Annotated in this window: 56 protein-coding genes (2 of these 56 cut by a window edge); 22 read left to right on the plus strand and 34 right to left on the minus strand. The window is 69.4% G+C overall.

Annotated elements, in window-relative coordinates:
* Window positions 1–283, plus strand: the final stretch of a protein-coding gene (locus tag Q7X29_RS16080) for a TetR/AcrR family transcriptional regulator (protein ID WP_316574570.1). Its footprint begins 287 nt before the window's first position; only the last 283 of its 570 coding nucleotides appear in the window; its start codon lies off the left edge, out of view; the stop codon is at window positions 281–283.
* Between the two features lie 43 nt (window positions 284–326).
* Here the strand turns inward: Q7X29_RS16080 and Q7X29_RS16085 are convergent, their stop codons facing one another.
* The 3 genes from Q7X29_RS16085 to Q7X29_RS16095 all read right to left on the minus strand — a co-directional run bounded on the left by Q7X29_RS16085 (window position 327) and on the right by Q7X29_RS16095 (window position 2,998).
* The gene (locus Q7X29_RS16085; protein ID WP_316574571.1) at window positions 327–971 is read right to left on the minus strand and encodes a dihydrofolate reductase family protein; all 645 of its coding nucleotides are present in this window, start codon (window positions 969–971) and stop codon (window positions 327–329) included.
* Between the two features lie 81 nt (window positions 972–1,052).
* Window positions 1,053–2,336, minus strand: coding sequence for a sensor histidine kinase (locus Q7X29_RS16090; RefSeq protein ID WP_316574572.1), 1,284 nt, complete (start codon window positions 2,334–2,336; stop codon window positions 1,053–1,055).
* Window positions 2,324–2,998 carry a response regulator transcription factor gene (locus Q7X29_RS16095; protein ID WP_316574573.1) on the minus strand — a complete coding sequence of 225 codons (675 nt, stop codon included), beginning with the start codon at window positions 2,996–2,998 and terminating at the stop codon, window positions 2,324–2,326. The genes Q7X29_RS16090 and Q7X29_RS16095 overlap by 13 nt, the downstream gene beginning before the upstream one ends.
* Window positions 2,999–3,146: 148 nt before the next feature.
* On the opposite strand from Q7X29_RS16095, the gene Q7X29_RS16100 reads away from it, so the two are divergent.
* The gene (locus tag Q7X29_RS16100; RefSeq protein WP_218717821.1) at window positions 3,147–3,365 is read left to right on the plus strand and encodes a hypothetical protein; all 219 of its coding nucleotides are present in this window, start codon (window positions 3,147–3,149) and stop codon (window positions 3,363–3,365) included.
* Window positions 3,366–3,441: 76 nt separating this feature from the next.
* Here the strand turns inward: Q7X29_RS16100 and Q7X29_RS16105 are convergent, their stop codons facing one another.
* Window positions 3,442–4,332 carry an aminoglycoside phosphotransferase family protein gene (locus tag Q7X29_RS16105; RefSeq protein WP_316574574.1) on the minus strand — a complete coding sequence of 297 codons (891 nt, stop codon included), beginning with the start codon at window positions 4,330–4,332 and terminating at the stop codon, window positions 3,442–3,444.
* A 408-nt stretch (window positions 4,333–4,740) separates the two neighbouring features.
* Here Q7X29_RS16105 and Q7X29_RS16110 point away from each other — a divergent pair, with 408 nt between their 5' ends.
* From Q7X29_RS16110 to Q7X29_RS16140, 7 genes are all read left to right on the plus strand, one after another.
* The gene (locus tag Q7X29_RS16110) at window positions 4,741–5,517 is read left to right on the plus strand and encodes an MHYT domain-containing protein (RefSeq protein WP_394358720.1); all 777 of its coding nucleotides are present in this window, start codon (window positions 4,741–4,743) and stop codon (window positions 5,515–5,517) included.
* 100 nt (window positions 5,518–5,617) lie between these two features.
* Complete coding sequence (locus Q7X29_RS16115) at window positions 5,618–5,806, plus strand: hypothetical protein (protein WP_218717822.1); 189 nt, start codon at window positions 5,618–5,620, stop codon at window positions 5,804–5,806.
* 226 nt (window positions 5,807–6,032) lie between these two features.
* Window positions 6,033–7,223: a lipid-transfer protein gene (locus tag Q7X29_RS16120; protein WP_316574576.1), complete on the plus strand. Its 1,191-nt coding sequence runs from the start codon at window positions 6,033–6,035 to the stop codon at window positions 7,221–7,223.
* 31 nt (window positions 7,224–7,254) lie between these two features.
* A complete protein-coding gene (locus tag Q7X29_RS16125; protein WP_218717824.1) occupies window positions 7,255–7,695 on the plus strand; it encodes a type II toxin-antitoxin system Rv0910 family toxin in 441 nt (146 codons plus the stop codon).
* Window positions 7,692–8,588 (plus strand): MaoC/PaaZ C-terminal domain-containing protein, encoded by an 897-nt coding sequence (locus Q7X29_RS16130; protein ID WP_316574577.1) that lies wholly within the window; start codon window positions 7,692–7,694, stop codon window positions 8,586–8,588. Before Q7X29_RS16125 ends, Q7X29_RS16130 begins: the two co-directional genes overlap by 4 nt.
* Complete coding sequence (locus Q7X29_RS16135; protein ID WP_218717826.1) at window positions 8,575–9,453, plus strand: SDR family oxidoreductase; 879 nt, start codon at window positions 8,575–8,577, stop codon at window positions 9,451–9,453. Before Q7X29_RS16130 ends, Q7X29_RS16135 begins: the two co-directional genes overlap by 14 nt.
* Before the next feature lie 2 nt (window positions 9,454–9,455).
* Window positions 9,456–11,672, plus strand: coding sequence for an acyl-CoA dehydrogenase (locus Q7X29_RS16140; RefSeq protein WP_316574578.1), 2,217 nt, complete (start codon window positions 9,456–9,458; stop codon window positions 11,670–11,672).
* A 6-nt stretch (window positions 11,673–11,678) separates the two neighbouring features.
* Here the strand turns inward: Q7X29_RS16140 and Q7X29_RS16145 are convergent, their stop codons facing one another.
* Together Q7X29_RS16145 and Q7X29_RS16150 are read right to left on the minus strand one after the other, a co-directional pair.
* Entirely contained in the window at window positions 11,679–13,121 is a 1,443-nt protein-coding gene (locus tag Q7X29_RS16145) for an amidase (protein ID WP_316574579.1), read from the minus strand.
* Window positions 13,122–13,175: 54 nt separating this feature from the next.
* A complete protein-coding gene (locus Q7X29_RS16150) occupies window positions 13,176–13,610 on the minus strand; it encodes a hypothetical protein (protein WP_316574580.1) in 435 nt (144 codons plus the stop codon).
* A 155-nt stretch (window positions 13,611–13,765) separates the two neighbouring features.
* Between Q7X29_RS16150 and Q7X29_RS16155 the strand changes: the two genes are divergently transcribed.
* Window positions 13,766–14,458 (plus strand): TetR/AcrR family transcriptional regulator, encoded by a 693-nt coding sequence (locus Q7X29_RS16155; protein ID WP_316574581.1) that lies wholly within the window; start codon window positions 13,766–13,768, stop codon window positions 14,456–14,458.
* Here Q7X29_RS16155 and Q7X29_RS16160 read toward each other — a convergent pair.
* From Q7X29_RS16160 to Q7X29_RS16235, 16 genes are all read right to left on the minus strand, one after another.
* Entirely contained in the window at window positions 14,406–15,059 is a 654-nt protein-coding gene (locus tag Q7X29_RS16160; protein WP_316574582.1) for a TetR/AcrR family transcriptional regulator, read from the minus strand. The two genes, Q7X29_RS16155 and Q7X29_RS16160, sit on opposite strands and share 53 nt — an antisense overlap.
* Window positions 15,059–16,522, minus strand: coding sequence for an alpha-L-fucosidase (locus Q7X29_RS16165; RefSeq protein ID WP_316574583.1), 1,464 nt, complete (start codon window positions 16,520–16,522; stop codon window positions 15,059–15,061). The genes Q7X29_RS16160 and Q7X29_RS16165 overlap by 1 nt, the downstream gene beginning before the upstream one ends.
* Before the next feature lie 121 nt (window positions 16,523–16,643).
* Window positions 16,644–17,732, minus strand: a complete 1,089-nt coding sequence (locus Q7X29_RS16170) for a lytic transglycosylase domain-containing protein (RefSeq protein WP_316574584.1) — start codon at window positions 17,730–17,732, stop codon at window positions 16,644–16,646.
* 92 nt (window positions 17,733–17,824) lie between these two features.
* Window positions 17,825–19,591 (minus strand): hydroxysqualene dehydroxylase, encoded by a 1,767-nt coding sequence (locus tag Q7X29_RS16175; protein WP_316574585.1) that lies wholly within the window; start codon window positions 19,589–19,591, stop codon window positions 17,825–17,827.
* A 376-nt stretch (window positions 19,592–19,967) separates the two neighbouring features.
* Window positions 19,968–21,239 (minus strand): TetR/AcrR family transcriptional regulator, encoded by a 1,272-nt coding sequence (locus tag Q7X29_RS16180; protein WP_316574586.1) that lies wholly within the window; start codon window positions 21,237–21,239, stop codon window positions 19,968–19,970.
* Window positions 21,236–21,898, minus strand: coding sequence for a hypothetical protein (locus Q7X29_RS16185; protein ID WP_255587536.1), 663 nt, complete (start codon window positions 21,896–21,898; stop codon window positions 21,236–21,238). The genes Q7X29_RS16180 and Q7X29_RS16185 overlap by 4 nt, the downstream gene beginning before the upstream one ends.
* A gap of 12 nt (window positions 21,899–21,910) precedes the next feature.
* Window positions 21,911–23,095 carry an MCE family protein gene (locus Q7X29_RS16190; RefSeq protein WP_316574587.1) on the minus strand — a complete coding sequence of 395 codons (1,185 nt, stop codon included), beginning with the start codon at window positions 23,093–23,095 and terminating at the stop codon, window positions 21,911–21,913.
* Window positions 23,092–24,210, minus strand: a complete 1,119-nt coding sequence (locus Q7X29_RS16195; protein ID WP_218717837.1) for an MCE family protein — start codon at window positions 24,208–24,210, stop codon at window positions 23,092–23,094. Before Q7X29_RS16195 ends, Q7X29_RS16190 begins: the two co-directional genes overlap by 4 nt.
* Complete coding sequence (locus Q7X29_RS16200; RefSeq protein ID WP_316574588.1) at window positions 24,207–25,307, minus strand: MCE family protein; 1,101 nt, start codon at window positions 25,305–25,307, stop codon at window positions 24,207–24,209. Before Q7X29_RS16200 ends, Q7X29_RS16195 begins: the two co-directional genes overlap by 4 nt.
* A complete protein-coding gene (locus Q7X29_RS16205; RefSeq protein ID WP_316574589.1) occupies window positions 25,307–26,320 on the minus strand; it encodes an MCE family protein in 1,014 nt (337 codons plus the stop codon). The genes Q7X29_RS16200 and Q7X29_RS16205 overlap by 1 nt, the downstream gene beginning before the upstream one ends.
* A complete protein-coding gene (locus Q7X29_RS16210; protein WP_316574590.1) occupies window positions 26,317–27,339 on the minus strand; it encodes an MlaD family protein in 1,023 nt (340 codons plus the stop codon). The genes Q7X29_RS16205 and Q7X29_RS16210 overlap by 4 nt, the downstream gene beginning before the upstream one ends.
* On the minus strand, window positions 27,336–28,760 hold the full coding sequence (locus tag Q7X29_RS16215; RefSeq protein WP_316574591.1) for an MlaD family protein: 1,425 nt from the start codon (window positions 28,758–28,760) through the stop codon (window positions 27,336–27,338). The genes Q7X29_RS16210 and Q7X29_RS16215 overlap by 4 nt, the downstream gene beginning before the upstream one ends.
* 9 nt (window positions 28,761–28,769) lie before the next feature.
* Entirely contained in the window at window positions 28,770–29,633 is an 864-nt protein-coding gene (locus tag Q7X29_RS16220; RefSeq protein WP_218717842.1) for an ABC transporter permease, read from the minus strand.
* 1 nt (window position 29,634) lies between these two features.
* Window positions 29,635–30,507: an MlaE family ABC transporter permease gene (locus Q7X29_RS16225; RefSeq protein WP_374104847.1), complete on the minus strand. Its 873-nt coding sequence runs from the start codon at window positions 30,505–30,507 to the stop codon at window positions 29,635–29,637.
* Window positions 30,508–30,549: 42 nt separating this feature from the next.
* Window positions 30,550–30,735 (minus strand): hypothetical protein, encoded by a 186-nt coding sequence (locus tag Q7X29_RS16230; RefSeq protein WP_218717843.1) that lies wholly within the window; start codon window positions 30,733–30,735, stop codon window positions 30,550–30,552.
* Window positions 30,735–30,959, minus strand: a complete 225-nt coding sequence (locus Q7X29_RS16235) for a hypothetical protein (protein WP_218717844.1) — start codon at window positions 30,957–30,959, stop codon at window positions 30,735–30,737. The genes Q7X29_RS16230 and Q7X29_RS16235 overlap by 1 nt, the downstream gene beginning before the upstream one ends.
* Before the next feature lie 432 nt (window positions 30,960–31,391).
* Here Q7X29_RS16235 and Q7X29_RS16240 point away from each other — a divergent pair, with 432 nt between their 5' ends.
* Together Q7X29_RS16240 and Q7X29_RS16245 are read left to right on the plus strand one after the other, a co-directional pair.
* Window positions 31,392–32,558, plus strand: a complete 1,167-nt coding sequence (locus tag Q7X29_RS16240) for a thiolase family protein (RefSeq protein ID WP_316574592.1) — start codon at window positions 31,392–31,394, stop codon at window positions 32,556–32,558.
* Complete coding sequence (locus Q7X29_RS16245) at window positions 32,555–33,565, plus strand: oxygenase MpaB family protein (protein ID WP_394358689.1); 1,011 nt, start codon at window positions 32,555–32,557, stop codon at window positions 33,563–33,565. The genes Q7X29_RS16240 and Q7X29_RS16245 overlap by 4 nt, the downstream gene beginning before the upstream one ends.
* Window positions 33,566–33,612: 47 nt before the next feature.
* Here the strand turns inward: Q7X29_RS16245 and Q7X29_RS16250 are convergent, their stop codons facing one another.
* Window positions 33,613–34,356 (minus strand): oxygenase MpaB family protein, encoded by a 744-nt coding sequence (locus Q7X29_RS16250; RefSeq protein ID WP_218717847.1) that lies wholly within the window; start codon window positions 34,354–34,356, stop codon window positions 33,613–33,615.
* A 176-nt stretch (window positions 34,357–34,532) separates the two neighbouring features.
* Between Q7X29_RS16250 and Q7X29_RS16255 the strand changes: the two genes are divergently transcribed.
* From Q7X29_RS16255 to Q7X29_RS16270, 4 genes are all read left to right on the plus strand, one after another.
* A complete protein-coding gene (locus tag Q7X29_RS16255) occupies window positions 34,533–35,393 on the plus strand; it encodes an oxygenase MpaB family protein (RefSeq protein ID WP_316574593.1) in 861 nt (286 codons plus the stop codon).
* A gap of 100 nt (window positions 35,394–35,493) precedes the next feature.
* Window positions 35,494–36,480 carry an AurF N-oxygenase family protein gene (locus tag Q7X29_RS16260; RefSeq protein WP_316574594.1) on the plus strand — a complete coding sequence of 329 codons (987 nt, stop codon included), beginning with the start codon at window positions 35,494–35,496 and terminating at the stop codon, window positions 36,478–36,480.
* A 76-nt stretch (window positions 36,481–36,556) separates the two neighbouring features.
* Complete coding sequence (locus tag Q7X29_RS16265) at window positions 36,557–37,906, plus strand: lipase family protein (protein WP_316574595.1); 1,350 nt, start codon at window positions 36,557–36,559, stop codon at window positions 37,904–37,906.
* Window positions 37,907–37,964: 58 nt separating this feature from the next.
* On the plus strand, window positions 37,965–39,008 hold the full coding sequence (locus Q7X29_RS16270) for an alpha/beta fold hydrolase (RefSeq protein ID WP_316574596.1): 1,044 nt from the start codon (window positions 37,965–37,967) through the stop codon (window positions 39,006–39,008).
* Between the two features lie 73 nt (window positions 39,009–39,081).
* On the opposite strand, the gene fadD5 is transcribed toward Q7X29_RS16270, so the two are convergent.
* Genes fadD5 through Q7X29_RS16285 form a run of 3 tightly spaced genes read right to left on the minus strand, consistent with a single transcriptional unit; the run spans window position 39,082 to window position 42,466 of the window.
* Window positions 39,082–40,656: a fatty-acid--CoA ligase FadD5 gene (gene fadD5, locus Q7X29_RS16275; RefSeq protein WP_316574597.1), complete on the minus strand. Its 1,575-nt coding sequence runs from the start codon at window positions 40,654–40,656 to the stop codon at window positions 39,082–39,084.
* Between the two features lie 20 nt (window positions 40,657–40,676).
* Window positions 40,677–41,483 carry an enoyl-CoA hydratase-related protein gene (locus Q7X29_RS16280; RefSeq protein ID WP_316574598.1) on the minus strand — a complete coding sequence of 269 codons (807 nt, stop codon included), beginning with the start codon at window positions 41,481–41,483 and terminating at the stop codon, window positions 40,677–40,679.
* The gene (locus tag Q7X29_RS16285) at window positions 41,480–42,466 is read right to left on the minus strand and encodes an NAD(P)H-dependent flavin oxidoreductase (protein ID WP_218716378.1); all 987 of its coding nucleotides are present in this window, start codon (window positions 42,464–42,466) and stop codon (window positions 41,480–41,482) included. Before Q7X29_RS16285 ends, Q7X29_RS16280 begins: the two co-directional genes overlap by 4 nt.
* A 221-nt stretch (window positions 42,467–42,687) precedes the next feature.
* On the opposite strand from Q7X29_RS16285, the gene Q7X29_RS16290 reads away from it, so the two are divergent.
* A complete protein-coding gene (locus Q7X29_RS16290) occupies window positions 42,688–44,196 on the plus strand; it encodes an aldehyde dehydrogenase family protein (protein WP_316574599.1) in 1,509 nt (502 codons plus the stop codon).
* A gap of 38 nt (window positions 44,197–44,234) precedes the next feature.
* Window positions 44,235–45,380, plus strand: a complete 1,146-nt coding sequence (locus Q7X29_RS16295) for an acyl-CoA dehydrogenase family protein (RefSeq protein WP_316574600.1) — start codon at window positions 44,235–44,237, stop codon at window positions 45,378–45,380.
* 51 nt (window positions 45,381–45,431) lie between these two features.
* Here Q7X29_RS16295 and Q7X29_RS16300 read toward each other — a convergent pair whose 3' ends face one another.
* The 4 genes from Q7X29_RS16300 to Q7X29_RS16315 form a co-directional block, all read right to left on the minus strand.
* On the minus strand, window positions 45,432–46,688 hold the full coding sequence (locus tag Q7X29_RS16300; protein WP_316574601.1) for a TetR/AcrR family transcriptional regulator: 1,257 nt from the start codon (window positions 46,686–46,688) through the stop codon (window positions 45,432–45,434).
* The gene (locus Q7X29_RS16305; protein WP_316574602.1) at window positions 46,685–47,023 is read right to left on the minus strand and encodes a hypothetical protein; all 339 of its coding nucleotides are present in this window, start codon (window positions 47,021–47,023) and stop codon (window positions 46,685–46,687) included. Before Q7X29_RS16305 ends, Q7X29_RS16300 begins: the two co-directional genes overlap by 4 nt.
* Window positions 47,024–47,132: 109 nt before the next feature.
* Entirely contained in the window at window positions 47,133–48,284 is a 1,152-nt protein-coding gene (locus Q7X29_RS16310) for a hypothetical protein (RefSeq protein ID WP_316574603.1), read from the minus strand.
* A 10-nt stretch (window positions 48,285–48,294) separates the two neighbouring features.
* Entirely contained in the window at window positions 48,295–49,221 is a 927-nt protein-coding gene (locus Q7X29_RS16315; RefSeq protein WP_218716373.1) for a metal-dependent hydrolase, read from the minus strand.
* A 134-nt stretch (window positions 49,222–49,355) separates the two neighbouring features.
* Here Q7X29_RS16315 and Q7X29_RS16320 point away from each other — a divergent pair, with 134 nt between their 5' ends.
* Window positions 49,356–49,976: a TetR/AcrR family transcriptional regulator gene (locus Q7X29_RS16320; RefSeq protein WP_218716372.1), complete on the plus strand. Its 621-nt coding sequence runs from the start codon at window positions 49,356–49,358 to the stop codon at window positions 49,974–49,976.
* Here the strand turns inward: Q7X29_RS16320 and Q7X29_RS16325 are convergent.
* Window positions 49,960–50,775, minus strand: coding sequence for an SDR family oxidoreductase (locus Q7X29_RS16325; RefSeq protein WP_316574604.1), 816 nt, complete (start codon window positions 50,773–50,775; stop codon window positions 49,960–49,962). The two genes, Q7X29_RS16320 and Q7X29_RS16325, sit on opposite strands and share 17 nt — an antisense overlap.
* Before the next feature lie 5 nt (window positions 50,776–50,780).
* On the minus strand, window positions 50,781–51,563 hold the full coding sequence (locus Q7X29_RS16330; protein ID WP_316575370.1) for a crotonase/enoyl-CoA hydratase family protein: 783 nt from the start codon (window positions 51,561–51,563) through the stop codon (window positions 50,781–50,783).
* A 240-nt stretch (window positions 51,564–51,803) separates the two neighbouring features.
* Between Q7X29_RS16330 and Q7X29_RS16335 the strand changes: the two genes are divergently transcribed.
* On the plus strand, window positions 51,804–52,223 hold the full coding sequence (locus Q7X29_RS16335) for a YciI family protein (protein WP_218716370.1): 420 nt from the start codon (window positions 51,804–51,806) through the stop codon (window positions 52,221–52,223).
* Window positions 52,196–53,521: an RNA polymerase sigma factor gene (locus tag Q7X29_RS16340; protein WP_316575371.1), complete on the plus strand. Its 1,326-nt coding sequence runs from the start codon at window positions 52,196–52,198 to the stop codon at window positions 53,519–53,521. Before Q7X29_RS16335 ends, Q7X29_RS16340 begins: the two co-directional genes overlap by 28 nt.
* 3 nt (window positions 53,522–53,524) lie before the next feature.
* Here the strand turns inward: Q7X29_RS16340 and Q7X29_RS16345 are convergent, their stop codons facing one another.
* The gene (locus tag Q7X29_RS16345) at window positions 53,525–54,322 is read right to left on the minus strand and encodes an LLM class flavin-dependent oxidoreductase (protein ID WP_316574605.1); all 798 of its coding nucleotides are present in this window, start codon (window positions 54,320–54,322) and stop codon (window positions 53,525–53,527) included.
* Window positions 54,323–54,427: 105 nt separating this feature from the next.
* On the opposite strand from Q7X29_RS16345, the gene Q7X29_RS16350 reads away from it, so the two are divergent.
* Window positions 54,428–55,783, plus strand: a complete 1,356-nt coding sequence (locus tag Q7X29_RS16350) for an MFS transporter (protein WP_218716368.1) — start codon at window positions 54,428–54,430, stop codon at window positions 55,781–55,783.
* Between the two features lie 38 nt (window positions 55,784–55,821).
* Here Q7X29_RS16350 and Q7X29_RS16355 read toward each other — a convergent pair whose 3' ends face one another.
* Window positions 55,822–55,892, minus strand: partial view of a nucleoside deaminase gene (locus Q7X29_RS16355; RefSeq protein WP_218716367.1) — the final stretch only. The gene runs 406 nt beyond the window's last position; only the last 71 of its 477 coding nucleotides appear in the window; its start codon lies off the right edge, out of view; the stop codon is at window positions 55,822–55,824.

Raw genomic sequence — 55,892 nt, forward strand, 5'->3', positions numbered from 1 at the left:
GCATCCGGCATTCCGCTACCTCCGGACCCACGAGCCCGCCTGGCTGCTCGACGTCGCCATCCAGCACGGCGACGCCGAACTGAATCTGGTCGAGACGGTCGCCGCGCTCGCCGCGCCGATCGTCGCCGCGCGGTCGGGCGAGGGCCTGGCCCTGCCGCCGGCGGCGGCGGCCGAGGTCGTGGTGCGCATCGTGCTCTCCCACGCGCTGATCCAGCACAGCGGGCTGACCGACGAGCAGATCGCCGACACGGCGACCCGGGCCGTCACCGTGGGTGGCCGATAGCCGCGAACTCGCTGATACCAGTACAGGAATATGTCGCAGGGGGTCAGCGCCGCCAGAAGAAGTGGTGCACCACTCCGCTCGGACTCGGCACCTGCTCGAGGTGGAAGCGGTCGGTGTACTCCTCGGGGCCGGTCCAGAATCGTTCTCCACGACCGAGTTCGACCGGGGCGACGACCACGTGCATGGTGTCGATCAGATCGGCCTCGAGGAACGCCCGGATGGTCGCGACTCCGCCCCCGATCCGGACGTCCTTGCCGTCGGCGGCCGCCATGGCCTGTGCGAGGGCGTCCTTCGGCGACGCGTCGACGAAGTGGAACGTGGTGTCGGACAGGGTGAACGACGGTCGAGGATGGTGGGTCAGCACGAAGACCGGGGTGTGGAACGGCGGTTCGTCGCCCCACCAGCCCTGCCAGTCCTGGTTCTCCCACGGGCCGCGCTGCGGACCGAACTTGTTGCGCCCCATGATCTCGGCGCCGATATTGATCGCGTAATCGCGGATGATGTAGTCGTCGAGGCCATAGGTGCCGCCGGGGTCGGTCCGATTGACCCAGTGCGCGGTGGCACCCGCCCAGGACATGAAGTCGGCGGGGTCGGCGTGGCCGAACGGGTGCTCGAGGCTCTGCCCCGCACCCGCGCCGTAGCCGTCGCGGGAGATCGAGAAGTTCTGAACGCGGACCAGCGGTGTCATCGAAACCCTCTCCAGTGGCGATGGGTGTGCGGTGTCGAACCTAGCGCGCCCCGGTGACACTCGGCCGCGACCGCGGAGCCGTCAGAGCGTCGCGCTGGGCGGCGGCAGGACCAGCGTCGCGAGGGTTCCGCCACCCGCCACCGGTTCGATGGTGGCGGTGCCGCCGTGCAATGCGGCGATCCAGGCCACCAACGCCAGGCCGATGCCGCTGCCCCGGCCCGCGGTGACGCCGCGATCGAACGGGTTCGACGACAGTCGCGGCCCCAGACCGGTGCCGTGGTCGCGGACGCAGACCCGGCCCTCGCCGACGTAGATCTCCACCGGCGCCCGCGGATCGACCGCACCGTGGGTGAGCGCGTTCTCGATCAGATTCCGGATCGCGAGCCCGAGCAGGTGCGGATCACCCACTACCACGGTCGGATTCGAGTGCAGGACCAGGCGTGGATTGTCGAATTCGTCGACGACCGACTCGGTGAGCTGGTCGAGCAGCAGTTGCGCCCGCTCCATCGTGGTGACCCCGGACCGCATGCGGGCCCGGGCGAGCAGGCCGGTCACCACCCGCTCCATCTTGGCGCCGAGCGCGTGCACATCGGCGAGCACCTGCTCGGCCTCGGCCGGGGTGTGCCGCCCCGGCGCGGTCACCAGCCGATGGGTGGCCAGCGGGGTGCGCAGTTCGTGCGCGGCGTCGGACAGGAAGCGTTCCTGATCGTCGAGCAGCACCAGCGCCTGGCGCATGCTCCGACCCGAGAGCAGATGCCCGCCGACCGCCGAGGCCGCCACCATCACCGCGCCGCCGACGATCAGCGCCCACAGCAGCAGTGCCCGCCCCCGATCCCAGCCGTCGGGGTCGGCACCGGTGATCAGCACGGCTTCGCGGTCGGAGTCCGCCCAGCCGAACACGGCCGCCGCCAGGCGAACCCGACGCCCGGCGCTGTCGATCGAATCCCGGTAGACCGTGTCGCCGGGCGCGCGCGTCGCGGCATCGGCGGTGGCCGCGATCCCGGACTCGGCGGGCATGTGGGAACGCAGATGGCCGTAGTGCACGGTCCAGCCGCCGGTGCCGTCCGGCGTCAGCACCAGAATGGCGATCTCACCGCCGACGAGCTGATCGCTCGGTAGCTCGGAGGTGTCGACCGCATCGTCGTCGTCGAGGTAGATCCGCGGCCCCAGCCCGGTCAGGACCCGGTCGAGGGCGCTGTCGAGGGCTTGGTCACGGGACCTCGCATCGATCACCGCGGCCACCAGCCCGAGCACGATCAGGCACAGCGTGGTGATCGCGGTGATGAGCACGGTGAGCTGCACACGGGTACGGCGCAGCCGGGCCACCGCGGGACGGGCGTCGGAGGTGGGGATCAGGACACGCACGCGGCGCCACCGAGGACGAAGCCCGCGCCGCGCACGGTGTCGATCACCGGGGGCGGTCCGAGTTTGCGGCGCAAACCGGCCATCACCGCGTCGACCACGTTCGAATTCGGTTCGGCCATCTCGTCCCAGCACGCCTCGATCAGGTCCGAGCGCGACACCACCGAGCCCGCCCGCGTCGCCAGCAGTTCCAGCACCGCGAACTCCTTGGGCGTCAGCGAGCGCAGGATGCCGGCCCGCTGGACCCGGCGCCGCGGCAGATCGATCTCGATATCGCCCAGCCGGAGCAGGGCCGGCAGCGGCTGGTCGCGGCGGCGGCACAGCGCCCGCACCCGCGCGGTCAGTTCGGCGAGCGCGAAGGGCTTGCTCAGATAGTCGTCGGCACCGTGCTCGAAGCCGGCGATGCGGTCGGACAGGCCGTCGCGCGCGGTCAGAACCAGCGCGGGTATCCGGCACCCGCGCGAGCGCAGGGCCGCCAGCAACAGCAGGCCGTCACCGTCGGGCATGCCGCGGTCGAGCACGAGCACGTCGTAGCTGTTCACCGAGATGTCGACATCGGCGTCGACGAGCAGCAGCGCCAGGTCGACCGCGAAACCGGCGGCCCGCAGCCCCGTCGCGATCTCCCGGCCCAGTCCCTCGTCGTCCTCCACCACCAGCACACGCACGAGAAGCGAGCGTAAGGCAAGCCCCGAGGGGCGCCGCGTCATCGCGGCATCACGAAAAGCTCATCGTCGCTGCTCATGAAATCCTCACGCGCGCTTTGGTTCTCTGGTCCCGGCCCGGAGACGACCGGGTCGGGACGAAAGGAACACCATGACCATCAAGTCCGTGATCGCCGCCACCGTGATCGCCGCCGCCTCCGTGGCCGGCGCGGGCCTGGCCTCGGCCGCGCCCGCGCCGATGCTGAGTGGCTTCGTCGGCAACTACGCCACCTACGAAGCCTGCGCCGCCGACGGCGCCTCGCCGAGCACCGGTGGCGCGCAGTGGGAGTGCGTCGAGGTCATCGGCGGCTGGGATCTGTACACCTACTGACCCGGGTAGACCCGCTCGCGGCGGCCCTCGATGTCGACTCCCCGAGACATCGAGGGCCGATCTGTCTCGCCGGGCTTCACGTCAGGGCGGTGGCGAGCTGATCGGTTGCGAAGACCAGCCACTCGGGATCGCCGTGGACGCGGCCCCACAGCGCCTCCCGCACCGCGCCGGCCTGTGTCCAGCGACGTGCGCGGGCCGGGTCGATCTCGGCTGCGTCGCAGTAGATGTCGAGCAGGCGCAGGATTCTCGCCTTCGGGTGCGCCGCGCGGAGGTCGCGATCGAACCGGGGGCTGCGGATCACGTTGAGGGCATCGCAGGCGGGATCGCCGACCATGCACTTGGGGTCGATCGCCAGCCAGGGTTCCCGCTCGGACGCCAGCACATTGGCATCGTGCAGGTCGCCGTGGACGAGCAGGTTCGGCTGGTCGGGGCCGAGTTCGCGGAGCGTGGCGAGGGCCGCGTCGATCACCCGGCGGGGCAGTGGTTCGCCGAGCGCCGGTGCGGTGGCGCGGATATCGCGTTCCCAGTCCACCGCCTGATCGGCGAGCCGGGGGAGGCCGGCGGGCGCTTCGACGGCCAGCCTGCGGGTGAGCGCGCCCTGGATCGTGACGGCCCGCTCCGGATCGGTGACGGTCGCCAGGGTGGCGCCCGCGCGCTCGAGCAGCATCGCGTACCGGCCGTCGTCGCGTTCGTGGAGCCGGACCGCCCCGCGACCCTGCCACGCGGTGAAGGCGTCGGGTTCGTGGCGGATACCGGGGTGCGGGTACGAGACCTTGATGACCGCGGGGGTCAGCTCCCGATGCCGGACCGGCACCACGATGCCCACTTCGCCGTGCATCGTCGGCCCGTCGGGGGTGCACGACCATCGGCCGAGAAGCTCGGCGACCGTGCCCGGCAGTTCCGCGAGCCAGACCCGCCCCGGGCCGTCGAGGTAGTTGCGGGCGAACGCCGCAGGCACGGCGATCACCCGGCGGCGCCGATCGCCACTGCGACCTGTTGCACGGTCCTCCGATGATCGCCCGAATTCGAATCTCCGCAATCTATCGGACGGAGGCGCGAAACATGTTTCGCGGCAGCTGAATATGCGTACCTGCCCAGTTGTCCGACGTATCGAGACCGGAATTGCTGACCGAATGCCGAAGGGCTTCCATGGGAGGGTACTCCGGCGAATCGGTGGTGAAATCTCGACGGTAGTTATTGGGGGTAACGATGCAATCCGTCACATACGCACTGAGAGAAGTCTTCTGTGATCAAAACTACCATCTGGACTAGTGTCCAAATGCTGGAAATTTGCCGGTAGTTCAGTATTCTCGCCGCAGGTCGGATTTCGTTGTGCCACAGCAGGGCTGTGGCACCGATGCGAGGGTTGCACGGCGTGCTCGACATCTATCACTTCTCCTACGGCTGGATCACCCCCGTTCTCGCCTACTTCATGTCCTTCCTCGGTTGCCTGCTCGGGTTGCAGTGCGCGGCGCGCGGACGCAATGCCGGTAAGGGGCGCGCGGGCTGGTTGATCAGTGCCGCGGTCGCCATCGGCGGGACCGGCATCTGGGTCATGCATTTCATCGCAATGCTCGGTTTCTCCATCGCTGGCTCGGAGATCCGCTACGACGTTCCGCGCACGCTGCTCAGCGCGGCGACGGCGATGATCGTCGTCGGGATCGGCCTGTTCATGGTGAACAAGCCGCAACCCACGCTCGTGTCGCTGATCGGCGGCGGCACCATCACCGGCCTCGGTGTCGGCGCCATGCACTACACCGGCATGTCCGCGATGAAGTCCCATGCCGCCCTGTCCTATGACCCTCGGCTCGTCGCGGCATCGATGGTGATCGCGGTGGTCGCCTCGATCGTGGCGCTGTGGTTCACGCTGCGCGTCAAGGGGTTCCTGGCGACGGTCGGCGCCGCGATGATCATGGGTGTCGCGGTATGCGGGATGCACTACACCGGGATGGCCGCGATGCGTGCGCACGAAGGGCATCACAGCTCGGCGCCGCCGCCGGGTGTGGAGGCGATGCAGCTGCTGGGGCCCCTGATCGGGATCATCAGCATGGTGACCATGCTCGTGCTGATCAGCGTGAGTCTGTCGGAGATCGAGAACGAGGACGCGCTGCCCAGGATGCGGTGGAGCGCGACATCGCGCACCCGCCGCTGAAGTATCCGCAAACGTTCAGCTATGTTAGTTTTCCTTCGAACTCGACCGTCGGGGCAGCGGGCGGTCGCGTGAGGTTCGCTGCAGTGTCCAGGGAGTGCGGATGTCGTCGAGTGTTCCGGTCGGTGCTCGGGTCGTCGTCGGTCGGCGCAGGCCGTTCTCCGATCCCGGTTTCGAGCGCTTCATCGCGCTGGCCGATGGTCTGTCGGTCGAGTCGCACGAGATTCTGATCGGCTTCGCCGAGCGCTTGCGCGCCGTCGAAGGCATCCCCGTCGACCCGCTGGTCGACTAGCTCGTCTCACCCTCGCTCTCGGGGGCTTGTCGCACTGTGTCCAAGTATTCGGGACATATGACTCACTAAATCTGTGCAGGTCAGCGTAGTTCGCGCGTGATCTGGGGCTGTGTGCTGTCCGGATACTGGTGTCACCCAGGTATTGACCTGGACGTCGTGTCCAACCTAAATTACAGGGACATCGTGTCCCACATACCGGGGGCGCGCGGCACACAGGAGTGCGTACATGACACAGAAGGTGTTCGTCGTCGGCGTCGGCATGACGAAGTTCGAGAAGCCCGGCGAACTGGAGTGGGACTATCCCGACATGGCCAGGGAGGCGGGCACGAAGGCGCTCGCCGACGCCGGGATCGACTACCACCAGGTCGAGCAGGCCTATGTCGGCTATGTGTACGGCGAGTCCACCTCGGGTCAGCGCGCGGTCTACGAGCTCGGCCTCACCGGTATCCCGGTGGTGAACGTCAACAACAACTGTTCGACCGGATCGACCGCGCTATACCTCGCGGCGCAGGCGATCCGCGGCGGGCTGGCCGAATGCACCCTCGCGCTGGGCTTCGAGAAGATGCAGAAGGGCTCGCTGGGTTCGACTTTCGACGACCGTGAGCAGCCGATGATGCGGCACCTGCTGGCGCTGGCCGAACTACAGGAGTTCGCGATGCCGCCCGCGCCGTACATGTTCGGCGCCGCGGGCAAGGAGCACATGCAGCGCTACGGCACCACCGCCGAGCAGTTCGCGAAAATCGGGGTGAAGAACCACAAGCACTCGGTGAACAACCCGTACGCCCAGTTCCAGAAGGAATACAGTCTCGAGGAAGTCCTCGCGGCCAAGCCGATCTACGGCCCGCTCACCAAACTGCAGTGCTCGCCCACCTCCGACGGCTCCGGCGCGGTGATCCTGGCGAGCGAGGACTTCGTCGACCGGCACGGGCTGGCCGATCGCGCGGTGGAGATGGTCGGGCAGGCCATGGTCACCGACCTGCAGTCCACCTTCACCGATCCGACCGCGATCAATCTGGTCGGGGCCGACATGTCGCGCACCGCGGCGCTGAAGGTCTACGAGCAGGCCGGTATCGGCCCCGCGGACATCGACGTCATCGAACTGCACGACTGCTTCTCCACCAACGAACTGCTGACCTATGAGGCGCTGGGCCTGTGCGCGCCGGGCGAGGGCGGTCGTCTCGTCGACGACGACGCCACCACCTACGGCGGCACCTGGGTCGTCAACCCGTCCGGTGGCCTGATCTCGAAGGGCCACCCGCTCGGCGCGACCGGCCTGGCCCAGTGCAGCGAGCTCACCTGGCAGCTGCGCGGCACCGCCGACGCCCGCCAGGTCGACGGCGCGCGCATCGCCCTGCAGCACAACATCGGTCTCGGCGGCGCGGTCGTGGTGACCGCCTACCGCCCGGCCGTCCGCTGATCCCCCCACGAAATCATCGAGGAGTAACCCCATGGCATCTGTGACCGTTTCCACCGATCTCCCTGTCACCCCCGAGCAGGCGTGGGCACGCCTGAGCGATCTGGCCAATTGGGAGGACTGGCTGACCATCCACCAGGGCTGGCGCAGCGAGCTCCCCGCCGAGCTGACCGCGGGCGCGCGGTTTATCGAGGTCGTGTCGGTGATGAACATGGCCAACAAGATCGAATGGACCGTGGCCGAGGTCGACCCGAACACCTACCTCAAGATCACCGGCACCGGCATGGCCGGTGTCACCGTCGAATTCGCGTTGAAGGTGGAACCGACCGCCACCGGCTCGAGCGCCGCGTTCGACGCGAGCTTCAAGGGCACGATGATCGTCGGCCCGATCGGCAAGGCCGTCGCCAAGCACGCCGAGGCCGACTTGAAGGAGTCGATGGCGAAGTTCACCGAGCTCGTCGGCTCGGCCGCGTGACCACCGCGGAATCGGCCGGAGTCGTCTTCGACGGCTCCGGCCTGGGGGAGTGGACCGACGAGGAGCGGTTCACGGTCACCGCCGAGCGGATCGCGGAATACGCCGCGGCGACCAACGACCCGATCGCGGCGCACCTGGCCGGCGAGATCGCCCCACCGGTGTTCGCGGTGGTCCCGGTATTCACCTCGATGGCGCCCGCCGCCCTGTCGGTGGCGCCGGTGGAACTGCTGATGAAGCTGGTCCACGGCGAACAGGACTTCCGGTTCCATCGCCCCATCCGGGCCGGTGACGACCTGGTGGTGCGGGCCAAGCCGATCGGCTACGCGGGCAAGCCCAACGGGTCGACCGTGGTCGTCTACGCCGAAACCCGGGACGCGGCAGGAGAACTCGTCAACGAGCAGTGGATGACCGCGTTCTTCCGCAAGGTCGACGCCGGCGCCGGTGCCGGGGAGCTCGCTCCCGATCACCGGATCACCGAGGTCGACCGGGCCGGGGAGCCGGTCGCGCGGGTCACCGCGCACATCGATCAGGACCAGACCTTCCGCTACTCGCCCGCCTCCGGTGATCCCATGCCGATCCACCTCGACGACGAGATCGCCCGCATGGCAGGACTTCCCGGCATCATCAACCACGGTCTGTGCACCATGGCGTTCACCTCCTGGGCGGCGCTGACCGAGCTCGCCGAGGGTGACACCGCGCGGTTGCGCCGTCTCGCCGTGCGTTTCGCCAAACCGGTGCTGCCGGGCCAGGACATCACCACGACCCTGTGGCGCGCCGACTCCGCGCCGGGGGTCACCGCCTACGCCTTCGAGACCGAAGCCGCCGGGCAGATCGCCATCACCGACGGCCGCGTCGAATTCAACGAGGAGACACAGACTCATGGGAAAGCTTGACGGTCGCGTCGCCGTCGTCACCGGCGCCGGACGCGGAATCGGCCGCGAACACGCACTGCTGTTCGCCCGCGAGGGTGCGCAGGTCGTGGTCAACGACCTCGGCGGCGCCAACGACGGCTCGGGCAGCGACGCCGGGCCCGCCCAGCAGGTGGTCGACGAGATCGTCGCCGCCGGTGGCCGGGCGGTCGCCAACACCGACGACATCGCCACCTGGGCGGGCGCGAAAGCCCTCGTCGACCAGGCGGTCGGCGAGTACGGCTCGCTCGACGTGCTGGTCAACAACGCGGGCATCCTGCGTGACGCGTTCATCGCGGGGATGGCGGAATCCCAGTGGGACGCGGTCATCGCCGTGCACCTCAAGGGTCACGCCGCCACCCTGCACCATGCCGCGGCGTACTGGAAGGCGCAGTCCAAGGCCGGTACCGCGGTCGCGGCGTCGGTGATCAACACCGCCTCGGCCTCGGGCACCTTCATGCCCAACGCGGGGCAGGCCAACTACGGCGCGGCCAAGGCAGGCATCGCCGCGCTGACGCTGGTGGCCGCCGACGAGCTCGAACGCTACGGCGTGCGGGTCAACGCGATCGCCCCGATCGCGCGCACCCGGCTGACCCTGGCGACCCCGGGCATGGGCGCGCTGTTCGCCGCCGAGGTGCCCGAAGGCGAGTTCGACGCGTTCGCCCCCGCCAACATCTCGCCGCTGGTCGCGCACCTGGCCGAGGCCGACTGCCCGCTCACCGGCAAGGTGTTCGCAGTGCAGGGCGGCGCGATCGTCGAACTGGCCGGCTGGCACGACGTGCGCACGGTCGAGACCGATGGTCCGTGGACCATCGACGAGGTCGCCGCTCGGCTGAAGGAGACGAACTAGCCATGGCACGCACCAGCTATGAGCTCGGCGTCGGCGTCAGCGCGGACCATCTGGCGCTGGCCGACGCGGTCCGCGGCTTCGTCGAGCGCACCGTCACCACCGAGATCGTCCGCGCGGCAGTCGAATCCACCGAGGCGGGCAAGCAGCTGCCGTATTGGGACGCGCTCGTCGCCCAGGATCTGCTGAGCCTGCACGTCTCGGAGGAACTGGGTGGACAGGGCGCGGGTCTGCTGACCCTGGCCGTCGCCCTCGAGCCGCTCGGGCGCGGGCTGCACACCGGTCCGTTCGTGCCGACCGTGCTGACCAGCGCGGTGCTCGCCCAGGACGGCGGGACATGGGCGCGGGCGCAGCTGCCCGGACTGGCCGACGGTTCGCGCACCGGCGCGGTCGCCCTGTCCCCGGGGCTGACCGGTGTCCTGCGGGACGACGGTGCGCTGGTCGTGGACGGGACCACCGACGGCGTGACCGCAGCGGTGTCGGCGGATGTGGTCCTCGCGCCGGTCGCCGTCGACGGCGCGCAGCGGTGGGTGGCGTTCGAGAACGTCGACCTGACGGTGAGTGCGCAGGACTCCGTCGACGTGCTGCGCGGAGCGGCTCGGCTGCAGGCGGATTCGGTCGAGGTGCCCGCCGAGCGCGTGCTCACGGTGTCCTCGGCGCGGGTGCGGTCGGTGGCGGCGGTGGTGCTCGGCGCCGAGGCGGTCGGGGTGATGTCGTGGTGTGTCTCGACCGCGGCGGAGTACGCCAAGACCCGCGTGCAGTTCGGCAGGCCGATCGGGCAGTTCCAAGGTGTCAAGCACAAGTGCGCCCACATGGGCATCGCGCTGGAGAAGGCGCGGGCGGTGCTGTGGGACGCCGCGTTCGCTCTCGACCGGGACGACGCGAACGCCGACTACGCGGCCGCGGTCGCCGCGCTGATCGTGCCCGACGCCGCGGTCCAGGTCGCCCAGGACTGCATCCAGGTCCACGGCGGCATCGGGTTCACCTGGGAGCACGACGCGCACCTGTACTACCGGCGCGCGCTCGCACTGCGGGGACAGCTCGGCGCGCGCGACGTCCGGGCGGAGACCGTCGCCGGGTACGCGCTGTCGGGTGCGACGTTGTCCAGCGATCTGGAACTGCCCGCCGAGGCCGAACAGATCCGGGCCGGGATCCGCGCGGAACTGGCGGTGATCGCCGCGATCGACGACGAGGACGAGCAACTGGTCGCCCTCGGTGACGGCGGCTGGAACCTGCCGCATCTGCCGCGCCCCTACGGCCGGTCGGCCACCCCGCTCGAGCAGGTGGTGATCTCGCAGGAGATCAAGGCCTCGGGCATCCCGATGCCGCAGCTGCTGATGGGCACCTGGGCGGTCGGCGCGATCGTCCCGCACGGTGACGAACGGCAGAAGCGGGAACTCGTCGTGCCGACGCTGCGCGGCGAACTGGTGTGGTGCCAGCTGTTCAGCGAGCCCGGCGCGGGTTCGGACCTGGCGAGCCTGACCACCAAGGCGACCAAGGTCGACGGCGGCTGGCGCATCTGCGGTCAGAAGATCTGGACCACGGTCGCGCAGTTCGCGGACTGGGCGATGCTGATCGCCCGCACCAGCCCGGACAAGCCCAAGCACGAGGGCATCACCTATTTCGTGCTGGACATGTCGACACCGGGCATCACCGTCCGACCGCTGCGGGAGATGACCGGTTCGGCGCTGTTCAACGAGGTGTTCCTCGATGATGTGTTCATCCCCGACGAGAACGTGGTCGGCGCGGTCGACGACGGCTGGCACGTGGCCCGCACGACGCTGGCCGGCGAGCGGGTGGCGCTGAGTCAGAAGATGGAGGCCTACGCCACCGATACCGACCTGCTGCGGTTCGCGATCGGCCGGGAGCTCTCGCCGGTGGCGCGCTACCACGTCGGCGAGCTGATGGCCGAGAGCCGGGCGGTCGACGTGATCGGGTCGCGGGTGGTGCTCAAACAGCTCTCCGGCATCGACGTGTCCACCACGTCCAGCGTCGGCAAGCTGCTGGGAATGGGCCTGGGACAGGCGATCTCGGAGTTCGTCGTCGCCGAACTCGGGGTCGCGGGTGTCGTGTCGGTGCCGGGCGAGCGCAGCGACCACGCGATGGAACAGCTGATCGCCGGTCGCGCCACCACGATCTACGGCGGCACGACCGAGGTGCAGCTCAATGTCATCGGTGAGCGGATGCTCGGCCTGCCCCGGGACGCGTCGGTGACCGCCTGAGCGCGGTCACAGCCGTGGCCGCACCCACCCGCCGAAGGCGTCCTGGAGGGTGAGCGCCGCGGCGATCGACAGGTGGTCGCGGCCCGCACCCGCGACCACCTGTACACCCAGCGGCAGACCGTGGGCGCCCCGGCCCAGCGGCACCTGCGTCACCGGCAGCCCGGCGAGGCTGAAGGGGGCGACCGCGTCGGTGTGCCACGGCCGGCCGGTGGTGTGGCCGTGCCGCGGCGCGACGGAGGTGAGCGTGGGATGCAAGAGCAGACCGTCGCCGATGGTCTCGGCGATCTCGGCGGCGGCCTCGTGAGCGGCGCCGGTGATCCGGCGCGCGGGGCCGGCGGGCACGCGGGCGGCGAGGAGTTCGCCGAACGCGAGCAGCCGGGTGGGCAGGGTGTGGTCGCCGCGCGGGTCGACGAGTTGTCGGGGAGCCAGGATGTCGGCACCCTCACCGCGCATGATCTCGGCGAAGCTGATGCCGGTCTCCTTCGCCAGCACCATCGCGGTGAACAGTCCGATCATGCGCAGCGATCGCATCCGGACCCGGACGATCTCGGCGCCGGCGTTGTCCAGCGCGGCGGCCGCGCGATCGCGGGCGGCGAGCACTTCGCGGCCGACGCCGGGGGCGAACGCCCCGTCGAGCAGCACGACCCGCACCCCGCGCAGCGAGGTGGTCGCGGGGTCGCCGAGTGCCATGTCACGCGCCAGCGGGTCGATACCGTCCGGTCCGGCCATGATGCGCAGCAGCGGCAGCAGATCGTCGGCGCGGCGGGCGATCAGGCCGTTCGCGCACAGCGCGGCGACGCCGTAGGGCGGGGGCCAGGCGCCGGTGGTCGGCAGCAGGCCGGTCGACGGACGATGCCCGAAGACGCCGTTGCAGAACGCCGGAATGCGGATGGACCCGAGCGTATCGGTGGCCAGGCCCAGCGGCGATCCACCGCTGCCGACCGCCGCGCCCTCGCCGCCGGAGGACCCGCCCGCCGTGCGGGTCCGGTCGTGGACATTGCTGGTGCGTCCGTACACGCGGTTGTCGGTCTCGATCCACATGCAGCCCTCGGCGGTGTTGGTCAACCCGAGCACGATCGCACCGGCGTCCAGAACACGGTGCACCACAGTGGCATTCGCGGTCGGCCGGACGTGCCTGCGGGCCAGGACCCCCGCCGTATTGGGCAGCCCGGCCACGGCCAGCGACTCCTTGACGGTGATCGGCACACCGAACAGCGGCGGCAGCGTCGCGGGGCCGGTCGCGAGGTGCGCGTCGGCCGCGTCGGCCTGGGCGCGCGCGGCCGCGTAGCGCTCGACGACGACGGCGTTCGTCGCGGGAGTGAACCGTTCGAGCACGGCGATGTGGGCATCGACCACCGCGCGGGCGCGCACCGCACCCGTGCGGATCGCGGCAGCCAGGCCGAGGGCGGACTCGTCGGTGATCGTCGTCTCGACCGGACTGGAACTCATGCGTTACAGTATTACGCACGATGTCAACTCGACTGCCTGTTGCCGGGCGGCCGTTCAGGGCACGCTGTGGGCGAAGACCAGGATGCCGCCGATCAGCAGGGCGATGACCTTCGCGACCTCGAGCGCGATATAGGCGTGATGGCTGTGCGATCGCGGTGCGTCGAGGCCGGCGAGCACGGCGTCGCTGCGGCGGGTCAGGCGCGGGCGCACGATCGCGACCTGGACGGCGAACACGACCATCGCCACCGTGAGCGTCCGGGTGGCCGTCGTGCCGGGGGAGTCGAGGAGGATCGCGACGAGAATCGTGATGGCGAGGACGAGTTCGGCGATATTGAGCGCGCGGAAGACCAGCCGTCCGATGCCGAGCCCGATCGGCACGGTCACCCCCGGCGCCCGGAATTTCAGTGGTGCCTCCAGGAACGAGATGGCCAGCACCATGCCCAGCCAGCAGAACGTCGCTGCGGCGATCACGGCCGACGCGGTCGTCATATCGATCGGGTCCTCTCCGTCGGCGTTCGTCCCCGACCACACCAGGATCGCCGATGGCCACGGATCTGTCCCGAGTCCGCCTCGGCCGGGTACCGGACCCGGCTGGGATACTGTCCGGGCCGGATCGCCCCGATCCGGTGCCCGATGGGAGGAATGTGACCGCACAGCGCGCTGATGGCCGGGCCAGTCGGTGGGACCGGCACCGCGCCGAGCGTCGGGACCGGATTCTCACGGCGGCGCTGACGGCCGTGCAGAGGCAGGGCGCCTCGGTGGGCGTGCAGGAGATCGCCGATCTCGCGGAGGTGCCGAGGTCGGTGCTGTACCGGCTGTTCAAGGACCGCCAGGACCTCGACGAACAGTTGCGGGCCCGCATCGTCGACGACCTGATGGCGGTGCTCGCCCCGACTCTCAATCCCGAAGGCACCGTGGCCGAGGCCATCGCGCGCTCGGTCGACACCTACGTGGGCTGGATCGCCGCCAACCCCCGGCTGCACTACTTCCTCGGCGCCGGGTCGGCGGCGGAGAAGCGGCCGAATTCGCCGATCGTCTCCGGCACCAAGATCGCGATCGCGGGCACCGTCCGTGAGGTGTTCGAGAACGCGCTGCGGGCCCAGTCCGCGCCGGTGACGATCGCCGAGCCGATGGCCTTCGGCCTGGTCGGCTTCGTCGACGGCAGTGTGAACCGCTGGCTGAGCCGCTCCATGCAACCGATGGACGCCGCCGAACTGTCGTCCTACCTGCAGGGGGCCATCTGGGCGATCGTGGACAGCAGTCTGCGCCAGGTCGGTGTGATGCTCAATCCGCTGACGCCGATCGCCGATCTGGTGGCGCCGCCGGCCGAGGACTGACAACCGCCGTGGTGGCAGCCCGGACCGCGGCGAGCAGTTCGCTGGTGCAACTCGCGAGGTCGAAGTCGGGTTCGGCGGCGACGCGGGCGATCACGCCGTTGCGCAGGGACAGCACGAACCCGGCCATCATGTCGGTGTCGAAGGCCCGGAATTCGCCGTCGCGCTGACCACGGGCCAGCAGGTCGGCCAGCTTCGCCCGATCCGCGGCCGCGAGCTCGCCCAGGATCGCGCTGTCGGTGGAGGCGGACTGGATGCGCAGCATCGCGACCAGATGGTGACGGTGCTCGCGCAGGAACGCGCTGTTCGCGGCGAGGAACCCGGCGAGCTGGTCGGCGGCGGTGCCCGGCTCCGTGCGGGCCACCACGAAGGCGGTGAAGTCGGCCAGGATGGTTCGCATCACCTCGGTGATCAAGTCCTGTCTGTCCCGGAAGTGGTAGGAGATCATCCCGGTGCTGCTGAGTCCGGCCCGGCGGGCGATCGCCGCGAAAGAAGAACGCGCGTAATCCGTTTCGGCGATGGTATCGATGGCCGCGCGCACGATCTGGGCGCGCCGGGCCTGCTCGGTGACGGTGCGCACGTCGCGACGTCCCGACCCGGTCATCACCACCCCGTGATCGCGAGCGTGAAGGCGTGCTGTTGCGGCGCGGCCCCGGCCGGCAGTTCGACCAGCAGGTCGCCCTCGCGTCGCTTCCAGGTCAACGCCGGTGGCCCGCCCACCAGGCCGACCGTGGCGCTGTCGGGGATCGTCAGCTCGCGCAGGGTGATCGGGCCGACGGGCTGGTCGGCGAGCACGATCGCGTGCACCGTGTCGCCGCGACGGGTGAAGCGCACCGCGTGCCCGTCGGTCGTGGTGGTGGTGGCGGTCCGGTCCCCGGCGACCGTGTCGTAGATCGCCTCCGCGTTGCGCCCGAGCCAGGTGCCGAGGGCGCGCAGCGGCTCGCGCTGGAGCTCGGGAATCCGTCCCTCGCCGTTGGGGCCGACATTCAGCAGGAGATTGCCGCCGGCGGCGACCACGTCCACGAGCAGGTGGATCGCCTGGACCCCGGTGAGTGTGTCGGCGGCGGTCTCCGCGGCGTTGTACCCGAAGGACCGGCCGAGGCCCCGGGTCAGTTCCCACGCACCCGAGGGCGCCGCGGCGGGGACGGCGTATTCGTGGGTCGCGAAGTCGTAGTGAAAGTCCTTGGGCGGGTCGGGAATCGGCCTACCGAGCGCGCCCATCGCCCGCAGCGCCACCTCGAGGAAGCGCAGGTACGCGGCACGGGCGAACCGGTTTCCCGGCAGCTTCGGGCGCATCCAGCGATCGTTCACCACACCGTCGGGCACCGTGTCGTAGTAGTGCGCCATGATCTCGTGCGGATCCACCTGCGCCGGCCAGCCCATGTCGTTCCAGAGGATCGAGGGCGCGTAGGTGTCGATGAGCTCGCGCCACTGCGCGGTGGCGTAGCGCGCGTAGCCGGGGCCCAGGGCCTGATGGCGAATGAGGTCGGTCATGGTCCGCAGCGGCGTGGTCCGGAAGGTCCAGTTCATGCCGCCGCAGTAGTAGAGGCCCATCCGCAGGCCCCGCTGCCGCACGGCCACCGACAGTTCGCCGACGAGGTCGCGGGAGCAACGGTAGTCCGACGGCATGTGCGGATTGCCGATAGCTGTCGGCCACAGGGGATATCCGTCGAGATGGCGTGCTACGAGCACGACGTATCGGGCACCCGCTTCGGTGAACAGGTCGGCCCAGTCGGTGACGTCGACCGCTCGCGCGGCCGCGTCGAACCGGGGCTGGAAGTCGGTGTAGCCGAAGTCCGCACCATAGGTGGCGGCGTGATGCATCGCGGTGGGGGACCCGGGAACCCGCATCGAATTGAGATACCACTCGGCGTACGGGATCCGGTCCGCGGTTGTCGCGCCGGTGGTGAGATCACGCATGAACGAGGTGTAGTCCGCGGTCCCTGGCGCCGCGAAGGCCGGAACCGAGTACGGACCCCAGTGCACGAAGATGCCGAGTTCGGCGTCGCGGAACCACGGCGGGACCGGGCGCGGCGCCAGGGAGTGCCTGGGCGGTGCGTAGCTCATCGGCACTCTTCGGTGTCGCGCGGTGCGCTCGGCCTTGCTCAGGTAAGCAAAAATCAGCATACCCGAGCAGGAGTTCCTCGATCGCTCGGCTCGGGGGCTCGCGTTCATCGCGGCTTCCCGCTCAGCCCTGCGGCATCGGCAGCGGGATCACCACGCCCAGCGGCAGGGTGAGCTGCGGACCCGGGGTCGGGTCGGGGTCGGCCGGTGGACGGTCGGTGTCGGCGGGCTGCGGGCCGCACAGGATCCCGCATTCGATCGCGCCGATCACCGGGAGCGACACGAGGATCACCGGCTCAGGCGGCGGGGCCGGGGTCGGTGTCATCGGTTCTAGTGCCAGTGGGGATTCCGCTGTGGGGGAGGGTGTTTCGGGAGCCGGATCCACCGGTGGCCGCGTGGGTGTGACCGGGTCGAGAACGACCTCGACACGCACCGCAGCCCCGCCGGTGCGGTATCGCTCCGACCAGCCCAGGACGTCGGCCGCGTAGGCCGCCGAATAGTTGTAGCGCAGCACCGCCCGCTGCCGCGCCACGGCATCACGCAGATCGGTGCCGTCGGCGCACAGGTAGCGGGCCGCGGCCATCGTGGCGTCGAAGACATTGTGCGGGTCCGCCGTTCCGTCGCCGTTGCCGTCGGTGGCGTAGCGGCTCCAGGTGCTCGGCAGGAACTGCATCGGGCCGAGCGCCCGCACGAATCCACCGTCGGCGGCGGGGATCACCTCGTTGCCGGGCAGGGTGCCGTCGAGGGCCGGTCCGAGGATCGGGCGCAGCGTGGTGCCCGCGGTATCGGTGTTTCCCCGGTCGGCGTGGTCGGACTCGATCTTGCCGATCCCGGCCAGCAGATGCCAGCTGACGCCACATCCCGGCGTCGAGGATTGCAGGGACAGTTCGGCATTGCGGTAGGCGGCGAGGACGATCTCGGGAATACCGAGCACGCCGGTGGCGCCGAGCCCGACGGCGGTGCCGACCCCCTCAGCGACGTCGGTCGACGCGACAGCGATCGGTTCGCGCGGCGGCGTCGCGGTCCGCAGCTTGCGGGGCGGGGGTGGGGTGGGCGCCAGCAGTCCGACGACGGTCGACTCGCTCGGCGAGGACTCGACAGTGCTCGGCGCGGCGACGAATTCGGGAACCACCGGTGCGGCGACGCGGGCCGAACCGGTGACGAGCAGCCCGGCCGCGAGGATCGTGGTCGCGGCGAGAGGAGCGGAGCGCATGATGAGGAGGACACCTTTCGCGGCCGCGAGACGGGCCGCCTGGAATCGGGAATGGGCGGAGTCGGCCGGTCGCCGGCCGGAGGTTGACGTGATCAGCGCACCGGGTATCTGCGGTCGATCAGGTCGAAGGCATGGGGCCGACCCGCGTGGTAAAGCGCGCTGTCGGCCAGTTCGAGCGGTTCCCACAGCGGCATCCGGAATCGCGGCGTGATCAGGACCCGGCTCGCCGCCGAACCGTCGGCGTGCAGCACCGCGTTCGCCGCCCGCCGCCCGCCTTCGTTCGCGCCGTCCATACACGCGACATTGCGCTGGGTCCGGATCCAGTCGCCGGCCAGGAACAGGTTGTCGACGGCAGTGGTCGCGTCGGGCCGGTCGGCCCACGAGCCGGGCGTCGGGACGAACCCGGTGCCGTCGTGGGCCACGTCCGGTGTACCGGGATCGCGGAGCGCGGGATCGATCATCCATGAATGCAGCAGGTCGTCGGTGAGCGGTTCGCCACCGATCCCGGCGAGGTGGGCGGTGAGCTGGGCCCAGGTCTCCGCGGCGATCTCGGCGGGGCTGCACTGGGCGGCGCTCTTGCGGTTGACCATGCCTGGGGCCGTCCAGTCGGCGATGATCGCCGACAGCACGTCGGCCGCCCCGCCGTCGCCGTAGCGGCCGACCGGTGTCCGCCAGAACTGCGCCTGGCTGATCGAGGTCAGTCCCCACGGTGAGTCGAGGTAGGTGACGGGTCCCCGCGCCAGATCGGTCCGCCTGCGCAGGAAGAACTGGATGCCGACCATCGCCGCCGACCGCAGCCGCGACACGTTCGCGAGCCGGGGATCGATCGCGAGAAGCTCGTCGGAGAACACCGCCGCCGCCTTGTCCGGCGGAATCGCGCAGAGGTAGTAGTCCGCCTCGACGCGGTGCCCGGCACCGGTGTGGTCGATCACCGTGGCGCCGCGCAGGTGCGCGCCGTCGGTCTCGAAGCCCGACAATCGGGCGCCGAAAGCGAAGGTGACACCGAGGGAGCGCAGATGGGTGACCCACGGATCGATGAACGTCTCCGAGGTCGGCCCGTCGAGCACCCGGATCGCACCGCCGTCGGCGAGGTTCGACAGCGACCACAGGTACTCCTCGCCGACCAGCCCCATCGCATGCGCGCTGCAGTCGCGGGAGATCGTCGACGCAGGCGCGCGGAGGAAACCGTCACCGAGGAAGCGGCGGTACTCGGCCGACGCGTTGTCCAGGCCGGCGAAATCGGTCCAGCTCATCCGCTCCCACTGGCCGAGTCGGCGTTCCTCGCAGCTCGAGACGTAGACCGCCAGCCGCTCGGCGGCGAAGAGCGCCTCGTGCGAGGGCAGCCGGAACAGCGTCCCGAACACCGAGGCGAAGGAATCCGCGAAGTGCCGTGGCGTCATCGGGATCTGACCGGACGGCACCGGAACCGGCAGCGGGACGGCTGGATTGCCGCGCCCCACGCCCGCGATCATCGCCGCCTCGAGCCGGACCAGATTGTCGTGGACGCCGTTGCGGTTGCCGCGGAACGGGATACGGCGCAGGGTGTCGGCCAGGCCGCGGTGGCGGTCGACGAAGCTGCGGAAGCCGTGTTCGCCCGGCAGTGCCTGGTCGCTGTAGATGCTGCGGCACTGCCCGCCCGCCGTGCCGAGCCGTTCGTAGACGGTGACCGCGAAGCCGCGTTCGGCGAGTTCGTGCGCGGCGGTCAGTCCGGCGAGCCCGGCGCCGAAGACCGCGACGGTGCGTCCCTTCGGTGCGGTCACCCGGCGCCATGTCGGCCGCACGGTCCAGGCGGTCGAGATGTCGCCCACGGCGGTCGATTTCCGGAATCCGCGTCGCGGGGACTGCCAGTTGAATCCCATGTCTCGTCCAGTCGTCTGCCCGGCCGTCCTCGACGTGTGCGCGCCGTTGCCGGGTGTCGATACCCCTTGTTTATGTTACTGATGATTCTGGCCTACGGCTCGGAATTGGTCGACATAACAAATGTCCAGATAACCTGATGCCGGAACGTAAGTTGCTGACAATTCTGACAACTCGAGGTATCGTTCGAGATGCTCGGCGACGACGTGCGTGGCGGAATCAACCCCTCGCCACAGCGTGCTCGCGCGTCGTGCCTCCCTCACGCGTCGTCCGCGACAGCCCAGCGAACTCACTGTCGCGGGGAACGGGTGATCGAGTAGCGCGGCGTTCGGAGTCGATGTGCAGCTCCGGACGCCGCGCGCCGGACAGGCGGTCGGGCTAGTGCGGCAGCGGCCGGCCGAGCAGGACCGCCTCCAGCAGTGCGATCACGGTGTCCTGCGGGCAGATTCCGTCGTCGCCGAAGGTCCGTCCCAGATCGACGACCAGGCTGAACGCCGCATGCACCAGTATGCGCGCCTCGCCCAACGACAGTTCCGGTCGCGCCGCCACCACCAGGCGCGCCCACTCGGTGACGATCAATTGCTGGAGATGGCGCAGCGTCACCTGGTCGGTCTGGTCCACGTGCCGGAATTCCGCGTAGTAGACGAAAGTCAGCGCGCGTTCGTCGAACGACCCCGAGACGTACAGCGCGATCAGCGTGCCCAGCGCCGCGGCCGGCGACGTCGCGGCGGCGGTCGCGGGCCGGATCGCCGCCGACACCCGATCGGCCGCGCGGCGAAAGGCCGCCACCAGCAGATCGCTCTTGCTGCGGTGGTAACGGTAGACCGCCGACGCCGACGACAGATCGGCGGCAGCGGCGATGTCCTCCACGCTGACATTCGGATAACCGTGCTCGTGGAACAACTCGACCGCCCGGTGGAGGAGCACCTCGTGCTTGAACAGCGGCGGCCGTTCCGCGGCCCGGCGCACGCGCGTGCCGGTCGGCGAACCGGTGAGGTCGGCGTCGATCACCGCCCAGCTCACCGCACCGAGCAGAGCGGCGAGGGTTTTCGCGGGCACTGTCGCGTGGTGGTCGCCGATGCTGCTGATCACGGCGAAGATCGACACCGCGCGCACCGCGCGATCGTGCCCGTCCAGTTCCGGCCTGACCTCGCCGATGCGTGCCCGCAGGCTCGCGATGGCCACCGCGAACTGAGCGCTGAATTCCCGGTGGTCCTCGGGTTCCAGGTAGCGGCGTTCCCAGCGGGCCAGGGCAGCGGTGGGCCGGTTGGCGACGGTCGCGGCGACGATGGCGGCGAGCACGTGTTCGAGGCGCCGCCGTGGCGACCAGCCCGCCGCCTCCTCGGGGAGCTCGACCGCCCGCAGCGCCAGGCCGGACAGCCGCAGCAGCTCGGCGCGGAACAGCGCGTACTTGCTCGGAAAGTGCCGGTACAGAGCGGTGGAACTGATGTCGAGGCGACGGGCGATGTCGTCCATGCTCACACCGTGGTAGCCGTGCGCGCCGAACGCCGCCGCCGATTCCGCGGCGATCTGCGCCCGGCGGTTCTTCGGCCTGCGCCGGACGGCGCGCGCGGGCACGTCCGAGGACGGGGCGCCGGCACGCGCGGACGTGCCACGGTGCCGGGGGGATAGCGCGCCGGGTTCGGTCACTGGGCGGGCGCTGTCGTCAGCGGGGAGTTCACCTTCTCGACCAGCCATCGGCCGTTGTCGTTGTGCAGACGCAGCACCATGGACAGCTGGCCCGGTTTGGGCTTGTGCTCGGTGCCCAGACTGGAGATGGTCTGGCCGATCACCACGATCGCCTCGGCGGAATTCTCGTCGCCGGTGCGGATCGCGCACTGGGTGTCGGTGACCTTCGAGGTGACCTCGCCCTGGGTGAGGACTTCGCGCAGTTCGCCGCTGGTGGCCTCGAACTGCTTCTTCCAGTCGCCGGTCGAGCCGTCGAGGACCGCCTTGAAGTAGGCGTCGAGTTTCTTGCTGTCGTAGTCGGCCAGCACCGGTCCGTAGTGGCAGGCGGCTTCGCGGGCCTGCTGCTGTGCCGCGAGCAGGTCCTTGCTGCTCTGATTCTCGAAGAACAGGAACACCGAGGCCGCCAGCGAGGCACCCAGCAGCACGGCCGCGGCACCGCGCAGGCCGAGCTGCCTGCGGTCGACCGCGCGCCAGCGCGAGGACCACCCGGCCGCCATCGGAGTGGATGACGCTTCGGCAGGGGGCTTTTCGGAGCCGGTATCCGTGGCGGCCGTGCTGGTGCCGGTCGTCGTGGCGTCCTCGACGGGGGATTCGTCGGTGGGGGTGGGTTCGTTGCTCATCGCGGTGACTCCTTATCGAGGTGCCGGAACCGAGGGCTGGGACAGCTCGTTACCGGTGGCGCCGGGCGGGGGACCGGAGCCGTTGTCGGGACCGGCGGGGCGCGGCGCGTTGGCCGAGCCGCGGATCTGCAGCGCCGGATTGTCGGTGACGCAGTAGTTGTAGAGACGCACCCTGGTGTCGGTGGTCGGCGTGGTGGCCACCACGGGCACGGTGTCGTAGTCGCAGGTCGGGCGCGGCCAGGGATCGACCATCGTGAAGTACATGTTGTCGTGGGCGGGAACGCCGACCGCCTCGGCGAAGCGGCTCAGCGACGGGAACAGCGCCTCGATGGCGGGCTGGCGCAGCTTGGCCGCCCGAGTGATGGCGACCAGGTTCGTCACCAGATCGGTGATCGGGTTCTGCGTGCGGGAGACGAAGCCGCCCAAGGTGGCGAGCTGGCCCGGTCCCTGCTCGAGCAGGTGCCGCAATTCGGCGTCGGCGGCGGTGAACTGGCGAAACAGCGCGCTACCGGAGGCGGTGAGCGTGCCGAGATCGGGCTGCGCGTGCGAGGTGGTCGCGGCGATGACCTCGAGATTGCGGATGAGCTGTTCGGTCTGCGGGAGCAGATCGGTGAGGCCCGCCATGGCGCGGCTGAGCCCGGAGATCATGTTGCGCAACCCGTCCGGGCCGCCTGCCAGGGCCTTGTCGAGCTCGTCGACGATGACGGTGAGCCGTTCGGGATTCATCCCGGCGACGAGCCCGCTCATATTGCCCAGCACCGACTGCATCTGGACCGGCACCGCGGTGTCGGCCCGGCGCACGACCGCGCCGTCGGCCAGGAACGGCCCGGACTCGCCGGCGGGACGGAAGTCCAGGTACTGCTCACCAGCCGCCGACAACCGGGCCACGGCGACGGTGCCGCCCACCGGAATCCGGGTGTTGCCGTCGATCTCGGCGACCGCGGCGATCCCGTCGCCCGCGACGCGGACGTCACCGACGCGCCCGATACGCACGCCACGGAAGGTCACGTCGCTGCCGGTGGTCAGACCGCCCGAGGTCGCCAATTCCACGGTGACGTCGAACCGGGTGCGGGTCGGATCGAACCGCAGGACCGCGCCGCCCAGGTACAGGCTGCCCATGATCAGCACCACGACCAGCCCGAGGTTGGCGACCGCGACGCGACGGCGGACCAGCCATTGCCACAACGGTGGATTCATCGGGGTCCCTCCTGCTGCGGCTGCGGAGCCTGCGGTGTACTGGTGACCCGGCCGATCACCTTGGCGATGACCTCGGCGAGGCTGCCCAGGAACGCGGGCACGTCGCCGGCCTCGGGCCAGCGGCTGCCGGTGGGGTCGGTGAGCGCGCCGACATCGAGGTAGGACAGGGTGGCGGCCACGGACAGGCTCGGGCCGCGCAGGCTGTCGGTCAGCGACGGGTACAGCGCGTGGAAGCCGTTCAGCGTGCCGGTGAGGTCGTCGCCCATCTGGGAGAAACCGTTCATGAGGTTCTGGATGCTCTGGAAGAGACTGACGAACTGCGGCCCGTTGGTCGCGCTGAAATCGCCGAGCGCGTCCATGGTGATCGCGACCCGGTTGATCAGATCGACGATGGCCTGATTGTTCTCGGCGAACAGGCCGATCAGCTGCGGGAAACTGTCCGCGGCGGCACCGAGTTCGGTCTTGCGCCTCGCCAATTCACCGGTCAGCACCGACAAGCCACCGAGCGTGGCGTCGAGGTCGCCGGTGCGCTGGTTGAGCGCGGAGATGACCGAGGTCATCTCGCCGACCAGATGCCGCAGCTGCGGCGCCTTGCCCGCGAAGATCGAGTCCAGCTCGGCGGTGACCCGCGCCGCCTGGTTGAGCCCACCACCGTTGAGCAGCATGGAGATCGAGATCATCAGCTGTTCCACCGAGGCCGCCGAGGCGGTGTACTCGGCACCGATGGTCGCGCCCTCCCGCAGCGGTGGCCCGGCGGCCTCGGCGCTGGGCAGTGTCATCGCGACGAAGATGTCGCCCAGCGGCGTCGCCTGGCGCAGCTCCGCGGTGGTGCCCTGGGGCAGCTGGATGTCGGCGCGGATCTGCATCTGGACATCGGCCAGGAACGAGGTCGTCGAAATGCCGGTGACGACACCGATATCGGTGCCACCGATCTTGACGTGGGCGCGATCGGGCAGATTCAGCGCGTCGCGGAAGGTGGCGTGCAGGGTGTAGCCGGGGCCGCCGATGCCGGGTTCGGGCATGGGCAGGTCGGCCACGGTCATCGAGCACGCGGTGCTCGTCGAGGCGACGGCGGCGGCGCACAGGGTGGCTGCCAGTGCCGAGCGGAGGTTCATTTCGTCAGTCCCAACAGCGCGGCGGTGAGCCCGAAATCCGGGCCCATATCGGCGATCTTTCCGGTGCGGCAGCCGTCGAGACGCATCTGGACGCGCTCGCAGAACAGCGACAGTGCCTCGCTGTCGAGCACGATCTTGTCGAGCAGACCGTGCAGGCGCAGTGCCTGGCGTTCCCGGCTGACCGCGTTGTCGACGTTCTGGAACAGCAGCGGCGCGACATCGACGACCTCGGTGAGATTGCGGGCGTTGGCCCGCATCTGGGCGGCGATGGCCACGAACTTGGTGAGCGCGCCCGCGAGCTGGTCCTGGTTCTGGCCCAGCACCGAGGAGGTGTTGGTGATGAAGTCGTCGAGCTGGGTGAGCACCGCCTGCAAGCCGGGGGACTGCTGGCCGAACAGCGCGATCAGCTCGGTGATCCGGCCGCTGAAATCCCGGACGGTCTGGTCGTTCTCGGCGATGATCTGGGTGATCTCGCTGAGCTCGACGATGGTGTTGGCGATCTGGTCCTTGTTGGCGAAGGTCACCTCGAACGCCGCGGAGAGCTCGTCGAGGGTTTCGCGTAGCCGGTCGCCGTTGCCGTCGAGCAGCGGGAACAGGATCCGGCTCGCCATCGGGCCGGTCTCGTTCCCACCTTTGAGCGCTTCGCCGAGCTGATCGAAATTGGCCAGGATGCGGTCGAGCTCGACCGGTGTCCTGGTGCGCGCCAGTGGCAGATGCGCGCCGTCGGCGAGTTCGGGACCCGAGCCGGTGTAGGCGGGGGCCAGTTCGACGTGCCGGTTGGTGATCAGCTGCGGGGAGACCAGTGCCGCCATCGCCTCGGCCGGGATCCGTACATCCCGGTCGACCGACATCACCACCTCCACGTAGCCGCCCCGCGGGGTCACCGAATCGACGACGCCGACCGGAACGCCGAGCACCGAGACCTCGTTGCCCGGGTACAGCCCGGCCACGTTCTCGAAGTCGGCGCTGATCCGCTTCTGCTGGCTGACCATCCGATCGCCCAGCCCGGTCACGCTGTCGGGCAGCAGTGCGCAGCTCGAGGCGAGCAGCGCGGTCAGGCACACCGCCGCCAGCTTGCTCGTGTGTCGTGTGTTCATCAGTTGCACCCCTGTACGGCTTGCGCGAAGCACAGCCAGTTGTCCGGGAAGATCCACGGCGCCCAGATCTCGCCGTAGGGCCCGTTGCCGACGACGTTGTTGAACTGGCGCAGCGCGACCGGGGCGATCTCGTAGAGCCGGTCCAGGTTCTCCTTGTTCTTGGTCAACCCGTCGGCCATGGTGTTGAGGTTCTGGATCAACGGACCCAGCTCGCCGTTGTTCTCGATGCCCATGTCCTGCAGCAGTTTCGACATGGCCGCGACATTGTCGAGCAGTTGGGTGAGCAGGGTCTGGCGCTGCTGGACGGCGGCGCCGATGGCCTCACCCCTGGTCAGCAGCAGGAGCACGCTGTTGCGATTGTCCGAGACCAGCTGGGAGACCTGGTCCATGCTCTTCAACAGTGTGTCGACCTCGTCGCGCCTGCTGTTGATGACCTGCGCCAGCGCGCCGATGCTGTCGAGGGCCTGCACCGCCAGTGCGGGGGAGTCGCCGAGCTGGGTGTTGAGCACATCCAGTGCCGTGCGCAGCTTGGTCGGGTCGATCCGTTCGATGCGCTCGAACGAGGAGGTGTACTTCGGATCCTGCACGACCTTGCTCAGGTTGTACGGCACCGAGGTGTGGTCGAGCGCGATGCGGTTGCCGGGCAGCCCTTTTCCGTTGCCCGGGGTCAGCTCGATGTGCAGGCGGCCGAGGATCGTCGACATCTTGATCGCGGCGCGCGCGTCGGGGCCGAGGCGGATGTCGCCGCGGATTCGCAGCGCGACTTCCACCCGGTCGTTCACCAGTCGCACGGCCTGGACGGCGCCGACCTCGATGCCGGCGATGTCGACCGTCGCGCCCGGCCGCACGCCGGCAGCCTGCGCGAATTCGGCGTCGATCGTCTTGTCGCCCAGGCGGACCTGGGCGAGCAGGCTGGACCCACCGAGCAACAGCACCACCGCCAGCGCCGCGGACAGGCCGAGACGCAGGTAGCGGTTGCGCCGCCAGAACTCCGGAACTCGTGCCCGTATCATCGGCACACCCCCGACTGCGAGTTGCCGCCGACCTGGGAGAACAGGCCTTCGGGCAGCACCACACCCCATAGCGAGACGTCGAGCCGGCAGATGTAGGCGTTGCCGTAGGTGCCGTAGCTGGTGAAGCGGGCCACGCCGTTGAGGAAGTCGGGCAGCTCGACCGCGCCGCGGTCCAGCGCCGCGCCGTTGTAGAGCAGCATCATCACACCGGTGGTGGCGTCGCGCTGCGCGGCGCCCAGGCCGGGCTTGACCTCGCCGATCAGCGAGACCAGGGAGTTCGTCGCGCCCGCGACGCGTTCCACGGAGCTCTTCAACGACTGTCCTTCGGCGTACAACCCGTCCATCAGGCTGCGGGTCTGGGTGATCAGGGTTTCCAGTTCGCCACTGCGCTTGGCCAGACCGGCCAGGACCGAGCTGAGGTTGCTCAGGACGTCGCCGAGGATCTGGTCGCGCTCACCGAAGGTGCTCGCCAGTTGCGCGGCCTGGGTGATCAGCGCCGCCAGCGACACCTCGTTGCCCTGCAACGCCTGGATGAGCGTCTCCGACAGCGAGTTGATCTGGTCGGGTTGCAGGACGCTGAACAGCGGTTCGAATCCGGACAGCAGCGTCGAGACGTCGAACGAGGGCTCGGTGCGGTCCAGCGGAATCTGGGCACCCACGGGGACGACCGTGCCCGCGCCCTCGCCCGGGGCCAGGGCCAGATAGCGCTGCCCGATCAGGTTCTGGTACCGGACCAGGGCTTTCGTCGTGTCGGTCAGGTGCTGGCGGGCTTCGATGCGGAAGTCGACCTCGGCCGTGTACTCGGGGGTGAAGTCGATCTTGTCGACCCGGCCGACCCGGACGCCGGCCATGCGGACGTCGTCACCCACCCGGAGCCCGAGGACGTCGGTGAACACCGCGGAGTACGAGCTGGTCTCGCCCGCGACGCTGCGTTGCAGGGTGGACCAGATGGTGTAGGTGAGCACGGTGGTCAGCACCACGAAGAAGCTGAAGCCGACCAGTGGCTTGGTGTATTTCACTGGCGCAGGCCACCTTCGGTGTCGGGGACGAGGGGAACGGTGCCGATGATCGAGCCGAGCAGCAGCAGCTGGGTGAAGTTCGGCCGCCCGCCGACCAGCGCCGACACCGCGGCCACGCCGGTGAGGCTGCGCGGCTGCGCGGCCGGGGGCTGATCGGTCGCCGCGGCGGGCGCGGTGATTCCCGGGATGGCGGGCAGGCCGGGAATCATCGGCAGGCCGGGCAGCGCCGGCACCGAGATGCCGGGCAGCGTCGGCAGTCCCGGGATCGGCGCCGACGGCAGCACCGGCGCGGGGCCCGCCGCTTCGAGGCGTTGGGGTAGCAGCTGGGCGGGGTATTCCTGGGGCGGCGCGACGGTGGGCACGGTCGGACCACCGCACCGCGGCCCGGTCATCTCGCCGTAGCGTGGGCAGTCCTCGGCGGTGTACTGCTGGAACGGGGTGAACGACACGTCCATGCGCCACGCCATCTGCTTGCGCGGGCCGAAGGTGAAGGTCTGCTGCAACTTGGCCAGCGAGACATTGAGATTGGCGGCGGCGGACTGCAGCGCCCCCGGATCCTTGGCGATACCGCCGAGCAGGCCGTCCAGGCCCGAGACCAGTTCCTTGCCGGAATCGGGATTCGCGGCGAAGAGGCTGTTGACGGCCTCGACCGCGGAATTGCCCTGGGTGAGCAGCTCGACCAGCTGGGTGCGGTGCTCGTTGAGGGTGCGCGCCGAGGTCACCGAGTCGGCCAGCACGCCGACCAGCTCGGGCGCCGATTGGCTCAGCGCGGTCGCGGCCTGGCCGAAATTGCCCAGCAGGTCACCGATCTCGGGGATCTGGTGGATCGTGGTGAGCCAGGTGTCGAGCCGTTCCACCGTCGAGCCGGGGACCCGGGAGCCCGGGTCCAGCGCCGCGGACAGCGTCGCCAGTACCCGGCCGAGCTTCTCGGGCTGGATGTTGGCGAGCACGTCGCGCAGGGTGTTGAGCGTGGACTGCAGCTGGATCGTCTCGGCGCTGGTGTCCTGATGGATGGTGTGGCCGCTGCGCAACGTGCCGGTGGCGGCGCCGTTGTCGACCAGCTGGATGGAGGAGACGCCGAAGATGTTGTCGGGGATCACCCGCGCGGTCACCGTGTCCGGGATCGTCTCGGCGATACCGGGTTTCAGCTCGAAGGTGGCGTGCTGGCGTTCGCCCTTGGCGACCATCGCCACGTCGCCGACCATGCCGACGACCATGCCGCGGTATTTCACGTCGGCCCGCTGCGGTAGCCCGTCGCCGGTGCTCGTCAGCTCGGCGCCGACGATGACTTTGTCTTCGAACTCGCCGTTGTAGCGCAGTCCGAGCAGATACAGCGCGGCCGCGACCGCGGACACCATGGCCAGGCCCGCGACGGTCAACTGACGACCGGTCGGCCCGCGTCCACTGGGATCGAGAATCATCCGATCGACCTATCCCGAGATCCGGAATCCGGGGTCGATGCCCCAGATAGCAAGGGTGAGAAAGAGATTGGTGAAGACCATCACGACGATGACCATCTTGATCGCCCGGCCCGCCGCGACCCCGACACCTTCGGGTCCGCCGGCGGCGACGAAGCCGTAGTAGCACTGGATGAAGGCGGCGATCAGGACGAACACCACCACCTTGAACAGGGAGAAGAACACGTCACCGCCGACCAGGAACTGGAAGAAGTAGTGGTCGTAGGTGCCGGCTGTGGTGCCGCCGAGGAACAGCACCGACAGCTTGGTCGCCAGGTAGGCCACCGCCAGGCCCAGCGTGTAGAGCGGGACGATGGTGACCGTGGCCGCGATCATCCGGGTGGTCACCAGGTAGGGGAGCGGGCGGATCGCGATGGATTCCAGCGCGTCGATCTCCTCGGAGATCCGCATCGAGCCGAGCTGGGCGGTGAACCGGCAGCCCGACTGGATGGCGAAGGCGAGAGTGGCCAGGATGGGGGCGATTTCGCGGGTGGTGGCGAAACCGGAGATGGCCCCGGTCAGCGGCCCCATGGTCAGCAGGTTCAGCGCGGAGTAGGACTCCATGCCGACGGTGATGCCGCCGAACGCGCACAGCACGATGACGACACCGACGGTGCCACCGCCCACGATCAGCGAACCGTTGCCCCAGCCGACGTCGGCGACCAGTCGCGCGACTTCCTTGCGGTAGTGCCGCAGCGTGAACGGAACGGCGAGGAGGGCCTGGAAGAAGACGATGGCCTGGTGCCCGAGCCGCTGATTGGCCTGGACGGGAATCTTGGCCGCCGCGCCGACGGCGCGCACCGGGCGCAGAACGGGCGGGATGTACTCGGCGGCCATCTCACACCACCTTCGCGGGGAACAGGGTGTTGTAGAGCTGGGTGACGATGATGTTGGTGGCGAACAGCATCAGCGCCGAGGAGACCACCGCCGAGTTGACCGAGTTGGCCACGCCGCCGGGCCCACCCTTGGTGTGCAGTCCGATATCGCAGGCGATGATCGAGGTGAGCGCGCCGAAGATCGCCGCCTTCACCAGCGCGACGAGCAGATCGTTGGCGACCGCGAAGGACGCGAACGAGCTGATGAACGAGCCGGGGGTGCCGTGCTGGGCGTAGACGTTGAAAAGATAGGCCGTGGCGAAGCCGACGAACACGATGAACCCGCACAGCAGCATGCTGACCAGGACGGCCGCCGCCAGGCGCGGGGCGACCAGCCGGCGCACCGGGTCCACGCCCATCACCTTCATGGCGTCGATCTCCTCGCGGATGGTGCGCGAGCCCAGATCGGCGCAGATGGCGGAGCCGACTGCGCCCGCGATCATCAGCGAGGTGACCAGCGGCGCGCCCTGGCGGATGATGCCCAGGCCGGCCACCGCGCCGATGAAGGTGGTCGCGCCGACCTGGTTGACCAGCGCGCCGACCTGGATGGACACGACCACCGCGACCGGGATCGCGACGAAGACCGTCGGCACGGCCGAGACGTTGGCCATGAAGGCGCACTGCCGGATGAACTCCTGGAACGGGAACCGCCGCTGCACCAGGGACAGCAGCAGCTGGGCGATCGCGGCCCGGCCCAGCAGGACCTGCCTGCCCAGCGTTTCGACCGATTGCTGCGGGTGGCGTCGCCACAGGCCGGTCACACTGTCGGCGATCCGGCCGACCTCGGAGGGTTCCGGCGGCGCGATGCCTGCCGGGGAGTGCTCGGTGGAGGTCACGCCGCACCGAATCCTTTCTTGCCGCGCCGGAGCGCGGCGGTGTCAGAGCGTGCTCAGCCAGCGTTCGAGCAGGACGAGAAAGCCGGCGCCCGCGGCGAGCCCGACCGCGGCGACGCACAACAGCGCGATCCACATACCTACGCGCAGAACGGGATTGACCTGTGTGCGGCCACCGAGGATCTTGACGACGGTCACCACGATGTCGATGACCCAGACCAGTGCCATCATCAGGTCATCGTCACATTCGCGAAGGTGAGCACCGGCCAGCAGACGATCGATCCGAGGAACGAGATGACCAAGTCGACGCCGGAGAGATCGCGCAGGTGCGAGGTGTGGGTGAGCGTCCAGACGATGCCGACGAGTCCGTACGGGATGCCGATGATGATCAGGGTGCCGAGGAATTCGGAGACCTTCATCTCGTAACTCAGAAGCCTGTCGAGCCGTCGCAACATGGTGTACCGGTGTTCCTTTCCCAGGACCGGTGGCGTCGACGGCTGGTGGCCGACGTCGCTGACGGTCCGATGATGTTGCCGAGCATTCTGTCATCGGCGGGTACGTCTGTGGCTGATCTAGCGAGGATCGGCCTCCGATAAGTTACTACGGATTCTGGCGAATGTGAGCAAAATCGCCGGTAAGATTTCCGGGGTTCGGGCGCCGCTCGGGTCGATGGCCGCGCCGGTGCCGAAGCCGCGTTGCCCGGCGCCGACGCGACCTCTGCATCGCGCCCCCGACCCCAGTCGCACGATGCGGAATTGACGGTAACATGACCAGCTGAATGGCGTCTACGGCGCATGAAGCAGTTGAAATATCGATGAAATCTGGCGGAATCATGATTAACTTAGGGCGTTGAGGCCGCCGACGGTCGGCGGTTGCGCAGGAGGATCATGATGTCCGCGGTCATCGTCGATGTTGTCCGAACGCCGTCCGGTCGGGGAAAACCCGGCGGCGGCTTGTCGTCGGTGCACCCGGCGACCCTGCTGGCCGGAGTGCTGGCCGAATTGATCGACCGGACCGGGATCGATCCCGCGCTGGTCGACGATGTGATCGGCGGGTGCGTCACGCAGAGCGGTGAGCAGTCGAGCAACATCACCCGCACCGCCGTGCTCGCGGCGGACTTCCCGGAGTCCGTGCCCGCCACCACGGTCGATCGGCAGTGCGGCTCGAGTCAGCAGGCCGTACACTTCGCGGCCCAGGGCGTGCTCGCCGGCGCCTACGACGTGGCGATCGCCTGCGGCGTGGAGTCGATGAGCCGCGCGCCGATGTTCTCCAACGCGCAGGGCAAGGACGCGCTGCGCGGCCCGCTCGCGGTGCGCTACCCGGCCGGACTGATCGGGCAGGGCATTGCCGCCGAGATCCTCGCCGCCCGCTGGAAACTGGATCGCACCACCCTCGACGAGTTCGCGGCTCGCTCGCACCGGCTGGCGGCGGCCACCGCGGCGGCGGGCGGCTTCGACGCCGAGCTGAGCTCCGCCGGCGTCCTGGACACGGACGAGACGATTCGGCCCGGCACCACCGTCGAGAGTCTGGCCAACCTGCGGCCCGCGTTCACCGATCCCGCAGCGCTGGAACGGTTTCCGGAGATCTCCTGGTCGGTGACGCCGGGCAACTCCTCGCCGTTGACCGACGGCGCCTCGGCCGCGCTCATCATGAGCGAGCGGGTCGCGGCGAAGCTGGGACTGACCCCCCGCGCGCGGTTCCATTCGTTCGCGGTGGCGGGCGACGATCCGACGCTCATGCTGACCGCGGTCGTCCCGGCGACCCGCAAGGCGCTCGAGCGGGTCTCGCTCACAGTCGACGACATCGACACCTTCGAGGTCAACGAGGCGTTCGCGCCGGTGCCGCTGGTGTGGCAGCACGAACTCGGCGCCGATCCGGCTCGGGTGAATCCCCGCGGCGGTGCGATCGCGCTGGGGCATCCGCTCGGCGGATCGGGCACCCGGCTGCTGGCCACCATGGTCAACCATCTCGAGCAGACCGGCGGTCGCTACGGATTGCAGACGATGTGCGAGGCGGGCGGCATGGCCAACGCGACGATCATCGAACGGCTGTGACGGCGATGAACACCGCGGCGAAGTCCAGTGAACCCGACTACGACGACCCCACCAGCGACAGGTATGTGGCCGAGGGGCCGGGCCACGTCCCCGGGCCCGGCGCCGGCGCACTGTCGGAACCGACGCCGGCGACGCACGCGCCGTTGACGCTCGCGCAGGTGCGGATCCCCCTGCCCGATACCCACCGCTCGCCGCGCAAACGGCCCGCGCAATTGGCCGACGCGCTCGACTTCTGGGCGTTCGCGGGTGCGGCGGCCAATGTCGCGATGCAGTTCGCCCACCGCGGGGTCGCGGCGGGGGTGATGGAGAGCAAGGTCGAGTCGGGGGCGCTGATGGTGCACCCGTGGAAGCGGTTGCGCACCACCGCGTCCTACCTGGCGGTCGCGGTGCTCGGCTCCGACGAGGAGAAGCGGGCGATGCGCGAGGCGGTGAACGTCGCACACCGGCAGGTGCGGTCGGGACCGAACTCGAAGGTCAAGTACAACGCCTTCGACCGTCACCTGCAGCTGTACGTGGCGGCGGCGATCTACATCGGCTACGAGGACACCCACCAGCTGCTGTGCGGCAAGATGACCGAGGCCGAGCTCGAGCAGTTCTACCAGGGCGCCGACACCTTCGGCACCACTCTGCAGGTCCATCCGGACATGTGGCCCGAGACCCACGCCGACTTCGACGCGTACTGGGTCCAGGCATGCCGAGAAGTGGTGTGCGACGACGATTTCCGGGCCTACATCGACGATCTGCTGCACCTGCGGATGATCCACTGGTCGCTGCGCCTGCTGCTGGGCGGGCTGCTGCGGTTCCTGACGGCGGGATTTTTGCCGCCGCACTTCCAGGAGCAGATGGGTATCGAGTGGAGTGCCTCGGATCAGCGGCGGTTCGAGAATCTGTTCCTGTTCGTCGGATTCGTCAATCGGTTCATCCCACGGTTCATCCGGTTCTCCGGCACCAACGCGATGATGGCCGATGTGCGGCGCCGCATCCGTCAGCACAAGGCGATCGTCTGACCAGTCAGGGGGAGGGGGCCGCCGGTTCGTCGAGCCGGCGGCCCCGATCATCTCCCGGTGCGTGTTCTGGCCTGTGAGACGTAGCGAATTCGCCGGGGCGCCATCGCGAAGCCGGGGCGTGCCGTCATCGCGACAGCGCGCAGTGCGGCGGCATCGGCCCGGCCGGTTCGCACGTCGAACAGTTCGAGCGCCCGGGGATGTTGCATCGCCCGGGCGGCACCGGCGGGCAGGTGCCGGACGATCCACGCATCGGGACGCAGGACTTGATCGCGCAGTTCGCGCGCGGCGGGGCCGACCCGCAGCTGGGTGGCGCAGGCGTCGGCGAAGTACTCGGCGAACTCCGGCCGGGTCCGGGGGAGCAGCCGATCGCTGACACCGTAGGTGCGGTACCAGGCGCGGGTCTCGCGGTAGAGCTGGTCGCGGTCGGCGGCGCCGAGCGCGGGGCCGAACAGGTCGGCGGCGGTCATCAGCGTCTCGACGTAGGTGGCGTGCTGGAACAGGAACACCTCGGGGTGCAGCGCGTGATAGCGCTGCCCGCGGTCGTCGAGGCCTTTCACGTGCTCGTGGGCGAAGCGGATCACCGAGTCCGCCGCGCGGCCGGAGTGCGCCAGATAGATCAGCTGCGAGACGGTGCGCTTCTTGTGTTCCCACAGCCGATGTGGCGCGTGGTCGACCAGCGCGGTCGCGATGACGGGGTGCAGTACTTGCAGTCCGACCGCGCGCGGCAGCGTCAGCAGGAAGCGCCGGTCGCCGAGATGACGCCGTAACAACGGTCCGGCCTGCTCGCTCATGACTGCCCCCTCCGTGGTGATGCGAGCAGTAAGTTACTCGCTATTCTAGGTAATGGATAGCCATACAGCGAGTAAGACGCTCCTTATGTGACATTTAATTCTGATCTAGTCTTGCACGGGAGGCGGGTAGATGGGAGTCTGAATTGAAAACTCTCTCACTCTCTTGGAGGTTGGTCGTGGCACAGCCCCGCGCGGCAGCGCAGCCGCAGCATCCCGTCGACGACGACGCCGAGCGCAGGCATCGCTATCTGATCGGCGCCGGTGCGATCCTCGGTGGTCCCGCCAATGTCGTGATGCAGCTGAGCCTGCTTCCGGTCGGCCGGGGCGTGGTGGAGAGCACGGTCGAATCCGGGAGCTACGCGACGAATCCGGGCAAGCGTGCCAAGACGACTCTGACCTACCTCGCGGTGGCGATGCTCGGGACCGAGGAGGATCGGGCGGTGTTCCGGGAGGCGGTCGGTACCTCGCATCGCCAGGTGCGTAACCGCCCCGGTGGGCCGGTGAAGTACAACGCCTTCGATCCACGGCTGCAGCTGTGGGTGGCGGCGTGCATCTATCGCGGTACCCGCGACAGTCTCGAGCTGCTCTTCGGTGAGCTCGACGAGGGCTTCGCCGAAGAGCTGTACCAGGATTCCGCGCGGTTCGGAACGACGCTGCAGATGCCCGCGGAGATGTGGCCCGCCGATCGGGCCGCGTTCGACCGCTATTGGGACTCGATGCTCGGTGAGCTCGACCTCGATGCCGAGGTGCGCGGGTACCTGCTCGACAATGTCGTCGATCTGGGGCCGCAGCCCTGGATCATCCGGATCGCCGGGCGGCGGGTGAATCGCTTCTTCGTCACGGGATATCTGCCGCAGCGCTTCCGTGACAGCCTCGGATTGGCCTGGAGTCCGCGTCGGCAGCGCGCGTTCGAGCTGATCATGCGCGGTATCGGGCGCGTGCTCGCGGCGCTGCCGCCGGGGTGGCGTCATCAGCCGTTCCCGCGGTTGGTCGTCGATATGCGCCGGCGCAGGGCGGCGGGGAAACCGCTCGTCTAGCGGGGCGCGGCAAGGTAGGTGTAACACGAAGTAGCGTCAACCCTTGTATGGTACTGCCGGTACCACTAAACTGGAGGCAGTACCTACTGAGGAGACATCGATGACGCTGTCCACCGCCGCCAAACGTCCGGGTGAGCCCGGATATCACGAGATCCTGCGCGGTCTGTCCGAGGGATCGGTGACCAAGCACTTCGACCCCTATGTCGATATCGACTGGGAGTCGCCGGAGTTCGCCGTCCATTCCGACGATCCGCGCTGGATCATGCCCGACGAGGACCCCCTGGGCCGTCACCCCTGGTACAAGGCGCAACCCGTCGACAAGCAGATCGCGATGGGGATGTGGCGGCAGGCCGGGATCGCCAAGGTCGGCCTGGACTTCGAGCAGCTGCTGATCCGCGGGCTGATGCAGTACCTGATCTCGGTGCCCAACGGTGACCCGGAGTTCCGGTACGTCACCCACGAGGCGGCCGAAGAGTGCAACCACACGATGATGTTCCAGGAGATGATCAACCGCATCGGCTACCGCGATGTGGTCGGCATGGGCACCATCGACCGCAAGCTGACGATGATCATCTGGCCCGCGGTGAAGTACTTCCCCGAGCTGTTCTTCACCATGATCCTCGGCGGCGAGGAGCCGATCGATCACCTGCAGAAGTCGCTGCTGCGCGGTGGCGTGGACATGCACCCGATGGTCCACCGGGTGATGCAGATCCACGTGGCCGAGGAAGCCAGGCATATCTCGTTCGCGCACGAGTACCTGCGCAAGAACGTGCCGTCGATGAATCCGCTCACGAAAACCGTACTGTCGGTGGCCTTCCCGATCGCCATGCGGGTGATGCTGTCGATGATCGCGACGCCGCCGAAGGAATTCGTGGACAAGTTCGGTATCCCGGACGAGGTGATGCGCGAGGCGTACTGGGGCAGCCCGGAGTCACAGGCCACCAAGCGTGACGTCTTCGGTGACGTGCGTGCGCTGGCGGTCGGCACCGGCCTGATGAACCCGGTCGCCAAGCTCACCTGGCGTCTGCTCGGCATCGACGGCGCGGCCTCTCGCTATCGCAGCGAGCCCGCCCGCCGGGCCGCCTGAACCACGACGATCCGCTCCGACGGGCCGGTCTTCGATAGCCGGCCCGTCATCCGAACCCTTTCTCTGGAGTACACCGTTGACTGCCGACCCCACCCGATCGCGCGCCGAGACCTGGTCGGCCCCCGCCTGGGCCGTCCTGCCCGACAACGACCCGTTCTATCAGCCACGGGCCGGATTCGAGCAGCACGCCGAGGGCACGATCCTGCGGTCGCGACCGATCGAGCTCGCCGCCTTCGGCCTGATCCCGCTGAAGGTGACCGCGTGGCAGTTGCTGTACCGCACCACCGACCTGAACGGACGGCCCGAAGCCGCGGTGACAACCGTGATCGCACCGGTCGGCGGACCCGGACCGGCGACGCCGCTGCTGTCGTTCCAGTGCGCGATCGACGCGGTGTCCTCGCGCGGCTTCCCGTCCTACGCGCTGCAGCGCGGCTCGCGCGCGATCGGCACGTTCGCTCACGTCGAACTCCTGTGTTTCGCCGACGCGCTGAGCCGGGGCTGGGCCGTCTCCATCCCTGATCACGAAGGCATGCTCGGTGCCTGGGGCGCCCCGCGCGAGCCCGGCTACCGGGCCCTCGACGGCGCCCGCGCCGCGCTGTCCTTCGCACCGCTGGGCCTGGATCCGCGGGCGCAGGTGGGTCTGTGGGGGTACTCCGGCGGTGGCCTGGCGACCGCGTGGGCGGCGGAGATGGCGCCCACCTACGCGCCGGAGCTCGACATCGTCGGCGCGGTCCTCGGCTCTCCGGTGGGGGATCTGCTCTCGACCTTCCATCGGCTCAACGGCAGCCTGCACGCCGGCCTGCCGACCCTGGTGGTGTCCGCGCTGCGCCGGGTGTATCCGGCCTTCGACGCCGTCCTCGGCGAGCATGTCAGCGAAGCGGGTCACGCCGTGCTCGAACGGGCGGCCCGCTCGACCACCGGTGGGTCGGTGCTGCGTCTGGCGCGCTATCACGTCGACCGGCACACGACCACGCCGATCGCCGAGCTGCTGGCGCTCGAGGAACTGGTGGCGGTGTTCGCCGATGCCGAACTCGGCACCAGGGCGCCGTCGGCGCCGCTGCTCGTCGTCCAGGCGGTGCACGACCAGATCATCGCGGCCACCGATATCGACGCCCTGGTCGACCGCTATCGCGCCCACGGCGCGCACGTCACCTACCTGCGCGACCGGCTCAGCGAGCACATCACGCTGCTGGCGTTGTCGACCCCGCTGAGCCTGAACTGGCTGGCCGACCGGTTCGCCGGCGCGCCCGCGACACCGTCGCAGACGCGCACGGTGTGGAGTGTGCTCGGGCTGCCCGCGGGCAGGCACGGCCTGGCCGGGTTCGTCCGGGCCGCCGCGCAGGTGCTGTTCGGACGGCGGCTCTCCGGCCCGGCGACCGGGCCCGCCGCCGGTACGCGGGCAGGCGCGGACCGCCACGCGGCGTGACGACTCGACAGGTGAGCACCGCCCGGCGGCGGTAGCGGGTGAAGTGAGGGGTTCTGTGGTGCTGGGGATCGTGGCCGACGCGCGCCGGGCGGTGCGCAATGTGTGGTCGGTGTCGTTCGGTGACGGGCTCGAATCGGCGCGGCCCGCGCCGTCGAGCACGGTGTACTCCGGTGCGCACCGGCAGTTGCGGCGCTTCGACCGCGCGACACCGGGCACCGGGAACCCGGTCCTGCTGGTGCCGCCGCTGGCGGTGACGCCCGCCTGCTTCGATCTGCGTCCGGGCCAGAGTCTGGTGCGCTTCCTGCTGGCGCAGGGCAGGCAACCGTATGTCCTCGACTACGGCCGATTCGGTTACGCCGACCGCGATCTCGGGCTCGAGGACTGGACGCACGACATCCTGCCCGAGGCGATCCTGCGGGTCGCGCACGAGCACGACGGGCCGGTCGACGTCATCGGCTGGTCGCTGGGCGGTGCGATGGCACTGCTCGCCGCGGCCGCCCACCCCGACCTGCCGATCGCCTCGATCACCGGCCTGGCCACGCCGATAGACCAAGCACGCACCCCGATGCTGGTGCCCCTGCGGTGGGCCGCCCGGGTCACCGGCGGCCGCGAGATGGCCGTGGCCACCCGGCTGATGGGCGGGATTCCCGAGGAATTCGTGCAGCTCGGCTTCCGCTTGCAGGCCATCGACCGGGAGCTAGCCCGGCCGATGTTCCTGCTCCGCAACGCCCTCGACACCGAGGCGCTGGCCAGGATGGAAGCCACGGACCGTTTCATGTCGAGCATGCCCGGCTATCCGGGCCGCTCGTACTGGCAGATCTATCGCAGCCTGGTGCTGCGCAACGAACTGGCCGACGGATCGATCCGGCTGCGCTCCGACCTGGTGATCGAGCTGGCCAAGGTCACCTGCCGGGTGCTGCTGGTCGGCAGTCGCGCCGACCTGGTCGTGCCCGCCCGCGCGGTGCGGCGCGGGCTGGACATCCTGCCGAACGCCGCCGAGACCCACTTCGTGGAAGTCCCCGGCGGACACCTCGGCCTGCTCGCCGGTCCGGCCGCGGCCGAGACCACCTGGCTGGCGATCGAGGAATTCCTCGGGCGCTGACCGCGGCCCACGCTGCCGAAAGGGTCCCGGCGGACTGGTGTTCCGAGTCTGCCGGGACCTGTGATCGATGTGCTCAGTTGCTGGTGACGGGCGCCGAACCGTGCAGCTTGCGCAGTTCGTGCTTGACCACCTTGCCGCCGGCATTGCGCGGCAGCATGTCCACCACGACGAGGTCCTTCGGGTGCTTGTAGCGGGCCAGGTGGGCGTTGAGGTGCTCCTCGAGATCGGCGAGGCCGATTGCCTCGGCGTCCTCGACGGCGACGATCGCCACCGGTACCTCGCCCCACTTGTCGTCGACGCGGCCGATCACCGCGGCCTCGCGGATCCGGGGATGGCTGAACAGCACGTTCTCGACCTCGGCGCAGTAGATGTTCTCGCCGCCGGAGATGATCATGTCCTTCTTGCGGTCGACGACGTAGACGAACCCCTCCTCGTCCTGGCGGACCAGGTCGCCGGAGTGGAACCAGCCGCCGGCGAACGCGTCGGCGGTGGCGCGCGGGTTGTTCCAGTACTCGCGCATCAGGGTCGGTCCGCGATAGACGATCTCGCCGATCTCGCCGGGCGCGACGTCGTTCATCTCGTCGTCCACGATCCGGGTGGCGATGGTCGGGATCGGCTTGCCGACCGACCCGAGCTTGCGGATCGCGTCCTCGCCGTCGAGCACGCAGGTGATCGGCGACATCTCGGTCTGGCCGAAGACCGCCACATTCAGCGCGTCGGGGAAGGTCTCGGCCATGGCGCGCAGCACCGTGTCCGAGGCGGGGGCCGCGCCCCAGCTGATCACACGCAGGCGCAGATCACGCTGTGGCACCGAGGGATCGGCGCAGACGATCTGCCACTGCGCCGGGACCAGGAACACCGAGGTGGCGCGCTCGCGCTCCCAGGCGTCGAGGACCTCGGTGGCGTCGAAGGCCTTGAGCGGATGGATCACCGTCAGCGAGCCGAGCACGAAACAGGAAGCGATCGAACCCAATCCGGCGATGTGGAACAGCGGCGACGCGCAGAAGGCGATGTCGTCGCTGCTGTAGCGCATGGCGCGGATACAGGTGAGCGCCTGGGCGTTCATGTTGAGGTGGGTCAGCACCGCGCCCTTGGGGTTTCCGGTGGTGCCGGAGGTGTACATGATCAGGGCGGCGGTGTCCTCGGGCACGTCGAGCGGCTCGTGCGGTTCGCCCTCCTCGGCGAGCAGGTCGTCGTAGCCGAGCATGCCCTCACAGGTGCCGACGCCGACCACGATGCGGGTGTCGAGCCCGCCGGTCTGCGCGGCGACCGCGGTGACCAGCGGGGCGAACATCGCTTCGGTGATGATCGTCGAGGCGCCGCTGTCGGTGACCAGGTAGGCGATCTCGGGCGGGGTGAGCCGGAAGTTCACCGGGACCGCGATGGCGCCGAGGGTGTTGATCGCGAACACCGATTCGATGTACTCGGTGTTGTTGAGCATCAGGATCAGCACCCGATCGCCCGCCCCGACACCGCGCCGGGCCAGGGCGTCGGCGAGCTTGTGCACCCGCTCGTGCAGCTCGCGCCAGGTGGTGGTCTCGCCGAGGTAGCGCAGCGCGGGCGCGTCCGGGATGGTGGTGGCGTGGATCGCGATCTGGTTCATCCAGTGATTGCGTCGCGAGCGCATCGGTTCTGCGGCAATGGACATCGTCGTCTCCTCGAAGGGAACTAGGCCGGGTCGGCGATCGGGCGGGGAGCGCCGGCGAAAATCGGGGCGCGGCGGGTCAGCATCGCGGTCATCCCCTCCAGGAAGTCGGCAGAGGTGAGCAGTTCGGTCTGGCCGTCCTTCTCCCGCGCGAGCGCGCCGTCGAGCTCGGCCAGGGTCGCGGCGTTGATCGCGGCCTTGGTCAGCTCGAGTGCCCGGCGGGGACCGGTCGCGAGTTTCGCGGCGGCGGTGTCGACGTGCTCGGTGAGGTCCGCGGCGGGCACGGACCGGGTGATCAGGCCTGCCGCGGCGGCCTCGGTCGCGGGCAGGCGCGCGCCGAGCAGCGCCATCTCCGCGGCCCGCGCGCGTCCCATCGCCGCGGCCACCATCGCCGTCGCGCCACCGTCGGGCATCAGGCCGATGGAGGTGAACGGCAGCAGCAGGTAGGTGTCGTCGGCGGCGTAGATGAGATCGGCGGCCAGCGCGATCGAGGCGCCCACCCCGGCAGCGGGCCCGTTGACCTGCGCGATCACCGGCAGGGGCGAGTCGACGATCGCCCGGATGACGCTGTTGGCGGTGTCCATCACCAGTTCCGGCGTCGCCTCGTTGCCGCCGGCGGCGGCCGCCGCGGCGAGGTCGGCGCCGGTGCAGAACGCCTTGCCCGCGCCGGTCAGCACGATCACCCGGGTGGTGGGCTCGGCGGCGGCCGCGGTGATCGCCTCGGACAGTTCGGCCATGGTCGCGAGGTCGATCGCGTTCATCCTGGCCTGACGATCGATCGTGATGCGCAGGACACCGTGCTCGGAGTCGACGTGCAGGCTCTCGCTCATCGGGCGACCGCCTCGACGATCGTGCCCGACAGCCGGCCCGCGATGAGGTCTTCGGCCTCGCGCACGATGCGCGCGACCAGTTCGGCACAGGTCGGGATGTCGTGGATCAGGCCCTGACACTGACCGACGCTCCAGATGCCTGCGTCGACGTCCCCGTCCTCGTAGACCTTGCGGCCACGCGCGCCCGCGACCAGCTCGCGCACATCGGCGAATGTGCCACCGGCGCGCTCGATCTCGACGACCTGGCGGCTGACGGCGTTGTCGGCGACCCGGGCGGTGTTGTTCATGGTCCGGAAGATCAGCTTGGTGTCGAGCTCGGTGTTGGCCACGATCTGCTCCTTGACCGTGTGCGCGATCGGCGACTCCACCGTGCACAGGAACCGGGTGCCCATGTTCACGCCGTCGGCGCCCAGCGCCATCGCCGCGACCAGGCCGCGCGCGTCGGCGATGCCGCCCGAGGCGATCATCGGGATCTCGAGTTCGCGGGCGGCGGCGGGGATCAGCACCAGGCCGGGGGTGTCGTTCTCCCCGGGGTGACCGGCGCATTCGAAGCCGTCGATGCTCACCCCGTCGACGCCGACCTGCTGGGCCTTGAGCGCGTGCTTGACGCTGGTGCACTTGTGCAGCACCTTGATCCCGGCGTCCTTGAGGAAGGGCAGATGGGTGGCCGGATTGCCGCCCGCGATCTCCACGATGGGCACACCGCCGTCGATGATCGCCTGCCGGTACTCCTCGTACGGCGGCGGCGTGATCGACGGCAGGATCGTCAGATTCACTCCGAACGGCTTGTCGGTGAGGTCCCGGGTGCGGGCGATCTCCTCGCGCAGTGCCTGCGGCGTGGGCTGGGTCAGCCCGGTGACGATGCCCAGGCCGCCCGCGTTCGACACGGCCGCGGCGAGCTCGGCCCGGCCGACCCACATCATTCCGCCCTGCACGATCGGGTGCTCGACACCGAAAGCCTCGGTGAATCGGGTGCGCAGCATCGCGCCCTCCCTCCGGATTCGACGTTCCCGTCGGTCGCAGTCCGCTGGGAATGCTTTGCAACCGACGAGAACCATGATTAACTTAACGAGAATTGTGATTAACTTAACGGCGGTCGGCGCGACCTGTCAACAGTCCGCGCCGCCCCATTGGATCCCAGGAGTGTCCTGCTCGGCCGTCCGGCCGCGGGATGACCACCGAATTGGCTGAAGGATGGTCGAGGATGACCGAAACCCCCACTACCGCCCCTGTTTCTGCGACAATGATCGCCACCGCCAACCCGGCCACCGGCGCGCCGGTCGGCAGCTGGCCGGTCGACGACGCCGCCGCGGTCGGCGCCGCGGTCGCGCGTGCCCGCGTGGCGGCGCAGACCTGGCGTGAACTCGGGTTCACGGAGCGGAAGCGGGCCTTACAACGGTGGGCAGCCCACCTCGTCGTCCACGTCGACGAGTTCAGCGCGCTGATCAGCGCCGAGAACGGCAAGACCGTCGACGACGCCTATCTCGAGGTGGTCACCGCCGTCGAGCACCTGAACTGGGCCGCGGTGAACGCCCGCAAGATCCTGGGGCCGAAGAAGGTGTGGCCCGGGATGATGATGGCCAACCACGAGGCCGTGATCGAGCAGCGACCGCACGGCGTGGTCGGCGTGATCGGGCCGTGGAACTATCCGGTGTACACGCCCAACGGCTCGATCGCCTACGCCCTGGCCGCGGGCAACACCGTCGTCTTCAAGCCCAGTGAGCTGACCACCGGCGTCGGCCACTGGTACGCCGACGCGTTCGCCGCGGCGAATCCCGAACTGCCCGAGGGCATTCTGAGCGTGGTGTCCGGTGCCGGAGAAACCGGCCGCGCGCTGGTCGAATCCGGCGTCGACATGATCGCGTTCACCGGGTCGACCGCGACGGGCAAGCGGATCATGGCGGCCGCCGCCGCGCGCCTCACCCCGGTCGTGCTGGAATGCGGCGGCAAGGACGCCGCGATCGTCGCCGAGGACGCCGACATCGCCGCCGCGGCCGACGCGATCGCGTGGTCGGCGATGGCCAATTCCGGGCAGACCTGTGTGGGCACCGAGCGCTGCTATGTCGTCGCCTCCGTGCTCGACGAGTTCCTGGCCGAGCTCACCAAGCGGGTCAGCGACCTGCGGCCCGGAACCGGTCCGGATGCCTCCTACGGTCCGATGACCCTGCCGAGCCAGGTCGACGTGATCACCAAGCATGTCGAGGACGCGCTGGCCAGGGGCGGTACCGCCGTCGTGGGCGGGCCCGCATCGATCGAGGCGCCGTTCGTCGGCCCGATCGTGCTGCTCGACGTGCCGGAGGATTCGGTCGCGGTCCGGGAGGAAACCTTCGGGCCCACCCTCACCGTGCGCTCGGTGCGCAATGTCGAGGAGGCCATCGAGCTGGCCAACGCCTCCGAGTACGGGCTCGCCTCGTCGGTGTTCTCGCGCAAGCGCGGCATGGAGATCGCCCGGCAGCTGCGCGCGGGCGCGACCTCGGTGAACAGCCCGGCCGCCTACGCGGCGATCCCGGCGCTGCCGTTCGGCGGCGTCGGCGAGTCCGGGATCGGCCGTATCCACGGCGCCGCCGGCCTGCTCGGGTTCACCCGGCCGCACTCGATCGCGCGGCAGCGCTTCGTGATTCCCGGCATGGCGTTGCTCTCCTTCGCCCGCACCGAGTCGACGCTGTCGACGGTGCGCAAGCTCACCGCTCGCCGCTTCGGTCGAGCCAAGTAGACCCATCCATCGATCGGTACGGAAAGAAGAGGGACAGTATGGGCGTCGAATTCAGCCCGGAACAGAAGGATTTCGCCGCGGCCGTGGCCGCGTTCGCCAAGCGCGAGGCGGGGACGCGGGAGCAGCGTGACGCGCTGACCGATCACGACAAGGAACAGCACAATCCCGGCGTGTACGCGAAGATGGCCGAGCTCGGCTGGCTGGGTTTGACCGTGCCCGAGGAGTACGGCGGCTCGGACGCGTCGATGGTCGACATGTGCATCCTGCTCGAGGAATCACTGCGCGGCATGCTCCCGATCGGCGCCATCGGCCCGACGCTGATCACCGGCGGCGCCTACGCCAAGTTCGGTACCGAGTCGCAGAAGGACACCGTGCTGCGCGGCATCGTGCGCGGTGCCTCCCAGTCGATCTCGATGTCGGAGCCCGAGGCGGGTTCGGATGTGGGCAACCTGTCGACCAAGGCGGTCAAGACCGCCGACGGCTGGCTGATCAACGGCCAGAAGACCTGGTGTTCCAACGCGCACATCTCCGAGAACATCCTGCTGGTGGCGCGCACCTCGAAGGAGGGCGGCAAGCACGAGGGCATGACGATGTTCCACGTGCCCGCCGACACCCCCGGTCTGCAGATCACGCCGATCGAGCTGATGGGCAATCAGAAGGAGACCAACGACCTGTACTTCACCGACTGCGTGCTGCCCGAAGACGCGGTGGTCGGTGAGGAGGGCAACGGCTGGCGTCAGCTGATGACCGGGCTCAACTTCGAGCGGCTCATCCTCGCCGCCATGAGCCTGGGCGCGGCCGAGCGGGCGTTCGAGGACACGATCGCCTTCGTCACCCAGCGCAAGCAGTTCGGCAGGCCGGTCGGCTCGTTCCAGTCGCTGCGGCACCGCCTCGCCGATCTGGCCACCGAGATCGAATGCACCAAGCTGCTGATCTACAGCGTGGCCAAGGAAGCCGACGCCAACCCGACCAAGGTGCTGGCCCGGGAGGCCTCGATGGCCAAGCTCAAGGCCACCGAGGTGAGCAAGCGGGTGGCGCTGGAGGGCATGCAGATGATGGGCGGCTACGGCTACGCCCGTGAATTCGACATGGAGAAGCACGTCCGCGGCGCGCTCGTGTCGACCATTTTCGGTGGTACCAGCGAGATCCAGCGCGACATCATCGGTCGTACCCTGGGTCTGTAGCGGTCCACCGACCCCTCGCCGCCGCTCCCTCTCGCAGGCGGCGGCGAGGGGTCAGGCGTGGCCGAACAGGGTGGTGCGGTGCAGGGTGGTGACGCGGTTCTGGGGGGCGATGCCGTCGTCGCCGAAGGCGCGGCCCAGGTCGACGACCAGGGCGAAGCCGGCGTGTACCAGGATGCGGGCCTCGGCGTCGGAGAGCTCGGGGCGGACCTGGACCAGGAGTTTGGTCCACTCGGCGATGACGAGCTGCTGGATGTGCTGCAGGGTCACCCGGTCCTCGGCGGCGACATTGCCGAACTCGGCGTAGTACACGTAGGTCAGCGCCCGCTCGGCGAAGGAGCCCTCGACGTACAGGTCGATCAGGCCAGACAGCGCGTCGGCGGGGGTGGCCGACGCGGCGACCATCGGGCCGATCGCGCCCGAGACGATGTCGGCCGCGCGGCGGAACGCCGCGGCTAGCAGGTCGCTCTTGCTGCGGTAGTAGCGATACACGGCCGAGGCGGTGGCCAGGTCGGCGGCGGTGGCGATGTCTTCCACGCTGACGTTCTGATAGCCACGCTCGTGGAACAGCTCGACCGACTTCGCCAGCAGCACCTCGTGCATGAACGGCGATCCGGGCTCCGGCTCGGCCTGGAGCGCCGTGGGCTCCGGTGTGGGCAGCTCGACGTCGATCAGCGCCCGGCAGGTCGCGGCCAGCAGGGGCGTGAGCAGCCGGGTCGGCAGGGTCGCGTGGTGATCGCCGATGCTGCTGACCACACTGAACACCGCCACCGAACGGACCGCGACATCGTCGCGGGCGAGCCCGGGGCGCACCTCGCGCACGATGCCGCCGAGCAGGCGCACGGCCTCGGCGAACTTGCCGTCGAGCGCCTGGCGGTCGTCGTCGTCGAGGTAGCGGCGTTCCCAGCGGACCAGCGCCGTGGTCGACCGGTTGGCGACGGTCTTGGCGATGACGGCGTCGATGACGTGATCGAGGCGTTCTCGCGGTGTCCACGCGTCCGCGTCCTCGGGCAGGGTCACCGCCTGCACGGTCACCTCGGCCAGGCGGAACAGCTCCTCGCGGAAGAGCGCGTACTTGCTGCGATAGTGCCGATACAGCGCCGCCGAACTGATCCCGAGCCGACCGGCGATGTCTTCCATGCTCACACCGTGATACCCGTGCGCGCCGAACGCGGTGGCCGCTTCCGCCGCGATCTGGGCGCGCCGGTTCTTCGGCCGCCGCCGTACCACCCGTTCCGGCGCAGCCGTCTGCGTACCGGCTTCGGGCGCATTCGTTTCGGCCCGATGGTCGGTGTGGTCGGTGACGCTCATGGATCGATCGTACGGAGCCGCGCGTGTCGCCCGGACCCGTGGTCGCCACACCGCGTGTCTATCCGGTGCTTGCGCCGGTGGTATCGCGCGACAACTGAACGGCGAGGGCACCGAGGATGAGCACCAGCGCCAGGACGACGAGCCAGGCGGGCAGCCAGTAGCTGCGCGGCGGCCACGTGGGCGTCGGCCAGCAGGGTCTCGGCGCCCGCCGCGAACACGACCAGACCGGCGACCACGCCGTAGATCGCGCTCAGCCCGAGATGCACGGCCGCGATCGGGTCGGCGCTGCTGGTCAGATGGTCGACCACCTGCTGCTCGGCGCGGGCGAAGTACATCTGCCACAGGCAGACCAGCGCGAGGAAGAAGCCGAGGGCGAGGGTGAAGCTGATGCCGAAGGGCCCGTGCGCGGTGGCGACATCGCGAACGGGCCCTTCGTCGGGGGTGCTAGCTGGTCACCGGGGTGTTCTCGACCGCCGGTGCGGGCGTCTCGGCGGGAACGCGGGGCAGCGTGAACGTCGCCACGACCGACAGGACGGCGACGACGAAGCAGGCCAGGGTGTACCAGAGGTTGCCGATGGGGTCGCCGTTGGTGGTCTGCCCGTCGACCGCGTCGAAGAACGCGGGCAATGCGGCGATCCAGAGACCGGCCAGCACGACCAGATACACGATGGCGTAGCGCTGGACGAAGGGGTTGGTATAGCGCGGTTCCGTCGCGCCGCCGCGGCGCAGCTCGCGCCAGCGCCGGACCAGCACGACCGCCGCCACCACCGAGAGCGCGATCAGCTCCAGCGCGTAGACCACACCGCGCATTGTGGTGCTCCCCGCGCCGAGCACCGTCGCGGGCAGCGGCAGCAGGAAGGTGCCGACCGAGGCCAGCAGGCCGATCACGACGGTGCGCCAGACCAACTCGACACCGCTGAAGTCGCGGCCCTGGTCGACCTGACGTCCGACGAAGTACTGCACGCAGAACGCCAGCGACATCGGCCACAGCGCCGCGAACACCACGACACTGCCCACCGGAACCGAGTCGAACATCGGCTGATTGAGGGGGTTGTCGATCGACCACTCCCACCACCGCAGCTGCGGCCCGAGGTGGTCGAAGATCTCGTAGAACGCGTGGTGCACGAAACCCACACAGGTCGCGCCGACGAGGACGCCGTAGCGGCGGAAGACACCGAGCATCCGGACGATCCCGAAGGCCAGCGTGGCCATCAGCGGATAGATCGCGACGATGTAGATCGGCAGCCTGCCCCACAGGAAGTCGACGGTGAACACGTTGTGCGCGAACATCGTGTCGACGTGCTCCTCGATGCCGAACGCGGCGGGGAAGTACAGCGGCGGCTCGATCACGAACAGGTAGGCGGTGGCGCCGAACCACAGCACCAGATCGGTGGGATCGCCGTGGCGGCGCAGACGCACGATCGCGTAGACGAGCGCGAGCACCGCGCCGAGCACGATGGTGAGTTCGAGGACGGGCAGGGTCCAGTTCTCGAGGGCGAACGGATTGCGGAACTCGACGAGTCCGCCGGCCTCCTCGCAGGAGAAACCCAGCTGGGTCGCGAGATCGGCGAAGGTGGGGGAGCAGTGCTCGGCCATCGGGGTGCTCCTAGGAACTCACGGAATCGGCGGTGTACCAGCGGGTGACGTCGTAGCCCTCGTCGTAGCGGCGGAACCACTCGTCGGCGAGCGCGGGCAGATTCTCGTGCGCGGGATTGTGCCGCGGCATCTGGCTGCGGATGATGCCGCCCAGGGCGACGAGCTGCTCACCCAAGCCGAGATCGTCGAACGCGCGCGGCATGGTGCCGTTGTCGGCGGGGCGCAGCCCGGGCAGCAGCCGCCGCAGGGTCTGCCCGCGCCGGTAGTTGGCGAACATCGACAGCGCGTCGACCTGCCGATCCGCCAGGGGCACATGCTCGTTGAACCCCTCGCAGGCCACCCGGATCACCTGCAGGACGTGCCGGAAGATCGAGGGCGCCACCCGCATCCGGTACAGCTCGCTGTTCACCACGGAGTTGAAGATGATCAGCGCCGAACTACGGTGCTCGACCTCTTCGACGAAGTGCCAGATGAACAGGGAGGCCACCCGGTCGTCGCCGGGGGCGAACAGGGTGGCGTCGTTGTCGAGCATCAGCTTGAACACCGGCGTGAAAGTGGCCTCGAGATCGGCGGTGTAGGCCAACCGGTACTTGACCGGGGTGCTCGCGGTGAGCTTGTCGAACTCGGCGATCACCGCGTCGAGGGTCTGCTGCAGGCCGGGGTAGCGCCGGATGAGTGCCTTGACGTGCTGGCGGTGGGCGGTCGAGTGCTGACCCTCCTGGCGCATGAACGCGTCGGCCTCCTCGGCCACCTCGGGGTCGGTGATCTGCGGCTTCGCCTGCGTGATCAGCTGCACGATCATCTTCTCGAAGCCGATCGCCAGGAACGACACGGCGTTGGCCATCGAGGAGAAGGCCGGGTTCTGCGGGTTCCACAGGAACGGCACATCGTAATCGGCGAAGGCGAAGTCCATTTTGCGGACGTGGAGTTCGGTCACGGTGGAGTACCTCGTTGTCTCGGGCGTGCGCGAGCCGCTCGGATGGATTGAGGTAATCATACGAATAGGCCGTCATGTGTATGATCACTTTCGCGGAATTCGCGCTGACCTGGGGTTGTGCTAGCGTCCACCCGGTGGCGCGCAGACGTGGATGGGGTGGCAGTCCACCGGTGGACGATGCGGAGGCGTCGGCGCGGATCATCGCCGCGGCCGTGGATCTCATCGGCCGGACCGGCGCGGAGATCAGCATCGCCGACGTCGCGGAATCGCTCGGGGTCATCCGCCAGACCGTCTACCGGTATTTCCCCAGCGCCGACGCGCTGATGACGGCCGCGGCCATCGCCTCGGTCGACGGCTTCCTCGACCGGCTGACCGCGCACGTCACCGGACTCGGCGATCCGGCCGACGCGATGATCGAGGCCGTCGTCTACACCCTCACCGAGGTCCGCCGGACCCCGCACCTGGGCATCCTGCTGTCGAGCTCCTACTCGAACCTGCACGCCGACAGCCTCACCTCCGACGAGGCACAGGCCTTCGGCATGACGATGATCCGGCGCTTCGATGTCGACTGGCCCGCCTACGGATACGACGAACCGGCCCTGCGCGACCTCGTCGAGTACGCGCTGCGCACGATGCAGTCGTTCTTCCTCTCCCCGGGCGATCCGCCACGCACCGACGACGAGCTGCGGCGCTACCTGCGCCGGTGGATGGGCACCGCGATCAGCGCCCAGACGGCGTTCACGCCGGGCCGCTGAGATCGGCCAGGGCCGTGTCGACGTCGGGCCCGGTCAGCGCGTGCCGGACGCTGCGCAGGACCAGCCGGCGCGGGCGCGGGCAATCCGCGGGCCCGGAGTCGATGTCGGTGGGCACGATGCGCGCCGGGGCGCCGAGCCGGTCGCGCACCCGGGTCAGCAATTCGTAGCGGCTCACCGTCTCCGGGCCCGCGAGATGGACCACGCCGGTCTCGTCGAGGAGCTGTTGGAGCAACGGCGCCAGACTGGGCAGATACAGCGGGGTGCCGACGATGTCGGTGCGCGCCGGGATCGAGGGCGCGGCGAAGCGGGCGAGGAATTTGTCCGAGCGAGGGCTGCGGCCGTAGACCAGCGGCAGCCGCACGACCAGGTGCCCGGCGCGGGCGAGCACCCGCTGTTCGGCACCGGCCTTGGTACAGCCGTAGACATTGATCGGGGTGCGCAGCGCCGTTTCGTCGTAGGTGTCGCGGGTGCCGTCGAAGACGTTGTCGGTCGACAGGTACACCAGTTTGGCGCCCGCGTCGTCGACCGCGTCCAGCAGCGCCGCCATCGGCGCCACATTGGCCGCGTAGGAGGCGTCCGGATCACGTTGGGCGGTGGCCAGATCCACGATGCCCGCGGTGTGGATCACCACGTCGACGCGGTCCGCGACGAGCGCGCGGACCGCCGCGGCGTCGGCGAGATCCAGGGGTATGAGCCCGGCTCCGCGCCGGCTGGTCCCGACGACCTCGTGCCGTGCGCCGAGTTGCGCGTGCAGCGCGCCGCCGACGAAGCCCGAGGCGCCGAGGATCAGGATCCGCATGGTGGTCAGCGGGCCTGCCAGTTGGGCTTGCGCTTCTCGGCGAAGGCGAGGGTGCCCTCGCGCACGTCCTCGGTGCGCGCGACGCCCATGATCTCGCGATTGGTCAGGTCCCAGGCGTCGTCGTCGTCGATCTTGCCGTCGACGAGACCGAGAGCGACCCGCTTGCTCGCCTGCACCGCCAGCGGCGCGTTCGCGGCGATCCGGCCCGCCAGCTCGAGCGCGGCGTCGAGCACCAGATCGGCCGGGACCACCCGATTGATCAGCCCGAGCTTGAGCGCCCGGGCGGCGGTGATCGGTTCGCCGGTCAGGATCATCTCCATGGCGACCTTGCGCGGCAGTTGCTCGGGCAGCCGGAACGCGCCACCGGCGGCGGCGAACAGGCCACGGGCGACCTCGGGCAGGCCGAAGGTGGCCGTCTCGGCGGCGACGGCGAGGTCGCTGGCCAGGACGAGCTCGGTGCCGCCACCCAGCGCGAATCCGTTGACCGCGGCGATGGTGGGCTTGCTGATCGGGTGGCGGACGTAGCCGGCCAGGCCCCACGCCTCGTTGCCCGGCGCCAGGATGTTCTCGCCGCGACCGATCGCCTTGAGGTCGGCGCCGGCGCAGAAGGCGCGCTCGCCCGCGCCGGTGAGCACGACCGCGCGGATCAGCGGGTCGGCCTCGGCCTGCTCGAGCGCCGCGCCCACACCGGTGCTGACCTCGGCGTCGACCGCGTTCATGGCCTGCGGCCGGTTGATGACGACGACCAGCACATGCTCGCGTTGCTCGACGAGGACTGCGCTCACGATGGACTCCTAGACTCTCTGCCCGTCCGCTGACACGCGTGACAGGTCCCCTCGAGATGTATCACGTTGGGGCGCGATGGGTCCTCGGATCGGGCTACTCGCCGGTTCTCGCGCGGTCGCCGGTGGCTGTGGAAAACTCGGGGAAGAATATTTCGGTCGGTTGTCGATCGGTGTCGCAGCCCGTTCGACCTAGGGATGAACACGGACCCGCACCGGGTCCACGCCTACCCGAGGAGACAGACCATGAAGTACATGCTGATCATGCGCGCGACCGACGACGCCTGGGCCAAGGCCGCCGAGCTCGACTTCGACGAGATGCTCGAAACGATGGGCAAGTTCAACGACGAACTGATCCGGGCCGGCGTGCTCGTCGCCGCCGAGGGCCTCGACGACGCCGCCGAGACGGTGGTCGTCGACTACGCCTCGGAACCCCCGATCGTGACCGACGGGCCCTACGGCGAGACCAAGGAACTGTTCGGCGGCTACTACATCCTCAACGTCGCCTCCAAGGAGGAGGCGGTGGAATGGGCCAAGCGGATGCCGATGACCGGTCCCGGCGTCAAGACCGAGATCCGCCGCGTCCCCAGCATCGACGAATTCCCGCAGGACAACAAGTGGATCCTGAAGGAGAGGGCCTGGCGCGAGGCCACCGGGCAGCTCTGAACCAGACGACGGTGATTCAGTCCTCCGGCCGGGAGGCGGTCGCGGCGGTCTGGCGGATCGAATCGGCCCGCATCGTCGGCGCGCTCGCCCGCTACACCGGCGACTTCGCGATGGCCGAGGATCTCGCGCAGGAAGCGCTCGCCGAGGCACTGGTGACCTGGCCGCGCGACGGGGTGCCGCGGCAACCGGCCGGCTGGCTGCTCACCGTAGGCCGCCGCCGGGCGATCGACGCCTACCGGCGGCGCGCCGCGCTCGACGACCGGTACGCCACGCTCGCCGGACATCTCGGTGAGGGTGGCGTGCTGACCGGCGGCGAGGCGGCCGACCCGGTCCGCGCTGCCGAGGCGGTGCTGTGGGATCCCGACCAGATCGACGACGACGTGCTGGCGCTGATCTTCATCGCCTGCCACCCGGTGCTCTCGCGAGAGGCACGGCTGGCGTTGACCTTGCGCGTGGTCGGTGGCCTGACCAGCGACGAGATCGCCAAGGCGTGCCTGGTGCCGACCGCTACCGTGCAGGCCAGGATCACCAGGGCGAAGAAGACGCTCGGCGCGGCCGAGGTCGCCTTCGAGGTGCCGCCCGCCGCCGAGCGCCACGCCCGCCTCGGCTCGGTGCTCGGGGTGATCTACCTGATCTTCACCGAGGGCTCCTCGGCCAGCGCGGGCGAGGACCTCATCCGCTTCGACCTGGCTGGCGAGGCGCAGCGCTTGGCCCGGGTGCTGGCTCGGCTCATGCCCGGCGAGCCCGAGGTGTACGGACTGCTGGCGCTGCTGGAACTGACGGCGGCGCGGTTTCCGGCCCGGACCCGGCCCGACGGCGAGCCGGTACTGCTCGAGCAGCAGGACCGCCGCCGCTGGGACCACTCCGCGATCCGGCGTGGCCGGGCGGCGCTGGCCAAGGCCGCCCAGGTCGGTCGCGGGCTGGGCGCCTACGGGCTGCAGGCCGCGATCGCCGAATGTCACGCCGTCGCACCGTCGGTCGAGGCGACGAACTGGGAACGGGTGGTGCTGCTCTACGAGGCGCTGGGCCGGCTCGCGCCCTCGCCGGTGGTGGAGCTGAACCGGGCCGTGGCGGTGTCGATGGCCGACGGGCCCGCCGCCGCGCTGCCGATCGTCGAGGAGCTGGCGGCCGGGGGAGCGCTGGGGCAGTCGCACCTGCTGCCGAGTGTGCGCGGGGAGCTGCTGCTGCGCCTGGGCCGCACCACGCAGGCGCGCGAGGCATTCGCCGAGGCGATTCGCCGGTGCGGGAACGCACGGGAAAAGGCGGTCCTCGCAGGCAAACTCGCCGCCCTCGGCTGAACGCTACCCCGGGCCGCGGCGCACGGCCGCGAGTGCGTCGGCGCGCGAGCAGATCATCGGCAGCGCGGTCAGCCACCAGGTCGCGCCCGCGCGCACGTACGCCTCGCGCTCGCGGTTGTCGGCCGCGGCGATGACCACCTCGAAACCGGACAGGTCGCCCCGGTGCTCGGCGATGATCCTCAGCATCTCGACGAGCTGATCCGGGCTCGCCTCGGGACACAATCCGTCGAAGCGGGCCGCGCGCCGCAGGGGCGCCTGCTTCACGGATTGGGCGGCCACCCAGATCGGGATGCGGGGGCGCTGTACCGGCCGGGGCAGGAATCGCAGTCCGTCGACCCGGTAGGCGGGTCCGTCGTGGTGTACGGCCTCCCCCGACCAGAGTGCGGTGAGTACGGTCAGTGCCTCGTCGAGGCGCCGGGCGCGATCGCGTGGGGCGGCGACCTCGCCGAGCCGGGAGAACTCGCCGGTCGCCTCCGAACCCAGGCCGACCCCGAGGGCGAGACGGCCACCGCTGAGCAGATCGAGCGCGACCGTCTCGCGGGCCAGGTCCTGCGGTCGCCTGCGCGACAGCGGCGTCACCCGCGGACCGAGTACCACCCGGCTGGTCGCGGCGGCGATCGCGGCCAAGCCGATCCAGGCGTCACCGACGGCGAGCCCCGGCTCCTTCGGACGGGCCACGTGGTCCCAGAGGAAGACGCCGTCGAAACCCGCCGATTCCGCCTCGGCCGCCAGCTCGGCCAGTACCCGAGGGTCGGCGAGTTCACCGAACGGCGGCAGATAGACCCCGTGGCGCAGCGGCATCTTCGCAGTGTAAAAGGGGTCTCGGGGGAATCGTCGCACAGTCGTAAAGTTTGTCCGCCCCCTTGTCGGGTAGCCCGTAGAGGCGACGACGAGAGGTTTGTGTAGATGTCACAGGAATCGAAATCGGTGCTGCATCGCGCGATCGGTGCTTCGGCGATCGGCAATGCGGTCGAATGGTTCGACTACGGCGTCTACGCCTATCTGGCGACCTATATCGCCGCGTCTCTTTTTCCCGGTGATGGTGCCGGGTCGAGCGTCGTCTACACGCTGCTCGGATTCGCCGTTTCCTTTCTGATCCGCCCGATCGGCGGCATGATCTGGGGTCCGCTCGGCGACCGGATCGGCCGCAAACGGGTGCTGGCGACGACCATCGTGCTGATGGCGGCCTCGACGCTGGCCGTCGGCCTGATCCCCAGCTACGAGGTCATCGGGATCGGCGCGCCGATCCTGCTCTACCTGCTGCGGATGGTGCAGGGCCTGTCGGCGGGCGGTGAATACGGCGGTGCGGCGACCTTCATGGCCGAATACGCGCCCGACCGCAAGCGTGGATTCTATGGCAGTTTCCTGGAAGTCGGCACGTTGGCCGGTTTCACGCTCGGCAATCTGGTCGCCCTGCTGCTGGTGAATATTCTCGACGATCCGGCCATGGAATCGTGGGGCTGGCGAATTCCGTTCCTCATCGCCGCGCCGCTCGGTCTGGTCGGTATGTATCTGCGGAGCCGGGTGGAAGACACGCCGGTCTTCCGCGAGGTCGAGCGCAACGACGAGACCGAGGAAACCGTCGGCGTCTATCGCGATCTGGTCACCAGATATCTGCGCCCGGTGCTGACTCTGTTCGGTTTGGTGATCGCGCTCAATGTCGTGAATTACTCGCTGCTCAGCTACACGCCGACCTATCTCGGCAACACCCTCGGCATGGCCGAATCCGACGCGCTGCTGGTGCCGTTGATCGGTCAGGTCGCGATGCTGGTGACGCTGCCGTTCCTCGGCGCGCTCTCGGATCGGGTGGGCCGCAGGCCGATGTGGCTGGCCTCGTGTGCGGCGCTGATGATCGTGGTCATCCCGGTGTACAAGTTGATCGGCAGCTCGCTGACCGGCGCGATCGTCGGCTTCGCGATCCTGGGCATGCTCTATGCCCCGCAGCTGGCGACCATCTCGGCGACCTTCCCCGCCATGTTCCCGACGATCGTGCGCTTCGCCGGCGTGGCGATCGGCTACAACGTGGCCACCTCGCTGTTCGGTGGCACCGCTCCGGTGATCAACCAGGCGCTCATCGATGCGACCGGCGATCACCTGTTCCCGGCCTACTACATGTTCGGCGCCTGCCTGGTCGGCCTCGTCGCCGCCTACTTCCTGATCGAGACCAAGGGTGTCTCGCTGCGCGGCACCCAGGTGCCGGGCACCCCGGAGGCGATCGAGGAACAGCGCGAGCTGGGCGACGATCCCGTCCCGGCCCGCTGAATCGGTGCCGGTCGCCGTCGCGGCGACCGGCGCCGGGCTCAGCTCGCCGCGGCGGCGCGGAACACCGCCAGTGCCTCCTCGCCCAGGTGCGGCCCGCTGACCTGCACCG

The organism is Nocardia canadensis, assembly GCF_032656385.1.
Lineage (GTDB): Bacteria > Actinomycetota > Actinomycetes > Mycobacteriales > Mycobacteriaceae > Nocardia > Nocardia canadensis.

Excerpts from the sequence above, each read along its gene's own strand:
- Q7X29_RS16085 (WP_316574571.1), bottom strand. The coding sequence starts at position 971 with ATGACACCGCTGGTCCGCGTTCAGAACTTCTCGATCTCCCGCGACGGC.
- Q7X29_RS16100 (WP_218717821.1), top strand. The coding sequence starts at position 3,147 with ATGACCATCAAGTCCGTGATCGCCGCCACCGTGATCGCCGCCGCCTCC.
- Q7X29_RS16115 (WP_218717822.1), top strand. The coding sequence starts at position 5,618 with ATGTCGTCGAGTGTTCCGGTCGGTGCTCGGGTCGTCGTCGGTCGGCGC.
- Q7X29_RS16120 (WP_316574576.1), top strand. The coding sequence starts at position 6,033 with ATGACACAGAAGGTGTTCGTCGTCGGCGTCGGCATGACGAAGTTCGAG.
- Q7X29_RS16125 (WP_218717824.1), top strand. The coding sequence starts at position 7,255 with ATGGCATCTGTGACCGTTTCCACCGATCTCCCTGTCACCCCCGAGCAG.
- Q7X29_RS16135 (WP_218717826.1), top strand. The coding sequence starts at position 8,575 with ATGGGAAAGCTTGACGGTCGCGTCGCCGTCGTCACCGGCGCCGGACGC.
- Q7X29_RS16140 (WP_316574578.1), top strand. The coding sequence starts at position 9,456 with ATGGCACGCACCAGCTATGAGCTCGGCGTCGGCGTCAGCGCGGACCAT.
- Q7X29_RS16145 (WP_316574579.1), bottom strand. The coding sequence starts at position 13,121 with ATGAGTTCCAGTCCGGTCGAGACGACGATCACCGACGAGTCCGCCCTC.
- Q7X29_RS16150 (WP_316574580.1), bottom strand. The coding sequence starts at position 13,610 with ATGACGACCGCGTCGGCCGTGATCGCCGCAGCGACGTTCTGCTGGCTG.
- Q7X29_RS16160 (WP_316574582.1), bottom strand. The coding sequence starts at position 15,059 with ATGACCGGGTCGGGACGTCGCGACGTGCGCACCGTCACCGAGCAGGCC.
- Q7X29_RS16165 (WP_316574583.1), bottom strand. The coding sequence starts at position 16,522 with ATGAGCTACGCACCGCCCAGGCACTCCCTGGCGCCGCGCCCGGTCCCG.
- Q7X29_RS16170 (WP_316574584.1), bottom strand. The coding sequence starts at position 17,732 with ATGCGCTCCGCTCCTCTCGCCGCGACCACGATCCTCGCGGCCGGGCTG.
- Q7X29_RS16175 (WP_316574585.1), bottom strand. The coding sequence starts at position 19,591 with ATGGGATTCAACTGGCAGTCCCCGCGACGCGGATTCCGGAAATCGACC.
- Q7X29_RS16185 (WP_255587536.1), bottom strand. The coding sequence starts at position 21,898 with ATGAGCAACGAACCCACCCCCACCGACGAATCCCCCGTCGAGGACGCC.
- Q7X29_RS16190 (WP_316574587.1), bottom strand. The coding sequence starts at position 23,095 with ATGAATCCACCGTTGTGGCAATGGCTGGTCCGCCGTCGCGTCGCGGTC.
- Q7X29_RS16195 (WP_218717837.1), bottom strand. The coding sequence starts at position 24,210 with ATGAACCTCCGCTCGGCACTGGCAGCCACCCTGTGCGCCGCCGCCGTC.
- Q7X29_RS16200 (WP_316574588.1), bottom strand. The coding sequence starts at position 25,307 with ATGAACACACGACACACGAGCAAGCTGGCGGCGGTGTGCCTGACCGCG.
- Q7X29_RS16205 (WP_316574589.1), bottom strand. The coding sequence starts at position 26,320 with ATGATACGGGCACGAGTTCCGGAGTTCTGGCGGCGCAACCGCTACCTG.
- Q7X29_RS16215 (WP_316574591.1), bottom strand. The coding sequence starts at position 28,760 with ATGATTCTCGATCCCAGTGGACGCGGGCCGACCGGTCGTCAGTTGACC.
- Q7X29_RS16220 (WP_218717842.1), bottom strand. The coding sequence starts at position 29,633 with ATGGCCGCCGAGTACATCCCGCCCGTTCTGCGCCCGGTGCGCGCCGTC.
- Q7X29_RS16230 (WP_218717843.1), bottom strand. The coding sequence starts at position 30,735 with ATGATGGCACTGGTCTGGGTCATCGACATCGTGGTGACCGTCGTCAAG.
- Q7X29_RS16235 (WP_218717844.1), bottom strand. The coding sequence starts at position 30,959 with ATGTTGCGACGGCTCGACAGGCTTCTGAGTTACGAGATGAAGGTCTCC.
- Q7X29_RS16240 (WP_316574592.1), top strand. The coding sequence starts at position 31,392 with ATGATGTCCGCGGTCATCGTCGATGTTGTCCGAACGCCGTCCGGTCGG.
- Q7X29_RS16250 (WP_218717847.1), bottom strand. The coding sequence starts at position 34,356 with ATGAGCGAGCAGGCCGGACCGTTGTTACGGCGTCATCTCGGCGACCGG.
- Q7X29_RS16260 (WP_316574594.1), top strand. The coding sequence starts at position 35,494 with ATGACGCTGTCCACCGCCGCCAAACGTCCGGGTGAGCCCGGATATCAC.
- fadD5 (WP_316574597.1), bottom strand. The coding sequence starts at position 40,656 with ATGTCCATTGCCGCAGAACCGATGCGCTCGCGACGCAATCACTGGATG.
- Q7X29_RS16280 (WP_316574598.1), bottom strand. The coding sequence starts at position 41,483 with ATGAGCGAGAGCCTGCACGTCGACTCCGAGCACGGTGTCCTGCGCATC.
- Q7X29_RS16285 (WP_218716378.1), bottom strand. The coding sequence starts at position 42,466 with ATGCTGCGCACCCGATTCACCGAGGCTTTCGGTGTCGAGCACCCGATC.
- Q7X29_RS16290 (WP_316574599.1), top strand. The coding sequence starts at position 42,688 with ATGACCGAAACCCCCACTACCGCCCCTGTTTCTGCGACAATGATCGCC.
- Q7X29_RS16295 (WP_316574600.1), top strand. The coding sequence starts at position 44,235 with ATGGGCGTCGAATTCAGCCCGGAACAGAAGGATTTCGCCGCGGCCGTG.
- Q7X29_RS16300 (WP_316574601.1), bottom strand. The coding sequence starts at position 46,688 with ATGAGCGTCACCGACCACACCGACCATCGGGCCGAAACGAATGCGCCC.
- Q7X29_RS16305 (WP_316574602.1), bottom strand. The coding sequence starts at position 47,023 with ATGTACTTCGCCCGCGCCGAGCAGCAGGTGGTCGACCATCTGACCAGC.
- Q7X29_RS16310 (WP_316574603.1), bottom strand. The coding sequence starts at position 48,284 with ATGGCCGAGCACTGCTCCCCCACCTTCGCCGATCTCGCGACCCAGCTG.
- Q7X29_RS16325 (WP_316574604.1), bottom strand. The coding sequence starts at position 50,775 with ATGCGGATCCTGATCCTCGGCGCCTCGGGCTTCGTCGGCGGCGCGCTG.
- Q7X29_RS16335 (WP_218716370.1), top strand. The coding sequence starts at position 51,804 with ATGAAGTACATGCTGATCATGCGCGCGACCGACGACGCCTGGGCCAAG.
- Q7X29_RS16345 (WP_316574605.1), bottom strand. The coding sequence starts at position 54,322 with ATGCCGCTGCGCCACGGGGTCTATCTGCCGCCGTTCGGTGAACTCGCC.
- Q7X29_RS16350 (WP_218716368.1), top strand. The coding sequence starts at position 54,428 with ATGTCACAGGAATCGAAATCGGTGCTGCATCGCGCGATCGGTGCTTCG.